This is a genomic window from Angustibacter luteus, assembly GCF_039541115.1.
Classification (GTDB): Bacteria; Actinomycetota; Actinomycetes; order Actinomycetales; family Angustibacteraceae; genus Angustibacter; species Angustibacter luteus.
In genome coordinates this window covers 1-57671 of record NZ_BAABFP010000008.1, presented here as the reverse complement: position 1 = coordinate 57671, position 57671 = coordinate 1, and the positions used below count along the sequence as shown (strand labels likewise).

Below are 57671 nucleotides of genomic sequence, written 5' to 3'. Positions count from 1 at the left end.
AGGAACCAGCCGGTCCAGGACGCCAGGTAGGTGAGCAGCGCGATGGGCACCACGGTGAGGAACGCCGGGACGCCGTCCCGCAGCAGCCCGCCCGCGAACCAGCGCTCGACGCCGGCGGCCCGGCGCGCCCCGACGTCCCAGAGCACCGTCATCAGCCCGAACGCCGCGAGGAAGTACACGCCCGACCACTTCGTGCCGCAGCACAGGCCCAGGCACAGCGCCGCGAGCAGCCGCCACGGCCGCAGCCCCAGGCCCGGTCCGTACCCCGCCAGCCGCGCGTTCGTCGTCGCTGAGCCGGCGCTCGACCTGGCTCGGGCGACCGCTACCGCCAGCCGTTCCCGCGCGTGGTCCCGGTCGATCAGCAGCGCCCCGAACGCGGCGAGCGCCCAGAACATCACGAACAGGTCGAGCAGCGACGTCCGGCTGTGCACGAAATGGTGACCGTCGAAGGCGATCAGGACGCCCGCGACGCAGCCGAGCAGCGTGGAGCCGAACATCCGTCGGGCGATCCGCGCGGTCATCAGGATCGAGAGCGTCCCGCACAACGCGACCGTGAACCGCCAGCCGAACGAGCTGTCCTGCCCGAAGATCCACTCACCACCGGCGATCATCCACTTGCCGACGGGTGGGTGGACCACGAAGTCGGCCGCCTGCCCCCAGACGTCGGTCGTGCCGTGGGTGAACGCGGTGTCCGGCGTCCCGCTGAAGCTGGGGTCGATCGAGCGCTCGTAGCCGTAGTCCAGGAAGGACGAGCCCTGCTTCACGTAGTACGTCTCGTCGAACACGAGCTGGTGCGGGTTGCCGAGGTGCCAGAAGCGCAGGAACCCACCGACCGCGGTGACCGCCAGCGGGCCGAGCCACCCCCACAACCGGCCGGACGGTCGGTAGCCGACGAGGTGGGTGCGCAGCTTCTCGACGGCAGTGCTCGGCTGCGTCGCGGCGGTCGTCGCAGCGGTGGTCACGGCGCCATCGTAGGCAAGCCGTAGGGTCCGTACATGGACTTGGGTCTGAGCAGTTGCCGGGCGCTGGTCACCGGCGCGAGTCGGGGGATCGGCCTGGGCATCGCGGACGCGCTGGCCGCCGAGGGCGCGGACGTCGCCCTGCTGGCCCGAGGAGCCGAGGGGCTGGCGGCGGCCGCGCGGCAGGTGGGCCGGCACCGCGGACGGGTGGTGACCCGCAAGGTGGACGTCACCGACCACGCGGCCCTCGCCGCCGCCGTCGACTCGGTGGCGGACGAGCTGGGCGGCCTGGACCGGCTCGTCGCCAACGCCGGCGGCACGGTGGGCGGCAACCTGCTGGACAGCAACCCGGCCGACTTCACCGCCACCTTCGAGCTCAACGCCGGGCACGCCGCCGCCCTGGTCAGCGCCGGCTACCCGCACCTGGTGCGCGCCGGCGGCGGGGCCATCGTGTTCGTCACCAGCGTGACCGGCTCGCGGGTCGCGCCGCGCACGACCTACGCGGTCGCCAAGGCCGCCGAGATCCACCTGGCGCGGGTGCTCGCGGACGAGCTGGCCGGCGACCGGATCCGGGTGAACGCGGTCAGCCCGGGAAGCATCCTGTTCCCCGGCGGCGGCTGGGACTCGCTGCGGCTCGGCGACCCCGAGGCCTTCGAGCAGTTCGAGTCCGGCGAGTTCCCCTGGGGCCGCCTCGGCACCGTCGAGGAGGTCGCGGACGTCGTCGCCTTCCTGCTCAGCGAGCGCGCGTCCTGGGTGACCGGCTCGGACGTCGTCGTGGACGGCGGTCAGCACCGGGCCAGCGCACGTCGCTTCGGCGCGCCGTGAGTACTGCCGGCAGCGGCCTGCTCGTGCTCGCCGGCACGCCCATCGGGGACGTCGCCGACGCGCCGCCGCGACTGGCCGCGGCGCTGGCCGGTGCCGACCTCGTCGCCGCGGAGGACACCCGGCGGCTCAGCCGGCTCGTCGGTGCCCTGGGCATCACGCTGGCCGGCCGGGTGCTGAGCTACCACGAGCACAACGAGTCCAAGCGGACGCCGGAGCTGGTCGAGGCGCTCGTCGGCGGCGCCACCGTGGTCGTGGTGACCGATGCCGGAATGCCGTCCGTGTCCGACCCCGGGTACCGGCTGGTCGCCGCCGCGGTGGCCGCCGGGGTGCGGGTCAGTGCCGTGCCGGGCCCGAGCGCCGTCCTCACCGCGCTCGCGGTGAGCGGGCTGCCCGTGGACCGGTTCTGCTTCGAGGGCTTCCTGCCCCGCAAGGCCGGCGAGCGCTCCCGGGCACTGGCCGCGCTGGCTGACGAGCCGCGCACGATGGTCTTCTTCGAGGCGCCGCACCGGCTGGCGGTGTCGCTCGCGGCGATGGCGGCGGCGTTCGGGCCGCAGCGCCCGGCGGCCGTCTGCCGCGAGCTGACCAAGACGTACGAGGAGGTGCTGCGTGGGGGACTGGCCGAGCTGGTCGACTGGGCGCAGTCCGGCGAGGTCCGGGGGGAGATCACCGTCGTGGTGGCCGGCGCCGCGCCGTCCGAGGTTTCGGTGGAGTCCCTGGTCCCGCGCGTGCAGCAGCTCGTCGACTCGGGCGCCCGTCTGAAGGAGGCCGCCGGGGAGGTGGCGGCGGCGTCCGGGGTGAGCAAGCGCGAGCTCTACGACGCCGTCCTCGCCGCCCGCCGCCCGGGGTGAACGTGCATGATCACCGCCGGGCGCGACCGACTCGCCCCCACTCCGCGGTGATCATGCACGTTCGCCCACCGGAGCCGTCCGGATAGGTTGGGGGGATGGAGTTCCGTCGCATTCCCGGCCTGCCGCCGTACGTCTTCACGATCATCGACGGGCTGAAGGTCGAGGCGCGGCGCGCCGGACGTGACGTCATCGACCTCGGCTTCGGCAACCCCGACATCCCCTCGCCCGCGCTGACGGTCGAGAAGCTCGCCGAGGCGGCGCACAACCCGCGCAACCACCGTTATTCCTCCTCCCGGGGTATCCCCAAGCTGCGCCAGGCCGTCGCCGGGCTCTACCAGCGCCGGTTCGGCGTCGAGCTCGACCCGGAGACCGAGGTGATCAGCACCATCGGTGCCAAGGAGGGCTTCAGCCACCTGATGTGGGTGCTGCTGCAGCCGGGCGACGCCGCGCTGGTGCCGTCGCCGTCCTACCCGATCCACATCTGGGGCCCGTACTTCGCCGGGGCGGACGCACGGCAGGTCGGCATCGGCCCCGGCCAGGACTTCGTGGAGAACGTCATGGAGGCCTGGGAGTACGGCTGGCCCAAGCCGCGCGTCGTCGTGCTGTCCTTCCCGCACAACCCCACCACGGCCACCGTGGAGCTGGCCGACCTGCAGCGGCTGGTGGACTGGGCGAAGGAGCGGGACGTCGTCCTGGTGCACGACTTCGCGTACGCCGAGACCGCGTTCGACGGCTGGATGCCGCCGTCGATCCTGCAGTGCGAGGGCGGCCGGGACGTCGCGGTCGAGCTGTACTCGATGACCAAGTCGTTCTCGATGGCCGGCTGGCGGGTGGCCTTCCTGGTGGGCAACCGCGAGGTCGTCGCGGCCCTCGCGAAGCTGAAGAGCTACCTGGACTACGGCACCTTCCAGCCGATCCAGATCGCCGCGACCGTGACCCTCGACGAGGCCGTCGACTACCCGCTCGAGGTCAACGCGATCTACCAGAGCCGGCGGGACGCGCTGTGCGACGGGCTGGACCGGGCCGGTTGGCACATCGAGCGGCCGAGGGGAACCATGTTCGCCTGGGCGCCGATCCCGGAGCCCTACTCGGACATGGGATCCATCGAGTTCGCCACCCACGTGGTGCGCGAGTGCGACGTGGCGCTCTCGCCCGGCGTCGGGTTCGGTGCGCAGGGCGACGGGTACGTGCGGTTCGCGCTGATCGAGAACGAGCAGCGGATCGCCCAGGCCGCCCGCCAGCTCAAGCGGGGGCTCACCCGGCTCGGCTGACCGCTAGGCGCCGAGGCCCTTCTGCGGGTAGATCGACTCGCCGCGGGCCAGCATCTCGACGTACTGGGTGATCCGGCGGGCCCGGGTGTCGGCGCGCTTGGCCTGGCCGATCCGCAGCAGGATCGCGTACCGGTTCTGGCTGGTCAGCTTCTCGAAGGTCGTGGCTGCGGCGGGGTCGAGCCGCAGCGCTGCGGCCAGGTCCTCCGGGACCGTGATCGTGGCCGGACCGGCGTAGGCGGCCTCCCAGCGCCCGTCCGCCTTGGCCGCGTCGACCGCCGCGACGCCGGCCGGTCGCATCCGGCCCTCCTCGGTGAGCCGGGCGATCCGCTCGACGTTGTTCTTCGACCACATGCTGCGGGACCGGCGCGGGGTGAACCGCTGGTACATCGTCGCCTCGTCGCGCCGGTTGACCTGGCCGTCGATCCAGCCCTGGCAGAGCGCCTCCTGCAGCGCCTCCTCGTAGCGCAGGGTGGTCGGCTCGGTGGTGCCCTTCTTCGCGAGCACCAGCCGGACCCCGCGTTCCTCACCGTGGTGCTCGGCGAGCCAGACCCGCCAGGCCTGGACGTCCGGCACCAGCAGCTCGGGCAGCTCGTCAGCCATCGGTGGCCTCCTTCGGGGTCGAGAGGATGCAGAAGGCGTTTCCCTCGGGGTCGCTCATCACCTGCCAGGGGACGTCGCCCTGCGCTATGTCGAGGGGTGCGGCGCCGAGCCCGGTGAGCCGGGTGACCTCGTCGGCCTGCGCGGCGCCGGGCGCCGGCCGGACGTCGAGGTGCAGCCGGTCCAGCCCCTCCGGCGGGGCCAGGGGGCGGTCCTCGACCGGGTACAGCTCGAGGTACACGCCGCCGGGCGAGCGCAGCGCGACCAGCTCGGTGTCGGACCGCTCCCAGCCGGTCGCCGCCTGCCAGAACGTGACCATCCGCTCCGGGTCGACGGCCTGGACGACGACCGCGGCCACCGCACCGGCGGCGTACACCGGTCGGGGCTCGAGCACGCAGAAGAGGTTGCCCTCGGGGTCGCGCAGCACCTCCCACGGCACGTCGCCCTGGCCGATGTCGGCGCGGCTGGCGCCGCTGGCCAGCAGCCGGGTCACGATCTCGCGCTGGTGCTCGGTGTCACGGCTGGCCAGGTCCAGGTGGATGCGGTTGCGGTGCGGTGGTGCGTCCGGCGCGTGCCCGAACACCAGCCGCAGCGGCGGGTCGCCGGCCGGCGCGTCGACGTCCACCTCCCACTCGTCGCGGAACGACTCGGACCAGCCCAGGGCCAGCGCCCACCAGGCGGCCTGCGCGTCGACGTCCTTCGCGTTGACCACGACGTGCTCGAACGCGGTCGTCACCCGAGCACCGCCTCGGCCTCGACCTCGACGACGAGCCGCCGGTCGATGAGCGCCGAGACCTCGAGCATCGTGGCGACCGGCCGGACGTCACCGAACACCTCGCCGTGCGCGCGACCCACCTCGGCCCAGAAGGCGATGTCCGTGACGTACATCCGGGTCCGGACGACGTCCGCCGGGCTCGCGCCCACCTCCGCCAGCGCGGCCACGACCCGCCGCAGCGCCTCGCGGGTCTGCGCGTACGCGTCGTCCCCGCCGACCGGGTCGCCGTTGCTGCCGGCCGCGGTCGTGCCGGCGACCCACACGTGGTCGCGCACCCGCACCGCCCGGCTGTAGCCGACGGACTCCTCCCACACCGCGCCGCTGCTGACCCGCTGACGATCACTCATGCGGCAGAACCTACCCAGTGACGCCGACAGCGCGAGCGGCCTGTGGACCGTGCAAAACCGGGTGGCGCGCGATCACTAGGCTGGGGCGCATGAGTCATGTCCTGTCTGCCGTCGCCTGGCCGTACGCCAACGGCCCGCGCCACATCGGCCACGTCGCCGGTTTCGGCGTGCCCTCCGACGTGTTCAGCCGGTACATGCGGATGCGTGGGCACGACGTGCTGATGGTCAGCGGCACCGACGAGCACGGCACGCCGATCCTGGTGCAGGCGGACGCCGAGGGGGTCAGCGCGCGGGAGTTCGCCGACCGCTACAACCGGATGATCGTCGAGGACCTCGCCTCGCTCGGCCTCACCTACGACCTGTTCACCCGGACGACGACGCGCAACCACTACGCGGTCGCGCAGGAGCTCTTCCGCGGCGTGCAGCGCAACGGCTACATGATCGAGCAGACCACCAAGGGCGCCATCTCGCCGTCGACCGGCCGCACCCTGCCGGACCGGTTCATCGAGGGCACCTGCCCGATCTGCGGCTACGACAGCGCCCGCGGCGACCAGTGCGACAACTGCGGCAACCAGCTCGACCCGACCGACCTGATCAACCCGCGCAGCCGGATCAACGGCGAGGCGCCGGAGTTCGTCGAGACCCAGCACTTCTTCCTCGACCTGCCGGCGCTGGCGGGCGAGCTGTCCCGCTGGCTGGACGAGCGCGAGGCCACCGGCACCTGGCGGCCGAACGTGATCCGGTTCAGCAAGAACCTGCTGGACGACCTGCGCCCGCGGGCCATGACCCGCGACCTGGACTGGGGCATCCCGGTGCCGGGCTGGGAGGACCAGCCGACCAAGCGCCTGTACGTGTGGTTCGACGCGGTGATCGGCTACCTGTCCGCGTCCATCGAGTGGGCGCGGCGCACGGGCGACCCGGAGGCCTGGCGCCAGTGGTGGAACGACCCCGACGCGCTGTCCTACTACTTCATGGGCAAGGACAACATCACGTTCCACTCCCAGATCTGGCCGGCCGAGCTGATCGGCTACAACGGCCAGGGGGACAAGGGCGGTGAGCCCGGCGAGTACGGCGTGCTGGACCTCCCGACCGAGGTGGTCAGCAGCGAGTTCCTGACGATGGAGAGCCGCAAGTTCTCGTCGAGCCGCGGCGTGGTGATCTACGTCCGCGACTTCCTCGAGCGCTACCAGCCGGACGCCTTGCGCTACTTCCTGTCCGCGGCGGGTCCGGAGACGCAGGACACGGACTTCACCTGGGCCGAGTTCGTCCGGCGGACCAACGACGAGCTGGTCGCCGGCTGGGGCAACCTGGTGAACCGCACGGCCAACCTGATCCACAAGAACTTCGGCGAGATCCCGGCGGCCGGTGACCTCACGGACGACGACCGCGCGCTGCTCGCCGCCACCGCGGCCGGGTTCGACGTGGTCGGCGACCTGATCGGCTCGCACCGGATGAAGCAGGCGCTGGCCGAGGCGATGCGGGTGGTGGCGTCGGTCAACGCCTACCTGTCCGACCAGGCGCCGTGGAAGCTCAAGGAGGACAAGGACCGGATGGCCACGGTGCTGCACGTCGCGGCCCAGGCGATCAGCGACTGCCGCACCCAGCTCTCGCCGTTCCTGCCGTTCAGCGCGCAGACCGTGCACGAGGTCTTCGGTGGCACGGGCGTGGTCTCGCCGATGCCCGAGATCCGCGAGGTGGACGACCTGGACGGCGGCCCGAGCTACCCCGTGCTGATGGGGGACTACACCGGCTTCCCGGCCTGGGAGTCGGTGCCGGTCACCGTCGGCGCGCCGGTCGGTCAGCCCGTGCCGATCTTCACCAAGCTCGACGCTTCCGTGGTGGACGAGGAGCTGGCCCGGCTGGGTCAGGAGCCGGCCGGTCAGGAGCCGGCGGGTCAGGAGTCGTGAGCGAGCGGCCGCCGCTGCCGGACGCCCTGCCGCTGCCGGTCGTGGACAACCACACCCACCTCGACATCGGGGCGAGCTCGCGGGACAGCTGGCCCGAGCACGCCGCGGTGGACGCCGCGGACGCCGAGCTGGCCGCACTGCTGGACGACGCGGTCCGGGTCAACGTGCCCCGAGCCGTCCAGGTGGGCTGCGACCTGCCGAGCGCCCGTTGGACCGCCGAGCTGGTGGCCCGCGAGCCCCGGCTGGTCGGCGCCGTCGCGCTGCACCCCAACGAGGCGCCCCGGCTGGCCGAGACCGGCGAGCTGGAGGCCGCCTACGCCGAGATCGCCGCGCTGGCCCGCCGGCCGCGGATCCGGTGCGTCGGCGAGACCGGTCTGGACTACTTCCGCACCGGTCCCGAGGGCCAGGCCGTGCAGCAGGAGTCGTTCCGCTGGCACATCGCGCTGGCCAAGGAGCTCGACCTCACGCTGCAGATCCACGACCGGGACGCGCACGAGGACGTGCTGCGCCTCCTGGCTGAGGAGGGCGCACCGCGCCGTACGGTCTTCCACTGCTTCAGCGGGGACGGCGACATGGCGCGCCGCGCGGTGGAGGCCGGCTACTACCTGTCCTTCGCGGGCACGGTGACCTTCAAGAACGCCCAGGGCCTGCGGGACGCGCTCGCCGTCACCCCGCTCGACCGGCTGCAGGTCGAGACGGACGCGCCGTACCTGACGCCGACCCCCTACCGGGGTCGCCCCAACGCCAGCTACCTGGTGCCGCACACCGTGCGCGCGATGGCGCAGACCCTAGCGGTCGACGTCCCCACGCTGTGTCGGGCCCTGGCTGCGACGTCCGAGCAGCTCTACGGTCCCTGGGACTGACGCGGTTATGGCCGGGCCGGTCCGGGTGAGTGCCCGGGTGTCGATCCCCGAGGCGGAGCTGACCTGGCGGTTCTCCCGCTCGTCCGGGCCGGGCGGACAGAGCGTGAACACGAGCGACTCGCGGGTCGAGCTGCTGTTCGACGTCGTCGCGACGACCGCGCTCGGCCCGACCCTGAAGGCCCGGGCGCTGGACCGGCTGGCCGGACGGCTGGTCGACGGTGTGCTCGTGATCAGCGCGAGCGAGCACCGGTCGCAGCTGCGCAACCGGGACGCCGCGCAGAAGCGGCTCGCCGAGACGCTCGCGCAGGCCGTCGCCGCCCCGCCGAAGGCCCGGCGTCCGACCAAGGCCACCAAGGGCTCGGTCGAGCGCCGGATCTCGGCCAAGAAGCGGCGCGGCCAGACCAAGCGACTGCGCCGCAGCGACCCCGACTGAGACCCCGTTCCCGCACCATTCGCGCTTGACGTGGTGATCGGGCCTCCATAGGCACGAGTAGCGCGAATGGTGTGCGCGGCGTGCGCCCGTGGTGAGACGGGACAGATCTCGAGTGTCGGACTTGCCGGACATGGGGTAGACGTTCAGGTGGACGAGGAGACCACCGGACGACGCGAGGCGGGTGACAGATGGGCGAGGGACGGCACTCCAGGTCGCAGACCCGCACCGCGTACGCCCTGCTCGCCCCCAGCCTCTTCGGGATCACGGTCTTCCTGGTGCTGCCGATCCTGGTGGTCATCTGGCTCTCGTTCAGCCACTGGAACCTCATCTCGTCCGTGACGCCGGCGGGGCTGGACAACTGGCGGGCGGTGCTGAGCGACCCCGCGTTCGCCCGCTCGCTGGCCATCACCGCGGTGTTCGTGCTCGCCGTCATCCCGATCCAGACCGCGCTGGGCCTGCTCGGCGCCACCCTGCTCACCCGGGGCCTGCGCGGCTCCTCGGCCTTCCGGGTCGTCTACGTGCTGCCCTGGATCTGCGCCCCGCTCGTCCTGGGGGTGGTGTGGCGCTGGATCCTGGCGCCCACGGACGGCGCGCTGAACGCACTGATCCACCAGCGAGTCGAGTGGCTGGCCGACCCCAGGCTGGCGCTGCCCTCGGTGATCGCGGTGACCGTCTGGACGCAGGTCGGCTACGTCACCCTCTTCTTCACCGCCGGGCTGCAGTCCATCCCGACGCACCTGCAGGAGGCCGCCCGGATCGACGGCGCGAGCGCCTGGCAGGCCTTCTGGCGGATCACCCTGCCGCTGCTGCGGCCCACGCTGTTCTTCGTCCTGGTGACCGGCGTGATCAGCAGCTTCCAGGTGTTCGACTCCATCTACGCGCTGACCCCGCAGGGCGGGCCGGAGGGGGTCACCGACGTCATCGCCGGCCGGATCTACTACCAGGCCTTCCAGTCCCGCAACATCGGGGAGGCCGCGGTCATGGCCCTGGTGCTGCTGGCGATCCTGGTCGCCATCACGCTCGCCCAGCAGCGGTGGTTCGGCCGCCGCACGACGTACGACCTCTCGACGTGAGGGGCCCGATGTGAGCACCCTCGACACCCGGCCGCCACGCGCGCTGCGCGGCACCCGGCGCGGCGACGTGACGGCGTACGTCGTCCTGTCGGTCTGCGCGCTGGTCACGATCGCGCCGTTCCTGCTCAGCCTGATGACGGCGGTCAAGACCCCGCAGCAGTTCGCGGCGCAGACCTCGCTGGCGCCACCGCACCCGGTCACCGGCGGCAACTTCAGCACGCTGTTCGGCGGCCAGTACGACTTCGTGACCCCCGTCGTGGTGACCGCCCAGGTGGTCGGGGTGATCCTGGTCGGCCAGCTGTTCTTCTCGGTGCTCGCGGCCTACGCGTTCGCCCGGCTGGACTTCCCGGGCCGCGACGCCCTGTTCTGGGTGTACCTGGCGACGTTGATGGTGCCGCAGATCGTGACGATCATCCCGCTGTACGCGATGTTCGCCGCCGCCGGCCTGCGGAACACGTTCTGGGCGCTGGTGCTGCCGCAGGTGTTCGGCTCCCCGTATGCGATCTTCCTGCTGCGCGAGTACTTCCGGGGCATCCCGGAGGACCTGATCAGCGCCGCGCGACTGGACGGTTGCAACACCATGCAGGTGCTGCGGTACGTGGTCGTCCCGGTGAGCCGGCCCATCCTGGCCACCCTCGCGGTGATCACCGTGGTCTCGCACTGGAACAACTTCCTGTGGCCGCTGGTGATCACCAGCGGGCCGACCTGGCAGACGCTCACCCTCGCCACCGCGAACCTGCAGTCCCAGTACAACGGCAACTGGACCCTCGTGATGGCCGCGACCACGGTTGCGGTCGTCCCCCTGCTCGTCATCTTCCTGGTGTTCCAGCGGCACGTCGTCCGGTCCATCACCATCACCGGTTTCAAGTGACATCAACGTGAGAGGTCCCACCATGAGAACCCGCCTGACCGCCCTCGCCTCGCTCGCGGTGCTCGCCCTGGCCGCCGCGGCCTGCTCGCCGTCGTCCTCCGGCGACGACTCCGCCGACTCCGGTGGCAAGACCACCGTGACGGTGCGGATCTGGGACGACCAGGTGCAGAAGTCCTACGCGGAGTCGTTCGCCGCGTTCACCAAGGCGAACCCCGACATCACGGTGAAGATCAACCTGGTGCCGTACGCGGACTACTTCACCAAGCTGCCGCTGGACGTCTCGAGCGGTGACATCGACGACATCTTCTGGCTGAACTCCTCGCCGTTCGGCCAGCTCGCCGACTCCGGCGCGCTGATGAACATCGACAAGGCGCTGCCCGACGAGAAGTCCGGCTGGGTCAAGGCGGCCGTCGACCAGTACTCCCGCAACGGCACGCTGTACGGCGTCCCGGCGCTGACCGACGGACGCACCGTCGTCTACTACAACAAGAAGCTGCTCTCGGCGGCCGGAGTCGACCCGAGCAAGCTGACCTGGAACCCCAGCGACCCGGCGTCCGACAGCTACCTCGCCGCGGCCAAGAAGCTCACGAAGGACAGCAAGGGCCGCACGGCCGACCAGCCCGGCTTCGACGGCAAGAAGCTCGCCCAGTACGGCACCAACATCGCGAACGACCTCGGCGCGATCTACTACAACTTCATCGGGTCCAACGGCGGCAAGTTCCAGGCCGAGGACGGCAGCTTCGTCTTCTCCCAGGACGCCAAGAGCGCCCAGGCCATGGCCTACCTGGTGAAGCTGATCAACGCCGACCACGTCGCGCCGTCCGCCGCCGACACCAACGACAACGGCGACTTCAGCCGCGACAAGTTCATCCAGGGCAAGCTCGCGCTGTTCGAGTCCGGCACCTACAACCTGAAGAACGTCGCGGACGGCGCGCAGTTCGACTGGGGGATCGCGCCGATGCCGGCCGGTCCGGCCGGGCGGGTCAGCGTCGTGAACAGCGTCATCGCCGCGGGCAACGCCAAGACCAAGCACGAGGACGCCACCGTCAAGGTGCTCAAGTGGCTCGGCTCCACCGAGGGCGCGTCGTACGTCGGCAAGTCCGGCGCCGCGCTGCCGGCCGTCACCGCCGCCCAGCAGTCGTACTACGACTACTGGAAGAAGGAGGACGTCGACACCGCGCAGTTCGGCGAGGCCAGCGGCAGCGCGACGATCGAGCCGCCGTTCGGCCCGAAGTTCCTGGACGCCAACAACGCCTACAACCCGATCTTCAAGGAGATCTTCGCCGGCCGGACGCCGGTGGACTCGGGGCTGAAGAAGGCGCAGGACGCCGCGAACGCCGCCTCGAAGTAGGCCCGGGTCAGCGTTGGACGAGCAGCGCGGCCAGCTCGGGGTGCGCGGCGACGTACCCGTCGAGCAGCTGCTCGGCCACCCGGGCGGAGTCGACCAGCGGGTGCACGGTCAGCGCCCGCAGCGCGGCGGACCGCGACCCGGTGGTCGCGGCGGCCACGGTGGCGTCCTCGACCGCGCCCAGGGCGAGCACCAGGCCGAGCTGGTGCGCGTCCAGCGCCCGCATGGTGTGCGGGTGCGCGCCGGTGCCGTCCACCGTGCACGGCACCTCGACGACCGCGTCCGGGGACAGCTGCGGCAGCGCAGAACCGTTGCGCACGTTGAGGATCAGCTCGGCCGGCTCCCCGGTCAGCACCGCCCGCATCACGGCGAGCGCGACCTGTTCGTAGCCGCCGCCGGCCAGGTCCGCCTCGTCGCGGGCCTCGCCGGCCGGCCGCGCCTCGGCGAGATAGCCCTCCTCGCGCGCGCGCCGCGCCGCCTCCCACCGCTCCAGCGCCCCGGACGGCGACGCGGCGAGCGCCGGGTACAGCTCGGCCTGGGCGGCGGCCAGGGTCTCGCCGCGGGTGGCAACGGCGGCCCGCGTCGCGGCCACCGACTCGCGCGCGTAGTAGTAGTAGTGCAGGTACTCGTTGGGCAGGGCGCCGAGCAGGCGCGGCAGGGACGGCCCGAACAGCCGGCCCTCCTCGAACGTGGCGAGCCGCCCGTCGTCCGCGAGCAGCGCCGGCAGGTGGTCCACGCCGTCGGACCAGAGCCCGCGCAGCCAGCCGAGGTGGTTCAGCCCGACGTAGTCCGGTAGCACGGTCGCCGCCGGGTCGAGCCCGGCCGCGAGCGCCGCGCGGCGCACCAGTCCGGACGGCGAGTCGCAGATCCCGATGACCTTCTCGCCCAGCACCTCGCCCATGGCCCGGGTCACCATCCCGGCCGGGTTGGTGAAGTTCACCACCCAGGCGGACGGCGCGAGCTCGGCGACCCGGCGGGCGACGTCCACGGCGACGGGCAGGGTGCGCAGTGCGTAGGCCACGCCGCCGGCGCCGGTGGTCTCCTGGCCGAGCACGCCGAGGTCCAATGCGACCCGCTCGTCGGCCACCCGGCCGGCGGCCGAGCCCACCCGGATCGCCGAGAACACCACGTCGGCGCCGCGCAGCGCGACGTCCAGGGACGTCGTCCCGCCGACGACCGGACCCTCGCCCGCCATCCCCCCGGGGAGCTCGGCGACGACGTTCGCGATGGCCCGCAGCCGCTGCGGGTCGACGTCGTGCAGCACCACCTCGTCGACGAGGCCGCGCGCGGCGGGCGCGCGCAGCGCCCGCACGACGAGCGGCACCCGGAACCCGCCACCGCCTAGGATCGTCAAGCGCATGGTCCGATCCTGTCCTGCCCGAGGGAGCCACGCATCAGCACCCCGACGTCAGCCGCCCACGACGAGCCCCAGCCGCACCGCTACGACCCGCTCGCCGGGCAGCGGGGCACCGACGGCGGGTTCGACCTGCTGCTGGCAGGGACCGTGTTCTTCGACCTGATCTTCACGGGCCTGCCGGAGCGGCCGGCCACCGGCACGGAGGTGTGGGCGCAGGGCATGGGCTCGTGCCCGGGCGGGGTGGCCAACGCGGCGATCGCGGCGAGCCGGCTCGGCCTGCGCACCAGCCTGGCGGCGGCGTTCGGCGACGACTCGTACGGGGAGTTCAACTGGTCGACGCTGAGCGAGCAGGAGGACGTCGACCTGTCCCGTTCGCGGCGCTACGACGGCTGGCACTCGCCGGTGACCGTGTCGATGTCCGTGGACCGGGACCGCTCGATGGTCTCGCACGGCCACCAGCCGCCGCAGGACGCGAGCGCCATGATCGGCGAGCCGCCCAAGGCGCGCGCGACCCTCGTCGACCTGCGGCCCGAGCTCGAGCCGTGGACCCGGCAGGCCGCGGACGCGGGCACGCTGCTGTTCGCCGACACCGGCTGGGACCCCAGCGGCGAGTGGTCGCACGACACGCTGGCCCAGCTCGAGCGGTACCACGCGTTCCTGCCGAACAGCGTGGAGGCGATGCGCTACACGCGCACCGACGACCCGTGGGCGGCGCTGTACGCGTTGGCCGACCGGGTGCCGATCGCGGTGGTGACCGCGGGGGCGCACGGCGCGCTCGCGGTGGACTCGATCAGCGGCGAGGAGGAGTGGGTGCCGGCGCTGCCGGTGACCCCGCTGGACCCGACGGGGGCGGGTGACGTGTTCGCTGCCGCGTTCGTCACCGGCACCCTCGCGGGCTGGCCGCTGGCCGACCGGCTGGGGCTGGCGAACCTGGCCGCAGCCCTTGCGGTGCAGCAGTTCGGCGGCTCGCTGGCGGCGCCCGGGTGGGGTGACATCGCCGACTGGTGGCACCAGGCGGACCAGCGCACGAGCGGCGGCAGCGCCCAGTGGCTGCGCCGCTACGGCTTCCTGCGGGACGTCGTCCGCGACGTCCCACGGGGCGCGATGCGTCGGGCAACCGCGACAATTGGCCGTCAATCGGACGCCCAACGGCCCGGTCGACCCGCCGGCAGCGCCGAGGCTGAGGGCAAAGCCGCAGGTCAGAGCGGTGCACTTGGACTCTCCTGACGGGTTCGTTACTGTCGGACGCTGTTGGCCGGGGTCGGGGAAGTCCTCGGGCGACGTGCACAGCAGTGGGCTCGTCCATCCGGGCGAATCTGCTCGCCTGTGCACCGACCAGGCCCTCATGACGGCCTGTGCCGGTGCCGAGGCAGCACGTGAGCCCGTTCCGTGCCCGGGTGCTGCTAGGTCTGGACCACTGTGATCTCACGCCCCACTCGCCTGATTGTCCAAGGCTTGACCCTTGCTGGTGTCGTCGCCAGCACGGTCGCCTTTGCCAGCTTCGACAAGAGCGTCGACCTCGTGGTCGACGGGCGGCACCAGAACGTGCACGCCTTCGGGGACTCGGTGCAGGACGTGCTCAGCAGTGAGGGCGTGCGGGTCGGCGGGCACGACATCGTGTCGCCGGCGCCGAACGCGAAGATCAAGGACGGCACCCAGGTGGTGGTCCGCTACGGCCGCCAGCTGACCGTGACCATCGACGGCCGCGACCGCCAGTACTGGACGACGGCGCTGAACGTCGACGAGGCGCTGGCCCAGCTCGGCCTGCGCGCCGACTCGGCCCGCCTGTCCGTCTCGCGCTCCCTCCCGCTCGGCCGGCAGGGCCTGAGCATGGACCTCGACACCCGCAAGGACGTCGCGCTGGTCGTCGGCGGCAAGGCCGACCAGCACATCACCTACGCCAGCACGGTCGGTGAGCTGCTGGACGAGGCCGCCGTGCAGCCGCGCACGCTGGACAAGCTCTCCGCCCCGCTGAGCACCCCGCTGGTCGACGGCGCCACCGTCAAGCTGGACCGGGTGACCCAGAAGCAGGTCGCCCGCACTGCCGCCCTGAGGTTCGGCACCACGTCCACGAAGTCGGCGACCCTGGACAAGGGCACCACCAAGGTCACCACGAAGGGCAAGCCCGGCAGGGCCAAGGTGACGTACCTGATCACCTACGTGAACGGCAAGGCCAGCGCCACCAAGCTCGTCTCGCGCACGATCCTCGCCAAGCCGGTCCAGCAGGTCCAGCAGGTCGGCACGAAGAAGCCCACCGGTGGCGCGATCCCGGCCGGCAGCGGCGGCGGCCTGAACTGGGCCGCGCTGGCGCAGTGCGAGTCCGGCGGCAACCCGCGTGCGGTGAACCCCGCCGGCTACTACGGCCTCTACCAGTTCTCCCTGAGCACCTGGCACAGCGTCGGTGGCGCGGGCAACCCGATCGACGCCTCGGCGTCCGAGCAGACCGCCCGCGCGCAGGCGCTGTACGCCCGCGGTGGTTCCGGCCAGTGGGGCTGCGGCAGCCACCTGTACGACTGATCGCGTGGCTTCGTCCCAGACGGACCGGGCACACCTGCGGTCGGCTGTCGCAAGCTCCTTTACGCCGACCTCCGGTCTGCCCGGTCCGTCTGGGACCGTGATCGTGTGAGTCGTTCGGTGGATGGGTTGTTGGGGGGCTCTGACATCCGGGCTTTGGCGGGTGAGCTGGATCTGCGGCCGACGAAGCAGCGGGGGCAGAACTTCGTCACGGACGGCAACACCGTGCGGCGCATCGTCAAGGCTGCCCAGCTGGTGCCCGACGACGTCGTGGTCGAGGTCGGCCCGGGCCTCGGCTCGCTGACGCTCGGGCTGCTGGACGTCGTGAGCCGGGTCGTCGCGCTCGAGATCGACCCGCTGCTGGCCGGGCGACTGCCGCAGACGGTGCGCGAGCGCCGGCCGGACGTCGCCGACCGGCTCGAGGTGGTCACCGCGGACGCGCTGCAGGTGGACGGCGTCCCGGGCCCGGCGCCGACCGCACTGGTCGCGAACCTGCCCTACAACGTCTCCGTGCCCGTGCTGCTGCACCTGCTCGAGCGGCTGCCCACGCTGCGCAGCGTGCTGGTCATGGTGCAGGCCGAGGTCGCCGAACGGCTCGCCGCCGGACCCGGCTCGAAGATCTACGGGGTGCCCAGCGTCAAGGCCGCCTGGTACGGCGAGGTGACCCGGGCAGGCGACGTCGGCCGGTCCGTGTTCTGGCCGGTGCCGAACGTCGACTCCGGGCTGGTCCGGCTGGTGCGCCGCCCGCCCCCGCCGTCCACCGCCGGCCGCGCAGCGGTCTTCGCCGCCGTCGACGCCGCCTTCGCCCAACGCCGCAAGACCCTGCGGGCCGCGCTCGCGACCTGGGCGGGCAGCCCCGCGGCGGCCGAGGAGCTGCTGCGCGCGGCGGGCATCGACCCGCGCACCCGCGGCGAGCAGCTGGGCATCGAGGCGTTCGTGGCGCTCGCCGGTGCGCGGGCGTCCGCCACTCTCACCTAGGGTGTGCGCATGTCAGGTGACCGGACGGACAGCGTCAGCGTGCGCGCTCCGGCCAAGATCAACCTCGACCTGTCGGTCGGGGCACTGGGTGACGACGGCTTCCACCCGGTCAGCACCGTCTACCACGCGGTCAGCGTCTTCGACGACGTCACGGTGACGCCGACCGGCGGCGGGCTCGAGCTCGAGGTCACCGGCGAGCACACGGACGGCGTCCCGCTGACGCCTGACAACCTCGTGCTGCGCGCAGCCCAGCTGGTTGCCCGCCGCGGCGGCGTGCAGGCCGGCGCCCGCATCCTGCTGCACAAGGGGATCCCGGTGGCCGCGGGCATGGCCGGTGGCTCGGCGGACGCCGCCGCCGCGCTGGTCGCCTGCGACGCTGCCTGGCGCACCGGCCTGGACCGCGCCGAGCTGCTCGAGCTCGCCGCCCAGCTCGGCGCCGACGTCGCGTTCGCGCTGGTCGGTGGCACCGCGATCGGGGCCGGCCGCGGCGAGCAGATCACCCCCGCCCTGGCCCGCGGCCAGTACCACTGGGTGCTCGCGCTCAGCGAGGACGGCCTGTCCACCCCCGCGGTGTACGCCGAGTTCGACCGGCTCACCGCGGGACGCGCCCTGGCCGAGCCCCGGGTCGGCGACGAGGTGATGCAGGCGCTGCGCAGCGGGGACTGCGTGGCCCTCGGCAAGGCGCTGCGCAACGACCTGCAGCCCGCGGCGTTCTCGCTGCGGCCGGACCTGTCGGACCTCCTCGAGGTGGGCCTGGAGTACGGCGCCCTCGGCGGCGTCGTCAGCGGCTCCGGCCCCACCCTGGCCTTCCTGGTCCGCGACCACGAGCACGCCCTGGACCTGTCGGTGGCGCTCACGGCCTCGGGCGCCTGCGAGGTCGTCAAGCGCGCGCACGGCCCGGTGCACGGCGCCCGGGTGGGCGACCTGCCCCGGCTGACCTGACGGCGCACCCATGGCAGCCGGACCGGTCAACCTCGTCAACCTCGAACGCGCTCGCCTGGCGTTCGCCACCCGGGTGATCCTGGACGACGTCTCGCTGGGCGTCGCGGCCGGGGACCGGATCGGGGTGGTCGGCCGCAACGGAGGCGGCAAGTCGACGCTGCTGCGGGTGCTCGCCGGCCTGCAGGCGGTGGACGACGGCCGGGTCACCCAGACCGGTGGCCTCACCGTGGCGGTGCTCGGCCAGGACGACGAGCTGGACCCGGACTCGACCGTCCGCGCGTGCGTCGTCGGCGACCTGGACGACCACGAGTGGGCCGGCGACGCCCGGGTACGGGACGTGGTGAGCGGACTGCTCGGCGGCCTGGGGGCCGAGGCGGTCGGCGGCCTGGATGCGGTGGTCGGACCCATGTCCGGTGGCGAGCGCCGCCGGATCGCGCTGGCCAAGCACCTGGTGGCCGACCCCGACCTGCTGCTGCTGGACGAGCCGACCAACCACCTGGACGTCGAGGGGGTGGCGTGGCTGGCCCGGCACCTGTCGGCCCGGCGACCGTCGTCCGCGCTGGTCGCCATCACCCACGACCGGTGGTTCCTGGATGCGATGGCCACCACCACGTGGGAGGTGCACGACGGCACCGTCGACGCCTACGACGGCGGCTACGCGGCGTACGTGCTGGCTCGGGCCGAGCGGTCCCGGGTCGCCGCCACGACGGAGGAGCGGCGGCAGAACCTGCTGCGCAAGGAGCTCGCCTGGCTGCGCCGCGGGCCGCCAGCCCGGACCAGCAAGCCCAAGTTCCGGATCGACGCCGCCAACGCGCTGGTCGCCGACGTCCCGCCGCCGCGCGACGACGTGGAGCTGTTGCGCTTCGCCACCCGCCGCCTGGGCAAGGACGTCATCGACCTGCACGGCGTCCGGGTCCAGCTGGGCGAGCGGGTGCTGCTGGACGACCTCACCTGGCTGATCGGGCCCGGCGACCGGATCGGTGTCGTCGGGGTCAACGGCTCGGGCAAGTCGACCCTGCTGCGGGTGCTGTCCGGGGACGTCGCGCCCACCGCAGGCAAGGTGAAGACCGGGCGGACCGTCAAGCTGGCGTTCCTCAGCCAGGAGGTCCGCGAGCTCGAGGCGCTCGCCGAGCTGCGCGTGGTGGACGCGGTCGCCGACGTCCGCGAGACGACGCACCTGGGGGAGCGCGAGGTCACGGCGTCCCAGCTGGCCGAGCGGCTCGGCTTCACCGGACAGCGCCAGCAGTCGCTGGTCAAGGAGCTGTCCGGCGGCGAGCGACGCCGGCTGCAGCTGCTGCGGCTGCTGATGGACGAGCCGAACGTGCTGCTGCTGGACGAGCCGACCAATGACCTGGACGTCGACACCCTGACCGCGTTGGAGGACCTGCTGGACGGTTGGGCGGGCACCCTGATCGTGGTCTCGCACGACCGGTACGCCCTCGAGCGGATGTGCGACCGGCAGGTGGCGCTGCTCGGTGACGGCCACCTGCGGGACCTGCCCGGCGGCGTCGAGGAGTACCTGCACCTGCGCGCGAGCGGCCCGCCCGCGCGGGCCAGGTCCGTTGCGTCCGAACGGAATGCACCTACTGCGGCGATCCCGTCGGACGTCCGGGTGCACACCGCCGAGGAGCAGCGCGTGGCCCGCAAGGAGATGGCCCGCCTGGAACGGCAGGTGGAGCGGATCGAGCGCCAGGTCGCGCTGCTGCACGCCGAGATGGCGGCGCAGGCCACCGACCACGTCGCCGTCGGCGAGCTGGACGAGCGACTGCGCGGCCTGCTCGCCGAACGCGAGGACGTCGAGTCCCGCTGGCTGGAGGCGGCTGACGTCGGCGGCTGACGTCGGCCGACCCGTCCGGGGGTGACGTCGTCCGACCCGTCGGCGACGAAGCGGTTCTGCGCTCCCGGGCACGGCGGACCCCGTGCGACGGTAGGCTCCCGGCTCGTGACGACCACCGCGCGGATCGACGTCGAGTGGGGCGTCTCGGGCGCTCGCCGGTTCACCGAGGGCGCCGAGCGTGCCGACGTGGTGGTCGTGGTCGACGTCCTGTCGTTCTCCACCTCGGTCACCGTCGCGCTGGAGCGCGGCGCGCGGGTGTGGCCGCACCCCGGTGGGGAGCAGGCGCACGAGCTGGCCCGCTCGCTGGAGGCGCTGCTGGCCGGGACCCGCTCGCACACCTCCGGCCCGTCGCTGTCACCGGCGTCGCTGCTGGACCTGCCCGAAGGCACCCGTCTCGTGCTCCCGTCGCCGAACGGGTCCTCGATCTCGCACGTGCTGATGAGCTCGCCGGCGCTCGTCCTGGTCGGCTGCCTGCGCAACGCGTCGGCCGTCGCGCAGCGGGTGGCCCACGAGGTGCGGGAGCGCTCGCTGGCCGGGTCCGCCCCGCTGCGGGTCGCGGTCGTGCCGGCCGGTGAGCGCTGGGGCGACGGCTCGCTGCGGGTCGCCTACGAGGACCACGTCGGCGCGGGTGCGGTGATCGCCGGGCTGCGGACGGCGGCGCCGGGCATCGAGCTGTCGCCCGAGGCTGCGGTCGCCGCGCTGGCGTTCGAGCACCGTCAGCCGTTGGCGGGCACGCCGTCCGGTCGCGAGCTGATCGAGCGCGGCTTCGCGCAGGACGTCGAGCTCGCCGGTCAGCTGGACGCCTCGGACGTCGTCCCGGTGCTGCGCCAGGGCTCGTTCACCCCGGCGGCCGTCGAGCACGCGAAGCCGGTCTAGCGCTCAGCGGGAGTCGAAGGGGAGCACGAGCCGGCGGAGCAGCCCCGCGAGCTCCTGGCGATCCGTGGCGTCGAGCTCGGCCAGCAGGTCGTGCTCGCGGGCCAGCAGCCCGGCGAACGCGTCGTCCACGGTGGCCCGGCCGGCCGGGGTCAGCCGGACGATCACGCCGCGCCGGTCCCGCGGGTCCGGTAGGCGCTGCACCAGCCCGCGGGCGGTGAGCCGGTCCACCCGGTTGGTCATGGTGCCGCTGGTCACCAGGGTCTGGGTGACCAGCTGGCCGGGGGACAGCTCGTACGGCGCACCGGCTCGGCGCAGCGCCGACAGCACGTCGAACTCCCAGCTCTCGAGGTCGTGCTCGGCGAAGGCGGCGCTGCGGGCGCGGTCCAGGTGCCGGGCCAGGCGCGAGACGCGGGACAGCACCTCGAGCGGCTCGACGTCCAGGTCCGGGCGCTCGCGCTGCCAGGCGGCGACGATGCGGTCGACCTCGTCGCCGGGCCCGGGGGTGCTCACGCTCGTCATCCTAGGTCCATCAAGCATCTCGACATCGAGAAACAAAGTCTCTTGACGTCAAGATACTGCGCCTGTCAGGCTGGGGCCGTCGAGCCCGCAGCCCACCCGAGGAGCGCTCATGGTCAGCTGGGACCCGTCGGTCTACGCGCGGTTCGCCTCCGAGCGGTCGCGGCCGTTCGCCGACCTGCTCGCCCGGGTCGGAGCCGGCGCGCCGCGCCGGGTGGTCGACCTGGGCTGCGGTCCCGGTGACCTGACCGCCTCGCTCGCCCGGCGCTGGCCGGCCGCCGAGGTGCTCGGCGTCGACTCCTCGCCGGAGATGCTGTCCCGCGCGCAGGACCAGGTCGGGCGCGCGGACGTCGCGGGCCGGCTGCGGTTCGAGCTCGGGGACGTGGCCGACTGGCAGCCCGAGCACCCGGTGGACGTCCTGGTCACGAACGCGACGCTGCAGTGGGTCCCCGGTCACCTACAGCTGCTGAGGCAGTGGGTGTCCGGGCTCGCTCCGGGCGGCTGGCTCGCGCTCCAGGTGCCCGGCAACTTCGACTCGCCGTCGCACACCCTGATGCGTGAGGTCGCGGCCCAGCCGCAGTTCGCGGCCCACGTCGAGGGAGCGCTGCGGCACGGCGAGGCGGTCGGCCAGCCGACGACGTACGCCGCGCTGCTGGCCGACGCCGGGTGCGCCGTCGACGCCTGGGAGACCACGTACGTGCACGTGCTGGACCCGGCCGGCGAGTTCGGCGACGACGCGGTGCTGGCGTGGGTGAGCGGCACCGGCCTGCGTCCGGTGATGGACGCGCTGCAGGAGCAGCCCGAGCTGCGCCAGGCGTTCCTCGACGAGTACGCCGGGCGGCTGCGGGCGGCGTACCCGCGCCGTCCGTGGGGGACGGCGCTGCCGTTCCGGCGGGTGTTCTGCGTCGCCCGCCGCGCCGAGCCGCCGACGGGGGGTGCCGCATGAGCGAGCCGCTGGTCGTGGGCCTGCACCACGTGCAGGTCTCCTGCCCGGCCGGCAGCGAGGACGCCCAGCGCTCCTTCTACTCCGGCGTCCTGGGCATGAGCGAGGTGCCCAAGCCGGCCGCCCTGGCCGCGCGGGGCGGGGTCTGGTTCCGCGCCGGCTCGTGCGAGCTGCACTGCGGCGTCGAGGACGGGTTCACCCCCGCGCTGAAGGCGCACCCGGGCATCGCGGTCTCGGACGTCGACGCGCTGGCCGAGCGGGTGGCCGCCGCCGGGCTGCCCGTGCTCTGGGACGAGCAGATCCCCGGGCTGCGGCGCTTCCACACCCAGGACGGCGTCGGCAACCGGATCGAGCTCCAGCAAGCCTGACCGGGCCTGTTGGACGAGCGGGCCTAGGAGTCGGTGCTGCTCAGCGTGGGCTTCGCCTCGAGGCCGGACAGCCCGTTCCAGGCCAGGTTCACCAGGTGCGCGGCGACCTCGGAACGCTGGGGTTTGCGGGCGTCCAGCCACCACTGCCCGGTGAGGGCGACCATGCCGACCAGCATCTGGGCGTACATGGGCGCGTTCTTCGGGTCCAGCTTCCGTCGCTTGAACTCGTCGGCCAGCAGGTGCTCGACCTGGGTGGCGACGTCGCTGATCAGGCTGGAGAACGACCCCGAGGCCTGTGCGACGGGGGAGTCGCGGACCAGGATCCGGAAGCCGTCCGCGGACTCCTCGATGTACCCGAGGAGCGCGAGCGCGGCCTGCTCGACCAGCATGCGCGAGCTGCCGGCGGAAAGCGCCCCGGTGATCTCGTCGAGCAGCAGCCGGATCTCGCGGTCGACGACGACGGCGTAGAGCCCCTCCTTGCCCCCGAAGTGCTCGTACACCACCGGCTTGGACACCTCGGCGCGCGACGCGATCTCCTCGACGCTGGTGCCCTCGAAGCCCTTCTCGGCGAACAGCCGGCGACCGACGTCCAGCAGCTGCTCGCGGCGCTGCGGTCCGGTCATCCGGGCCCGCCGCCCCGAGGGGGCGCCCGGGCGTGCGTCGGAAGGGGTCATGGCCCCCATCATGCCCGTCGCTGGCAGTATGGAGCGTCCGCGTGGGCCCGTCCCGCGCCGGTCCGCCCTGGTGTAACGGCAGCACGCAGGCCTTTGGAGCCTTGCAGTCCACGTTCGAATCGTGGGGGCGGAGCCAGTCGAAGCGACTCGCGGGTAGCATGCGCAGGTGCCAGATCAGCGCCCGGCCGCCGTCGTCGTCCTCGCGGCAGGTGAGGGAACCCGCATGAAGTCGGCCCTGCCGAAGGTCCTGCACGAGATCGGGGGGCGTTCGCTGCTCGGGCACGCGCTCGCGGCGGCCCGGGCGGTCGACCCGGAGCACCTCGCCGTGGTGGTCCGGCACGGCCGGGACCAGGTGGCGGAGCACGTGCTCCAGGTGGCCCCGCACGCCGTGGTCGCCGACCAGGACGACGTCAAGGGCACCGGCCGCGCCGTCGAGTGCGGGCTGGACGCCCTGCCGGCGCTGACCGGCACCGTCGTGGTCACCTACGGCGACGTCCCGCTGCTGGCCGCCGAGACGCTCCGCGAGCTGGTCGCCGCGCACCACGCCAGCGAGAGCGCGGTGACGATCCTGACCTCGGTGCTGGACGACCCGAAGGCCTACGGTCGGGTGGTCCGCGACCGGGACGGCAGCGTGCTGGCAGTCGTCGAGCTCAAGGACGCCGACGAGGCGACCGCCGCCATCCGTGAGATCAACTCCGGCATCTACGCCTTCGACGCGCAGGTGCTGCGCGTGGCGCTCGCGCAGGTCACCACCGACAACGCCCAGGGCGAGAAGTACCTGACCGACGTCGTGGCGATCGCGCGGGACGCCGGACGCCGGGTCAGCGCGCACCCGCTGGACGACGTGTGGCAGACCGAGGGCGTCAACGACCGGGTCCAGCTCGCCGAGGTGGGCGCCGAGCTGAACCGCCGCGTCGTGCAGGGCTGGATGCGGGCCGGCGTCACCGTGGTCGACCCGGCCAGCACCTGGGTCGACGTCCAGGTGCAGCTCGCCCGCGACGTCCGGCTGCTGCCCGGCACCCAGCTGCACGGCGAGACCACGGTCGCCACCGGCGCGACGATCGGGCCGGACAGCACGCTGACCGACGTCCGGGTGGGCGAGGGCGCCACCGTGGTCCGCACGCACGGCAGCAGCTCGGTGATCGGGGACGGTGCCTCGGTCGGACCGTTCGCCTACCTGCGGCCGGGGACGGCGCTGGGCGACCGGGGCAAGATCGGCACCTTCGTGGAGACCAAGAACGCGCAGATCGGCACGGGCTCCAAGGTGCCGCACCTGTCGTACGTCGGGGACGCCACGATCGGCGAGCACTCCAACATCGGTGCCGCCTCGGTGTTCGTGAACTACGACGGGGTGACGAAGTCGCGCACCACGGTCGGCGACCACTGCCGCACCGGTTCGGACAACATGTTCGTCGCGCCGGTCACCGTGGGCGACGGCGCGTACAGCGGCGCCGGCACCGTGATCCGCAAGGACGTGCCGCCGGGCGCCCTGGCGCTGAACGTCGCGCCGCAGCGCAACGTCGAGGGCTGGACGCTGCGCAAGCGGCCCGGCACCCCGTCGGCCGAGGCGGCCGCGAAGGCCTTGGGCGAGCAGGACCCCAGCCAGGACGACCTCACCACCACCGAAGGGAACGCCCCGGCATGACGGGCATCACCACCACGGGCGAGAAGCGCCTCGTGCTGATCAGCGGCCGCGGCTATCCCGAGCTGGCCCAGGAGGTGGCGCGTGAGCTGGGGGTCGAGCTCGTCGACACCACGGCGTACGACTTCGCCAACGGCGAGATCTACGTGCGCTTCCAGGAGAGCCTGCGCGGCTGCGACGCGTTCGTGATCCAGAGCCACACCGCGCCCATCAACCAGTGGGTCATGGAGCAGCTGATCATGACCGACGCGCTCAAGCGCGCCTCGGCCAAGCGGATCAGCTGCGTGATGCCGTTCTACGGCTACGCCCGGCAGGACAAGAAGCACCGGGGCCGCGAGCCGATCTCGGCGCGGCTGATGGCCGACCTGTTCAAGGCGGCCGGTGCGGACCGGCTGATCTGCGTCGACCTGCACGCCGCGCAGATCCAGGGCTACTTCGACGGCCCGGTCGACCACCTGTGGGCACTGCCGCTGCTCGCCGGGTACGTCGGCTCGCGGGTGGACCGCTCGAGCCTGACCATCGTGTCCCCGGACGCCGGCCGGGTCCGGGTGGCGGACCAGTGGTCGGACAAGCTGGGCGCGCCGCTGGCGATCATCCACAAGCGCCGCGACCCGAACGTGCCGAACCAGGTGAAGGTGCACGAGGTCGTCGGTGACGTGCAGGGCCGCACCTGCGTGCTGGTCGACGACATGATCGACACCGCCGGCACCATCTGCCAGGCCGCCGACGCGCTGTTCGACAGCGGGGCGGCCGACGTCATCGTCACCGCCACGCACGCCGTCCTGTCGGGCCCCGCGGTGGACCGGCTGAAGAACAGCCGGATCAGCGAGGTCATCGTGACCAACACGCTGCCGATCCCCGAGGAGCGCCAGTTCGACCAGCTCACCGTGCTCTCCATCGCCCCACTGGTCGCCCGGGCGATCCGCGAGGTGTTCGACGACGGCTCGGTGACCAGCCTGTTCGACGGCAACGTCTGAGCCGCGGCGTCGATGCGACTGTCCGCTCGGGTCGACTACGCCGTCCGGGCCTGCGTGGTGCTGGCCACCCAGCAGGGTGACGGCGCGGGCGAGCCGAGCGGCGGGTGGACGAAGGCGGACGACATCGCTGCGGCACAGGCGATCCCGGCCCAGTTCCTGGACACGATCCTGCGGGACCTGCGCCGCGGCGGGTTGCTGGACAGCCGGCGCGGGCAGGACGGCGGGCACCGGCTGGCCCGTCCGGCGGCGCAGATCACCGTGGCCGAGGTGATCCGCGCCATCGACGGGCCGCTGGCGCTGGTGCGCGGGCTCCGACCGGAGAACCTCGCCTACCCGGACAGCGGTGCGGCGGTGCAGCAGCTCTGGCTGCGCCTGCGCGCGGCGGAGCGCGAGGTCCTGGACGGGACGACGATCGCGGACCTGGCGCCCTGACCGCGGTCCGGAGGTGAACACCACGTGCACGGCTGGTGAGACAGGTGTCCGGTGGGTGAGACGTAGGCGACAGGGGTTGTGACCTGGCAGGGGATTGGGAACCGTAGGAAGTCGAGCAAGGTGCTCGACTTACTGCGAAGGGACCCCACCGGATGAACCGCCCCCGCCTTGCCCTGATCGCCGCTACGGGGGTGGCAGCTGCCGTGCTCGCGGCCTGTGGGGGTGGCTCCAGCGACGTCGCCGGCGCCGGCAACCAGGCCGGTGGCAAGAGCGTCGGCACGCTGAGCCTGTACGCGTACGCGGTGCCCAAGCCGGGCTTCGACAAGATCATCCCGGGCTTCAACGCCACCGCGGACGGGAAGGGCATCGCGTTCCAGCAGTCCTACGGCGCGTCCGGCGACCAGTCTCGCAAGGTCGCTGCGGGCGCGGAGGCCGACGTCGTCAACTTCTCCGTCGAGCCGGACGTCACCCGCCTGGTCGACGCCGGCCTCGTCGACAAGGACTGGAACGCCAACCAGTACAAGGGCGTCCCGTTCGGCTCGGTGGTCACCGTCGTCGTCCGCAAGGGCAACCCCCAGGGCATCAAGGACTGGGACGACCTGCTGCAGCCCGGCCTCGAGGTGGTCACCCCCAACCCGTTCAGCTCCGGCTCGGCGAAGTGGAACCTGCTCGCGCCGTACGCGGCCAAGAGCGACGGCGGCCAGAACGCCCAGGCCGGCCTGGACTACCTGGGCAAGCTCGTCGGCGACCACGTCAAGATCCAGCCGAAGTCCGGCCGCGAGGCCAGCGAGGCGTTCCTGCAGGGAACCGGCGACGCGCTGCTCACCTACGAGAACGAGGCGCTGTTCCTGGAGCGCAGCGGCGAGAAGGTCGAGCACGTCACCCCGCCGGCCACCTTCAAGATCGAGAACCCCATCGCGGTGGTGAACACGAGCAAGGACCTGGCGAAGGCCAAGGCGTTCGTCGCCTACACCTTCACCCCGGCGGCGCAGAAGCTGTGGGCGCAGGCCGGCTTCCGGCCCGTCGACCCGGCCGTGGCCAGCGAGTACGCCAAGGACTTCCCGGCCCCGACCAAGCTGTGGACGATCGCCGACCTCGGTGGCTGGCCGTCCGTCGACAAGGCCCTGTTCGACAAGGAGAAGGGCAGCGTGGCGAAGATCTACGACGCCGCCACCCAGTAGCCGCCATGACCAGCGCCCTGCTCACCGAGCCCACGCCCCCGCCCGCGACCAGCGGGCGGGGGTGGCGTGGTCGCGATGGTCGGGGCGGCGGTGGCCGGGCGAGCATCACGGGCGCGGTCGGCCCGCTGGGCTACGGCCTGGTGACGCTCTGGCTCAGCGTCATCGTCCTGCTGCCGCTCGCCGCGCTCACCGTGACGTCGTTCGAGAACGGTCTCTCGGGCTGGTGGGACGCCGTCACCGCACCCAGCGCGCTGGCCGCACTCAAGGTGACGGTCGGCATCTCGCTCGTCGTCGCGGTGCTGAACGCGTTCATGGGCACCCTCATCGCCTGGGTGCTGGTGCGGGACGAGTTCCCCGGCAAGGGCGCGGTCAACGCCCTGATCGACCTGCCGTTCGCGCTGCCGACCATCGTGGCGAGCATCGTGCTGCTGTCGCTGTACGGCCCGCAGAGTCCCGTCGGCATCCACCTCAACGCCACCCAGCCCGGCGTCCTGGTGGCGCTCGCCTTCGTCACCCTGCCCTTCGTGGTCCGGTCGGTGCAGCCCGTGCTGATCGAGGCCGACCGGGACGTCGAGCAGGCCGCCGCCTCGCTCGGCGCGAGCAACCTGACGATCTTCCGGACGGTCGTCCTGCCCGTCCTGCTGCCCGCCGTCGCCAGCGGCGCGGGCCTGGCCTTCGCCCGGGCCATCGGCGAGTACGGCTCGGTCGTGCTGATCGGCGGCAACATCCCGCGGCACACCCAGGTCGCCTCGCAGTACATCCAGCAGCAGATCGAGGTGGACAGCCCGGTGAACGCGGCGGCGGTCTCGGTGGCGCTGCTGCTCATCGCGTTCGTGGCGCTGTTCGTGCTGCGGGTGCTGGCCGGGCGCGGCCTCCGTCGGCAGGAGCGGGCCGCATGAGGACGTCGACCGGTACCCGCCTCACGCTGCGCACCGTGGCGCTGGGCTACCTGTTCGTGCTCGTGGTCGTCCCGCTGGCGCTGATCCTCTACCGCACCTTCGAGCGCGGCATCGGCGCGTTCGTGGAGTCCATCTCCACGCCGGCCGCCATCTCCGCCCTGCACCTCTCCCTGCTCATCGTCGCGATCGTCGTCCCCGTCAACGTGGTGTTCGGCGTGACCACGGCGCTCGCGCTGGTCCGCGGGCGCTTCCCCGGCCGCAACCTCGTCCAGGCGGTGGTCGACCTGCCGTTCGCCGTGTCGCCCATCGTCATCGGGGTCTCGCTGATCCTGCTCTGGGGGGTCGACGGCTGGTTCGGCGCCGTGGAGCAGACCGGGCTGCGCGTCATCTTCGGCTTCCCCGGGCTCGTCCTGGCCACCATCTTCGTGACCCTGCCCTTCGTCGTCCGCGAGGTCGAGCCGGTGCTGCACGAGATCGGCGACGAGCAGGAGCAGGCCGCGGTGACCCTGGGCGCGTCGCGCTGGCAGACCCTCTGGCGGATCACCCTGCCCGCGATCCGCTGGGGCCTGACCTACGGCGTCGTGCTGACCGTGGCCCGCTCGCTGGGCGAGTTCGGCGCCGTGATCATGGTCTCGTCCAACTTCCCCGGGGTCTCCCAGACGCTGACCCTGCTGGTGCACTCGCGCTACATCGACGACCACAACACCTACGGCGCGTACTGCGCCGCCACCCTGCTGATGGCGATCGCCGTCATCGTGCTGGCCCTGATGACCCTGCTGGACCGCAAGAGGAGCACCCGATGATCACCGTCAGCGCGGCCCGCAAGAGCTACGGCGACTTCCTCGCCCTGGACGACGTCTCGCTGCAGATCCCGGACGGCTCGCTGACCGCGCTGCTCGGCCCGAGCGGTTCGGGCAAGTCGACCCTGCTGCGCTCCATCGCCGGCCTCGAGCAGCTGGACGCCGGCACCGTCACGATCATGGGCCGCGACGTCACCCGGGTCGCACCGCAGCGGCGCGACATCGGCTTCGTCTTCCAGCACTACGCCGCGTTCAAGCACATGACGGTGCGCGACAACGTTGCCTTCGGTCTCAAGATCCGCAAGCGCCCCAAGCCCGAGATCGCCCGCAAGGTCGACGACCTGCTCGAGATCGTCGGCCTCGGCGGGTTCCAGCACCGTTACCCCGCGCAGCTGTCCGGCGGGCAGCGCCAGCGGATGGCGCTGGCCCGGGCGCTCGCCGTGGACCCGCAGGTGCTGCTGCTCGACGAGCCGTTCGGTGCGCTGGACGCCAAGGTGCGCGGCGACCTGCGGGCGTGGCTGCGCCGGCTGCACAACGAGGTGAAGGTGACCACCGTCCTGGTCACCCACGACCAGGAGGAGGCCCTGGACGTGGCCGACCGGATCGCGGTGCTGAACCAGGGCCGGATCGAGCAGGTCGGTGACCCCGAGGAGCTGTACGACCGCCCGGCCAACGACTTCGTCATGTCGTTCCTGGGCTCGGTGTCGCGTCTGGGCGACGACCTGGTGCGCCCGCACGACATCCGGCTGGACCGTGACCAGCAGCGGCTGGCCGCCGACTCCGGTCCGGCCGGCTCAGCGCGGGTGGTGGCCGCCCGGGTCGAGCGGGTCGTCCGGCTGGGCTTCGAGGTGCGGGTGGAGCTCGAGGACGCCGGGACCGGCCAGCGCTTCGTCGCCCAGGTCACCCGCGGCGCCAGCGACCAGCTGCGGCTCGAGCCCGGCGACACGGTCTACGCCCAGGCGACCCGACCGTCCACCCTGGCTGCCGTCAGCTGAACACCCCAGTGCGGGAACCAGCGCACCGAGCGACGCCGCGTTTGGGAACCTCTGCAACCTGACGGTAGGATTGCCAGGTTGCCTCGGCGAGGGACGACGTACGACGGGCAGTCCGTCCACGTCTCCGTGATCGACGCGGCGCCCGGTGGGCGCCCCTTCGTGCTGCGCCCCGCGTCGAGGCCCAGACCTCCGCACCGACCGCAGATCGCTTGAAGGAGCCTCACCGTGACCGACCTCACCCTGAACGCCGAGACCCGCACCGAGTTCGGCAAGGGCGCTGCCCGCAAGATCCGTCGCGCGCACCAGATCCCGGCGGTCATGTACGGCCACGGCACCGACCCCATCCACATCACGCTGCCCGGCCACGACACGATGCTGGCGCTGAAGAACCCCAACGCGCTGCTCACCATCGTGATCGACGGCAAGGAGCAGCTCGCCCTGGCCAAGGACGTGCAGCGCGACCCGATCAAGCCGGTCATCGAGCACATCGACCTGGTCGTGGTCCGCAAGGGCGAGAAGGTCGCTGTCGACGTCCAGGTGCACGTCGTGGGCGACGCCGCACCCGAGACCGTCGTCACCGTCGAGAACCAGACGCTGTCGCTCGAGGTCGCAGCGACCGCGATCCCGGAGAACGTCGAGGTCAGCGTCGAGGGCCTGTCCGCCGGCACCCAGATCCACGCCTCCGACGTCGCGCTGCCCGCCGGTGCCACCCTGCTGACCGACGCCGAGATCCTCATCGTCAACATCACCGCCCAGGTCACCGCCGAGGCGCTCGAGGCCGAGCTGGCCGAGGCCGAGGCCGAGGCCGGCATCGAGCACGAGGCGCCCGACGCTGCGGCCGACGACGCCGAGTCCGCCGAGGGCGAGGCCGCGCCCGCCGCCGAGCAGGAGTGAGCACAGACCACACCTGGCTGGTGGTCGGGCTCGGCAACCCCGGGCCCGGCTACGCCGGCCACCGGCACAACGTCGGGGCCATGGTCCTCGACGTCCTCGGCGCGCGCGTCGGTGGCTCGTTCAAGAGCCACAAGGCGCGCGCTGCCGTGCTCGAGGGGCGGCTCGGCGTGCGACCCGGTGGTGCGCCGGGTCCGCGCGCGGTGCTGGCCAAGCCCGCGACCTACATGAACGAGTCGGGCGGCCCGGTCGCGGGGCTGTCCCAGTTCTTCAAGGTCGACCCGGCCCAGCTGGTCGTGGTCCACGACGAGCTCGACATCCCGTACGGCCAGATCCGGCTCAAGCTCGGTGGTGGCGAGGGCGGGCACAACGGGCTGCGCTCGATCACCCGCTCGGTGGGCACCAAGGACTACCTGCGGGTGCGGGTGGGGATCGGTCGCCCGCCCGGCCGGATGGACGCCGCCGACTACGTGCTGCGCGACTTCTCGGCCACCGAGCGCAAGGACCTCGGCGTGACGCTCGAGGAGGCCGCGGACGCCGTCGAGGCGCTCGCCCACGAGGGGCTGCTGGCCGCGCAGGGCCGGTTCCACGCGCCGACTGCATAGCGTGTTCACCGCCGCGCGTAGTTGATCAAGCGTTCACTCTGCGTGAGATAACTAGTCACTATTGATGGTTTGCGCGGGCGATTCCGCCATTTTCACACGCCCGTTACACGTCCCTACTACGTTCGGTGACACCGACGGAGTTGCTAGGGGGCGACGCCGCGTGGACGTGGTTGGGGTGGAGATGACGACGTACGACGACTCGCTCGGGGTCGACGCCGATGACGACGTGACCCCCTCGTCCACCGTGGCGGACCGTCGATCTCCCGCGTCCACCGACCGCGTGTCGTGGGCCTCGAAGCAGCCCTTCATCGTCCGCCAGCCGACCCGACCGGGCGAGGGCGAGGGCGAGTCGCCGGCGAGCGGGGAGTTCAACCCGGTCGCCCGGGCGGCGGACCGTCGCCAGCTCTGGGCCGGCCCGTGGCGCCGTCGCGCCTTCACGGGTGACTTCGTCATCGCCTTCGTCTCGTTCCTGCTGATGACGCTGCTGTCCAGGCAGGACTCCATCGCGGAGTTCGCCGGATACGTCGCGCTGAGCCTGGTCGCCGCCATCTCCTGGTGCGCGGCCCTGGGGCTGCTCCGGGCCTACGACAGCCGCCGCACCGGCGAGGGCCCGGACGAGTTCAACATGATCGGCCGCGCCGCCGTGCTGGTCCTGGTGACGATGGCGCTGTCGTCCTACAGCCTCGGCCTGCTGCTGCCGCGCCGGTTCGTGCTGGTCGTCGTCCCCATGGTCGCCCTGTTCACCGCGATCTACCGGTACGTGCTGCGGCTGCAGCTGCACCGCCAGCGCGACCGGGGTCAGGCGCTCATGCGCACCATCGTGGTCGGCCACCCGTCCGCCGTGGACGATGTCGTGCGCGACCTCTCGTCGGTGCCCTACCACGGCTACCAGGTCATCGGCACCTGCGTGCCGACCATGCTGTCCGACCGGGACCTCATCGGGGACCTGTCGGTGCTGGGCAGCCTGTCGGACATCCCGCAGGCGGTCATCGACCACCAGGTGGACGTCGTGATCGTCGCCGGGTCCGGCATGTCCTCCGCGTCGCTGCGCCGGCTCAGCTGGGCCCTCGAGCGCACCGGAGCCGAGCTGGTGGTCGCCCCGGGCCTGGTGGAGGTGGCAGGCCCGCGGCTGCACGTTCGCCCGGCAGCAGGACTCTCGCTGCTGCACGTGGAGTCCCCGGACTCCCGGCAGGGCCAGATGCTCGCCAAGGCGGCGCTGGACCGCACGCTCGGCACCGCGCTCTTCCTCGCCGCGCTCCCGGTGATCGCCGTCAGCGCGCTGCTGGTGCGGCTGTCCAGCCGCGGACCGGCCTTCTTCCCGCAGGAGCGGATCGGGCAGGACGGGCGCCCCTTCCGGCTGTGGAAGCTGCGCTCGATGGTGGTGGACGCCGAGGATCGTCGGCACGAGGTGCTGGACTCCAGCGACCGCGACGGACTGATGTTCAAGATGCGCCAGGACCCGCGGGTCACCACGGTGGGCCGCTTCCTGCGCCGCTACTCCCTCGACGAGCTGCCGCAGCTGTGGAACGTGGTGCGCGGTGACATGTCGCTGGTCGGACCGCGTCCGCCGCTGCGCGTCGAGTACGACGCCTACCACGACGCCGTGCACCGCCGGCTGCGCGTCAAGCCCGGCCTGACGGGCCTGTGGCAGGTCAGCGGACGAGCCGACCTCAGCTGGGAGGAGTCGGTCCGGCTGGACCTGCGCTACGTCGACAACTGGTCGGTGGCGTTCGACCTGCAGATCCTGTGGAAGACGGCCCGGGCCGTCGTGCGCGGATCCGGCGCCTACTGAGGTTTCCGGTTTGCGACCGTCCGAGGACGCCGTTCCGTACGAGAGAATGTCGAGCATGCGCATCGCACTGGTGGGGACTCGTGGCGTGCCGGCCCGGTACGGCGGTTTCGAGACCTGCGTCGAGGAGGTCGGGCGTCGCCTGGTCGAGCGCGGCCACGAGGTCGTCGTCTACTGCCGCGGGGACGCCGAGGTCGGCGACAGCTACCTCGGGATGCGCCTGGTGCACCTGCCGGCGCTGCGCAAGCGCTCCCTCGAGACGCTCAGCCACAGCGCGCTCTCCGTGCTGCACCTGGTGAGCCGGCGCCGTCCGGACGCCGTCGTGGTGTTCAACGCGGCCAACTCGCCGTTCCTGCCGGTGCTGCGCGCCCGGCGGGTCCCGGTCGCCACCCACGTCGACGGCCTGGAGTGGCGGCGTGGCAAGTGGGGACCGACCGGTCGGCGCTACTACCGCGCTGCAGAGGCGCTCGCGGTGCGCTGGTCCGACGCGCTCATCGCCGACGCCCAGGGCATCGCGGACTACTACCGTGACGAGTTCGACGCTGGCACCGACCTGATCGCGTACGGCGCCCCCACCATCGACCCCGAGCGGCTGGACCGGCTCGGTGAGCTGGACCTCACGCCTCGGGGATACCACCTGGTGGTCGCCCGCTTCGAGCCGGAGAACCACCTCGACCTGGTCGTCGAGGGCTACGTGCGCAGCGACGCGCGGCTGCCCCTCGTGGTCGTGGGCTCGGCGCCCTACTCCGACGCCTACACCGAGCGGGTCACGTCCCTGGCCGACGACCGGGTGCGGCTGCTCGGCGGTATCTGGGACCAGGAGCTGCTGGACCAGCTGTACGCCGGCTCGCTGACCTACCTGCACGGCCACTCCGTCGGTGGCACGAACCCCTCCCTGCTGCGGGCGATCGGGGCGCAGGCTCCGGTGTCGGCGTTCGACGTGGTCTTCAACCGCGAGGTGCTGGGCGAGGCCGGACACTACTTCGGCACGCCGGAGGACGTCCGCGCCCTGGTGACCAAGGCGGAGGCGGACCCGCAGGCCGAGCGGGAGCGGGGCGTCGCGTCGGGCGAGCGCGCGGCCCGCTACGACTGGGACGACGTGACGGCCGCGTACGAGCAGCTCTGCGCCCGGCTGGCGGCCTCGGGCCCGTTGCGGCACAGGGCATCCGGACGCCGGCGCGCGGCGACGAGCCAGGCTGACCGAGTGGGGGCCGAGCGATGATGCAGCTGGATGCCGCGAACGAGCGGCCGGGCTTCCGGGAGACCAGGCAGCGGCTGTCGCAGGCGCAGAAGACGACCAAGGGCGCGCCGGCATACTCGCGCTACGTCAACCGGCCGCTGGGGCGCTCGTTCGCGGCCGCCGCGTACCTGCTCGGGCGCACCCCGAACCAGGTCACCGCGGTCAGCGCCTGCTTCACGTACGCGGCGATCGCCGTGGTGTTCCTGGTCCGGCCGCAGTGGTGGGTCGGCGTGCTGGTGGCCGCCCTGCTGGTGCTCGGGTACGCCCTGGACGCCGCGGACGGCCAGCTCGCCCGGCTGCGCGGCGGCGGCTCGCCGGCGGGGGAGTGGCTGGACCACATGTTCGACGCGGGCAAGGTCGCCACGCTGCACCTGGCCGTTCTCGTTGCGGTGTACCGGTTCTACGACGTCGCGGACGGCTGGCTGCTGGTCCCCCTGGCGTTCAGTGCGGTGTCGTCGGTCGCCTTCTTCGGCATGATCCTCAACGACCTGCTCCGCCAGCGGCAGGTCGCCGCCACCGGGGTGCCGATCGAGCGGGGCGGCACGTCCCGGCTGCGGTCGTTGCTGGTGATCCCCACCGACTACGGGTTCCTCTGCCTGGCGTTCGTGCTGTTCGGTGTGCCCGCGGCGTTCTTCCCTGTGTATTGCCTGTTCTTCCTCGCGAACGCCGGATTCCTGGCGCTTGCCGTGGTGAAGTGGTTCCACGACATGCAGGCGCTGGCAGGTCCGGCGCCGCGATGACCAGGAGGCACGACGGATGACCCGAGTCGCACTCGCGACCGTGACGGGGCTGGTGGTGGTGGGCGGGCTCCTCGCCGGCTGCTCCGGCTCCGACGGCAACCCGACTGCCGGTTCGGGCACGTCCGCCACCGCCAGCGCCCAGCCGACCGGCTCGTCGACGACGCCGGGCGGTACGACGTCAGGCCCGTCGGCCTCGACCTCGTCCGCTCCCACGACCGGTGTGGCCGGCAGTGCCCGCCCCACGCACAAGGCGCAGCCGCTGCGCTCCACGGCAACCTTCGGCAGCGGGGTCACGGTGCACGTCTCGTCGGTCAAGGCGGTGACGGTCAAGGGTCGAGGGCCGGGCGAGCTGAGCGGGTCGGCGGTCGCCATCACGCTGCAGCTGCACAACGGGACCCCCACGACACTGGACCTCGGCAACGCGGTGGTGACGGCGTCGTACGGCAAGGCGGCGACGCCGGCGGTGGACAGCTCGTCACCGCCGTCCAAGCCCTGGACCGGCTCGGTCAAGGCCGGTCAGGACGCGAGCGCCACGTACGTCTGGCTGGTGCCGAAGTCGTCGCGCGGATCGGTCGAGCTGAACGTCAGCTACGACCCGACGAAGCCGGTCGTGCTGCTCCGCGGAGACGCTTCCGCGTGATCATCAGTAACTCAGGGTAGTATTATCCCACGAGATTGGTGATTTTCCAGCGAGAAATGTTGCGCAGCGTTACGTTCGCTGGTGAGCGCCGCGATCTCGCGGCGCGCACCATCGCACCGCTGGGGACACCACATGCTCACCAATCGCCGCCCTCGCGCCCTGGTCGCCCTGGCGCCCGTCGCCGCCCTGCTGCTCACCGGGCTGACCGCCCTGGTGCTGCCCTCGCAGGCGCTGGCGGACACCAACCCTGCGCCCGGGGTCCCGCAGACCGTCGGCGCCGACATCCTGCCCACGGTGCAGATCAACGGCGTCGTGTGGTCCCAGGTGGTGGTCGGCAACACGGTCTACGCCGGCGGCCGGTTCACCAGTGCACGTCCGGCCGGCGCCCCGGCCGGTACCGGCGAGGTGACCCGCAACAACCTGCTCGCCTACGACATCACCACCGGCGAGCTGATCACCAGCTTCGCGCCCGACCTGAACGCGCAGGTGATGACCGTGGCGGCCTCGCCGGACGGCTCCCGGCTGTACGTCGGCGGCGACTTCACGATGGCCAACGGGCTGAAGCGGTACCGCATCGCGGCCTACAACACCGCGACCGGCCAGATCATCAGCTCGTTCAGCCCCGGCGTGGACTACAAGGTCCGCGCGCTGACGGCGACCAACACGACGCTGTACATCGCGGGCTCCTTCTCCGGTCTGAGCTCCACGGTGCGCACCAACCTGGGCGCGGTGGACGCCATCACCGGCGCGGTCCTGCCCTGGGCTCCGACGGCCAACGCCGCGGTCGGCGCCATGGTGATGAGCCCGGACGGCAGCCGACTCGTCGTCGGTGGGGTGTTCACCCAGCTGAGCGGGGTGGCGGCGTACGGGCTGGGCGCGCTCGACGCCAGCACCGGGGCGGTCCTGCCCTGGGCGGCCAACCAGAAGATCATGGACGCCGGCGCGAACGCGGGGATCACGAGCCTGTCCACGGACGGCACGAACGTGTACGGCACTGGCTACGTGTTCGGCTCGGGCGGCAACTTCGAGGGCACCTTCGCAGCCAACCCGAACAGCGGTGCGCTGGTCTGGATGGAGGACTGCCACGGCGACACGTACTCCGCGTACGGCGGCATGCCTGACGTCGTCTACTCCATCGGGCACGTGCACTTCTGCGGGAACGTCGGCGGGTACCCCGAGACGAACCCGCGCACCCACCACCACGCGCTGGCCTGGACCAAGACGGTCGGCGGGACGATCACCAGGAACACCACCGGCAACTACACCAACTGGGAGGGCAACCCCCGCCCGAACCTGCTGCACTGGTTCCCGGACCCCGAGGCCGGCACCTTCACCGGGCAGGGCCAGGCGGCCTGGAACATCACCGGCAACAGCGACTACGTGGTGATCGGTGGCGAGTTCCCCCGCGTCGACGGCGTCCCGCAGCAAGGGCTGGCGCGCTTCACCACCCGGGCCCTGGGACCGAACCAGTCCGGCCCGGTGAACCGTGGCGGCGCCGCGCTCAACCCGGACATGCAGTCGTACCAGCCGGGCACCGTGCGGTTCACCTTCCCCGCGACCTGGGACCGGGACAACGACACCCTGGTCTACAAGCTGATCCGGGACAACGACACGGCCAACCCCGTGTGGCAGCAGACCGTGGTCTCCAACTTCTGGACGCTGCCGCGGCTCTCGTTCATCGACACCGGGGTGGCCCCGGGCTCGACCCACCGCTACCGCCTCACGGTGACCGACCCGCTGGGCAACACCTCGCTGAGCGAGAACCAGCAGATCACCGTCGCCTCGGCCGCGGGCCTCAGCTCGTCGGCCCGTCAGGTCCTCGCGGACGGACCGACCGAGTACTGGCGGTTGGGTGAGTCCGAGGCGATCGCGCACGACTGGGCCGGCGTGGACGACCTGGTGCTCGGCACCGGCGTCAGCGGCGGACAGGCCGGTGCGATCACCGGCGACAGCGACCCGGCGTCGTTGTTCGACGGGACGAGCAACGGTCGAGGGGCCACCCGCGCCTCCGCGGCGATGCCCGGCGCGTTCAGCATCGGCGCCTGGGTGAAGACCACCACGACGCGTGGCGGGAAGATCCTCGGCGCCGGCACGGCGGCCAGCGGCAACAGCACGACGACCGACCGCAACGTGTGGCTGCGCAACGACGGCAAGATCTCGTTCGGGGCCCGGCAGTCCGGGGTGAACCGCATCCTGACCAGCCCGGGCGTCGTCAACAACGGGCAGTGGCACCACGTGGTCGCCACCCTCGGCAGCGCCGGTCAGGTGCTGTACGTCGACGGCGTCCAGGTGGCCTCCGCCCCGACGGTGACCTCGGCCAGCGTGCTGACCGGGTACTGGCGGATCGGTGACACCCTCAGCGGGTGGACCGGCGCGCCGACGTCGTCCTACCTCGCGGGCACGATCGACGACATCGCCGTCTTCAACCGTCAGGTGTCCGCCGCGACGGTGGCCAGCGAGTACCACCCGCCGAACGTGAACGACGCGCCGACCGCGGCGTTCAGCAACACCGCCAGCGGCTTGGACGCCGCGTTCGACGGCACCGCCTCGAGCGACACGGACGGCACGATCACCGGGTACAGCTGGAACTTCGACGACGGCGGCACCTCGACGTCCGCCACGCCGAGCCACACCTTCCCGGCGGGCGGGACCTACAACGTCCGGCTGACCGTGACGGACGACGACGGGGCGACCGGGTCGATCACCAAGGCGGTCACCGTCGTGGCGCCGGTGTCCGGTGTGGTGGCGGACGACACGTTCTCCCGGACGGTCGCCTCCGGCTTCGGCCCCGCCGACCTCGGCGGTGCCTGGACGATCTCCGGCGGGAACGCCAACTTCTCGGTGGACGGCAGCGCAGGCAAGCTGAAGATGGCGGCCGGTGCCACGCTCACGGCGGCCCTGGCCGGGATCGGCGACCCGAGCGCGGACACCGTCGTGGACGTCTCGCTCGACAAGGCCCAGACCGGTGGCGGCACGTACGTGTCCGTGATCGGCCGTCGGATCACGGCGACCACCGACTACCGGGCGAAGATGCGCTTCCTCGCCGACGGGCGGCTGACCCTCGGGCTCTCGCGCACCGTGGCGGGCACCGACACGGCCATCGCCACCGCGGTCACCGCGGCGTCCGGGGTCCAGCCCGGCGACGTGTTCCACGTGCGCATCCAGACGATCGGCGCCTCGCCCACCACCGTGCGGGCCAGGGTCTGGAAGGCCGGGGACGCCGAGCCGGCTACCTGGAACGTCAGTGCCACGGACGCGACGGCCGACCTGCAGAACCCCGGCGGCGTCGCCGTCCAGGGGTACCTGTCCGGCTCGGTCACCAACGCCCCGATGACGCTCACGGTGGACGAGCTGCACGTCCGGCACGTCGACTTGCCATAACAACTAGTTACGCTGCGTAGTACTTCGGACCCCGTTTGGCCATTCGCCGGACGGGGTCCGTTGCGCGCAGTTACGTTCGACGTGTTCCACAGGGGCGGTCAGCAGGGGCCGTCAACGCTGCGACATGAAGGAAGCTCATGAGCTCAGCTATCGCCCGCGCCGCCAAGACGTTCACCTTGGCCACCGTGGCTGCCGTACTGGCGGTCACCGCGCTGGTCGCCCTCCCCGCCGGCGCCGCGCACGCGGATACCACCCCGCCGGCCGGCACCGTCCCCACGGTCAGCGCCGACGCACTCCCGACCGTCCAGGTCAACGGAGTCGTCTGGTCCCAGGTCATCGTCGGCAACACCGTGTACGCGGGCGGGTCGTTCACGTCGGCGCGTCCGGCCGGCTCACCGGCCGGGACGAACGAGACGCCCCGCAACAACCTGCTGGCCTACAACCTGCAGACCGGCGCGCTGATCACCTCCTTCGCACCGAACCTGAACCGCCAGGTGCTCACCGTCGCGGCCTCGCCCGACGGCAGCCGCATCTACGTCGGCGGTGACTTCACCACGGCCAACGGGGTGAACCGGTACCGCATCGCGGCGTACAGCACCGCCACCGGCGCGCTGATCACGACCTTCAACCCCGGCACGGACTACAAGGTGCGCACCCTCGTCGCGACGAACACCACGGTGTACGCCGGTGGCGGCTTCAGCAGCGCCGGCGCGCCGCGCTCGCGCCTGGCCGCCTTCCGTGCCTCGGACGGCGCGGTGACCAGCTGGGCACCGGTCGCCGACAAGGACGTCATGTCGATGGTCCTGACCCCGGCCGGTGACGGCATGGTGCTGGCCGGCAACTTCGGCAACATGAACGGCCAGCAGGCCCGCGGCAGCGCCAAGGTCGACCTGAACACGGGCGCCAGCATGCCGTGGGCGATGAACGCGACGGTCCAGAACTGGGGCACCGACGCGGCCATGCTCTCGCTCACGACGGACGGCCAGCAGATCTTCGGCAGCGGCTACGTCTACGGGTCGAACGGCAACCTGGAGGGCATCGTCGCGGCCGACCCGACCACCGGCGCGATCAACTGGATCGACGACTGCCACGGCGACACCTACTGGGTCTGGGCGGGGGCGGACGCCGTCTACGGCGTCGGGCACTCGCACTACTGCGGCAACATCGGCCAGTTCCCGCAGACCACGCCGTGGTCGTTCCAGCGCGCGATGGCGTTCACCAAGGACGCGAAGACGACCGTGACGAACGACCCCTACGGCTACTACAACTGGGCCGGCTACCCGGCTCCGGACCTGCTGCGCTGGTGGCCCACGCTGGACGCGGGGAGCTTCACCGGCCAGACGCAGGCGGCCTGGACCGTCACCGGCAACAGCGACTACGTCGTCATGGGCGGCGAGTTCCCCCGGGTGAACGGCGTGGCGCAGCAGGGCATCGTGCGGTTCGCCAAGCGCTCGATCGCACCGAACGTGCAGGGCCCGGTCGTCAAGGGCGCGGCGCTGAACCCCAACGCGGTCTCCCTGTCCTCCGGCTCGGTCCGGGTGGCGTGGCCGGCGAACTGGGACCGCGACAACGAGGAGCTCAGCTACGACCTCGTGCGCGACAACGACACGGCGCACCCGATCTACACGGGCAAGCAGAAGTCCACGTTCTGGCTGCGCCCACCGATGGGCTTCATCGACCGCGGGCTGGTCAACGGCAGCACGCACCGGTACCGGCTCGTCGTCACCGACCCGCTCGGGAACACGGCCACCAGCGAGAACGTGACCGTGGTGGTGAACGGCGGCGCGGCCAGCGCCTACGCCGACGGCGTGCTGGCGGACGGCGCCAGCCAGTACTGGCGGCTGGGGGAGAGCTCGGCGACGACGGCCTACAACTCGGCCGGCTTCGACGACCTGACGCTCGGCGCCGGGGTCACCCGCGGAGCCGCCGGAGGTACCGGCGACGCCGACAAGGCCTCGACCTTCAACGGCACCGACACCGCGTTCGGGGTCAACAGCCAGCCCGTCACGGCGCCGGACACCTTCTCGGCGGAGGCGTGGTTCAAGACCACCACGACCTCGGGCGGCAAGATCCTGGGCTTCGGTGGCAGCACCACCGGGCTCAGCGGCAACTACGACCGGCACGTCTACATGACCAACGACGGCAAGCTGACCTTCGGCACCTGGCTGGGCTTCCCGGCCATCGTGACCAGCGCGCAGTCGTACAACGACGGCCAGTGGCACCACGTCGTGGGCACCCTGGGCAGCGCCGGCGAGTTCCTGTACGTCGACGGCAAGCGGGTCGGCGCCAACGGCGGGATCCACAGCGGCCAGCCGTACGACGGCTACTGGCGGATCGGCGGTGACAACATCGGCGGGTGGCCGGGCGACAAGAGCTCCAACGGCTTCCAGGGCGACATCGACGACGTCGCGATCTACCCGAGCCAGCTCACCTTCGCCCAGGTGCGCTCGCACTACTCGCTCAGCGGTCGCACCCTGCCCGGGACCCGTCCGGCCGACACCTACGGCCAGGCGGTCTACGACGCGGAGCCGGACCTGTACTGGCGTCTCGGCGACGCTGCGGGCACCGCGGTGGACTCGACCCCGAACGGGCAGGACGGCGCCTACACCGGCGGCGTCACCCAGGGTGGTCCGAGCGCGGTGACCGGCGGACCGACCGGCTCGGCGACGTTCGACGGCAGCACGGGCGGGGTGTACAGCAGCCAGCAGGCGAACAACCCGCAGACCTTCACCGAGGAGCTGTGGTTCCGCACCGGTACGCACGTCGGCGGCAAGCTGATCGGCTTCGGCAACACCCAGGCCGGCTACAGCAGCGGGTACGACCGGCACGTCTACATGGAGGACGACGGGCGGCTGACCTTCGGGACCTGGTTGGGCTTCACCAACACGGTGTCGTCCCCGTTGGCCTACAACGACAACAGCTGGCACCACATGGTCGCCGAGGGCAGCTCCTCGGGCCTGAAGCTGTACGTCGACGGTGGGCTCGTGGCCTCCAACAGCACCGGCGGCGCGCAGGACTACGCGGGCTACTGGCGCATCGGTGGCGACTCCGACTGGGGTGGCACCAGCGCGTACTTCAACGGTGACCTGGACGAGGTGGCGGTGTACTCCAGCCTGCTCACCGACGCCCAGGTGTCCCAGCACTACTCGCTGGGCAAGGGCATCGTGCCGAACCAGTCGCCCACCGCGGCGTTCGGCTCCACCACGACGGACCTGAAGGTCGACTTCGACGCCACCGGCTCGCACGACCCCGACGGGACGATCGCGGGCTACGCGTGGGACTTCGGTGACGGCGCGCACGACACCGGCGCCACCCCGTCGCACACCTACGCCGACCCGGGCACGCACCAGGTCGTCCTGACGGTCACCGACAACCAGGGGGCGACCGCGCAGGTCACCCAGGCCGTGGTCACCACGGCGCCGAACCAGGCGCCGACGGCGGCCTTCACCGCGACGCCGACCAACCTGAGCGTGGCGTTCGACGGCTCGACCTCGCACGACGGGGACGGCTCGGTGGTGAGCTACGCCTGGAACTTCGGTGACGGGGCCACGGACACGGGCATCACCACGTCGCACACCTACACCGACCCCGGCACCTACGTGGTGAAGCTGACGGTGGCGGACGACGACGGTGCCACCAACCTGACCCAGCAGTCGGTCGTGGTGACGGCTCCGGCGAACGTGAACCCGGTCGCGGCCTTCACGGTCACGAAGTCCAACCTGCACGTCGCGGTGAACGCGACGACGTCGCACGACCCGGACGGCTCGATCTCGAGCTACGAGTGGTCGTTCGGCGACGGGAGCACCGACACCGGTGTGACCAGCGCGCACGACTACGCCGCGGGCGACACGTACGTGGTGACGCTCAAGGTGACCGACAACCGCGGTGGTACGAACACGACCACCCAGTCGGTGACCGTGGCGCCGGCGCCGGCGAACGTCCCGCCGACCGCGGCCTTCACGGCCACCCCGACCGACCTGACCGCGTCGTTCGACGCCTCGGGCTCGGCCGACCCGGACGGCTCGGTCGTGGCCTGGTCCTGGACCTTCGGTGACAGCACCACGGGCTCGGGCAAGATCACGTCGCACCCGTACAGCGCGCCGGGCACCTACCCGGTCGTGCTGACGGTCACCGACAACCAGGGCGCGACCGCCACCAAGAGCGGCTCGGTCACGGTCACCGCACCGGTGGTCAACCCGTTCTACGCCCAGGACCTCTTCGGTCGGACGGTGGTCAACGGACTGGGGACGGCGGACAAGGGCGGCCCGTGGACGCTGTCGGGAGGTAACACCAACTTCTCGGTGGCCTCCGGGCAGGCCCGGCTCAAGCTGGCCAAGGCTGGTTCCACGGTGACGGCCAACCTGGACGGCGTCTCCGCCACCTCGACCGAGGTCGTCGTGGACGTCGTGGCGGACTCGGCGCAGACCGGCGGGGGCACCTTCATCGGGGTCACCGGACGCAAGGTCGGCGCGAACACGTACGCCGCGAAGGTCAAGCTGCTGGCCGACGGCCGGGTCAACCTCTCGCTGGTCAGCGTGGTCGGCACGACGGAGACCGCGCTCCGTTCGCTGACGGTGACCGGGTTGACCAACAGCCCGAGCACGCCGCTGCGCATCCGGCTGCAGGTGTTCGGCACCACGCCGACCACGGTGCGGGCCAAGATCTGGCCGGTCGGTGGCACGGAGCCGACGGCGTGGACCGCATCGGCCACCGACTCCAGCGCGACGCTGCAGGCGGCGGGATCGGTTGGACTGAACGCGTACCTGTCCGGTACGTCGACGAACGTCCCGGAGAACGTCATCGTGGACAACTTCGCCGCGGGACCGCTCAACCCCTGATCAGACAGGGTTTCCGGTGGGCCACAGGGACCAGTCCCGGTGGCCCACCGGCACGTCCGCAGCACGGGGCGAGGGCCCCGGGGGACTCTCCGGGAACGGCCACGGCGCGCGGAACGGGCTGGCAGAATGGGACGGGGGTCAGATCGGACGTCCGATCCGAGCGGTGAGGAGCGAGCGTGCAGGTCGAGCAGCCGCCCCGAGCGGACGTCGAGTCCGTGGTGGTCGCGGTGCTGACCTACCGCAGGCCCGACGACCTGGCGGCGATCCTGCCCGAGCTGGTGCGCCAGGCCACGCTGGCCAGCCGGCCGGCGCGCGTGCTGGTCGTCGACAACGACCCGGAGGCTGCGGCGCGCCAGACGGTCGTCGAGGGCTGGCCCGACGTCCAGTACGTCCACGAGCCCCGGCCCGGCATCGCCGCGGCCCGCAACCGTGCGCTGGCCGAGGCCGGTCGCGACGACCTGCTGGTGTTCGTGGACGACGACGAGCGCCCGGTGCCGGACTGGCTGGACCTGCTGCTGGCGGTCTGGGTCGAGCGGCGCTGTGCGGCCGTCGTGGGTCCGGTCGTCTCGGAGTTCGCGGTCGAGCCGTCCGCCTGGGTGTCGGCGGGCCGCTTCTTCGACCGGCGCCGGCTGCCCACCGGCACGGCGGTGCAGGTGGCCGCCACCAACAACCTGCTGCTGGACCTGGCGCAGGTGCGCTCGGCCGGCCTGACCTTCGACGAGCGGTTCGGCCTCAGTGGCGGCTCCGACACGTTGTTCACCCGTCAGCTGCACGAGAGCGGCGGTGCGATGCTCTGGTGCGACGAGGCCCTGGTGGTGGACGTCGTGCCGGCCGCGCGGGTCGAGCGCCGCTGGGTGCTGGCGCGGGCGTTCCGCAGCGGCAACGGCTGGACGCGCACGTCGCTCCAGCTCAGCGGCAACGCCGCCGGTCGCCTGGGGGTGCGCGTACGGCTGCTGGGCGCCGGTGCGGTCCGGGTCCTGGGCGGCGGCGCCCGGGCGCTGGTCGGGTTGGTCCGCCGCGACGTCGGTGACCAGGCGCGTGGGGTGCGCACCCTGGCCCGCGGCGCCGGCATGGTCGCCGGCACCTGGGGTTACGTCTACTCCGAGTACAAGCGGCCGTGAGCGCCCAGCCGCAGGCCCCGGCCCACGTCTCCCGGTTGGGCGTGGTCGTCGTGAACTACGCCTCGCACCAGCTCCTGGCCGATCGGCTGCCGGCGCTGCGCGCGCTCGAGGCCCCGCACGACGTCGTGGTCGTCGACAACCTGACGACCGGCGCGGAGCGGTCCGCCGTCGGCGCACTGGCCCACCAGCACGGCTGGCAGGTGATCGAGGCCGACCGCAACCTGGGCTTCGGCGGTGGCATGAACCTGGGCGTCGCGCGGGCGGCCGAGCTCGGCTGCGACGCCGTCCTGCTGCTGAACCCGGACGTCGACGTCGACCCGGCGGTGGTCGAGGCGCTGCTGGATGGCGCCCGGCGACACCCGGGCGCCCTGGTCTCCCCGCGGATCGTGCTGCCGGGCGGTCGCACCTGGTTCTCCGGTGGCGTCCTGCAGCTGGCCACCGGTGACCTGCGCGCCGGCGGCGGCCCGGACCTGACCGCGCGCGGCTCCTGGCTCACCGCCGCCTGCCTGCTGGTGCCGCTGTCGACGTGGCGGGCGGTCGGCGGCTTCGACGACCGCTACTTCATGTACTGGGAGGACGTCGACCTCAGCTGGCGGGCCGCCCAGCAGGGGCTGCCGCTGGTCGTGCTGGACGACGTCGAGGTGGTGCACCACGTCGGTGGCACCCAGAGCGGCGACGCCAAGTCGCCGCTGTACTTCTACTTCAACTGCCGCAACCGGTTGCTCTTCGCCGCGAAGAACCTGCCGCGCCGGGAGCGGCTGCGCTGGCTGCTGGCCACGCCGCGGGCGTCGTGGCGGGTCCTGCGCCGGCACGGTGGGCGCAAGCGGATCCTGCGTTCGCCGCGCGTCGTGCTGGGCGCCGTCCGCGGGACGCTGGCCGGTGTGGGCGCGTTGCTGCGGCCCACCGGGGCGGGTGCCGGATGAGCGTCGTGGACGACCAGGACCAGCAGCCGTCGGTGCCGGAGAAGGTCGAGGTCAAGCACGCCCGGGACACCTGGATCGGGCTGATCCGCAGCGGTGGCACCCGGATGGCCGTGCTGCCGATCTCGGCGGTCATCGGCATCTTCAACACCCGGATCATCATCGAGCACTACGGCGAGGCGTCCTACGCCCAGTACGGCCTGCTCGTCGGGATCGGCGCCCTGCTGCCGTGGGCCGACCTCGGCATCTCGGCCGCGATCATGAACGTCATCGGCGGTTCGCACGACCCCAGCCGGGACTCCAAGGTGCACGGCGTCCTGGTCACCTGCATCCGGATCCTGTGCGGGTCGATGGTCACGATCTGCGCGGTGTCGGTGGGCATCTCGGTGCTCGGGCTGTGGCCGACGATCTTCGGTGAGGGGCTGCAACCGGGTGGCGGAGCGGTCGCCGCGGCCGTCTGCCTCGCGCTGCTCGGAATCGGCATGCCGTTCGGCATCGGTCAGCGGATCCTGGCCGGGATGGGCAAGAACCACGTCGGGCTGGCGCTGCTCGGCCTGCAGGCCCCGGTCACGCTGGTGACGCTGCTGATCCTGACCCACTGGCACGTGCCGGCCGGGAACTTCGTCGCGGTGATCCCGTACGGCACCGCCGTGCTCATCGCGCTGATCGCCACCGTCCTCGGCGGCCGGATGATCGCCCCGATGCTCGGTCGCTCGGTGCGCAGCGCGCCGCACGTGCGCACCGAACGCGGTGGCGAGGTCTTCAGCGTGGCCTGGCCGATGCTGGTCCAGATGATCGCGTTGCCGATCGCCATGCAGACCGACCGGATCGTGCTCAGCCACCTGTCCGGCACCACGTCGCTGGCGCAGTACAACCTCGCCTCGCAGATCTACTCGCCGGTCTGGGCGGTGGTCAGCGCGGCCGGCTTCACGCTGTGGCCGGTGTTCGCCCGCGAGCGCGCCCGGGGCCGGCACGCCTCACCGATGAGCATCTCGCTGGTGTTCGGGGTGGCGGCGGCACTCGTCTGCCTGGGTCTGTCGCTCGCCTCGCCGCTGCTGTCCCAGGTGGCCACGGGCGGCACGATCCACCTGCCGGTCAGCCTGCTCGTCGCCTACTCGTTGTTCATGATCTGCCAGGCGGTCAAGTACCCGCTCGGGATGTACATGACCGACGCGCGGGGCCTGCGCTACCAGGCGGTCATGATCTGCCTGCTGCTGCCGGTGAACCTCGGCCTCTCGATCTGGCTGACCGGGCTGATCGGGCCGTCCGGGCCGATCATCGGCTCGGCCGTGGGAGTGCTGCTGTTCCAGGTCATCGCGAACGTCGTGTACGTGCGGCGGGACCGGGCCAAGGTCGTCGGCACGTGAGGCAGGTGCGGGTCGCGCGCGTCTACGAGTCGCTGCGGACGGCGCACCTCGAGCGCTTCGCCGTGATGGCGCCGGCCACCGTGCTGTACCACGGCACCCGGTACGACTACGACCTCAGCGTCCTGCCGGACGGCGTGCCGGTGCCGCGCCAGGTCTCCCGGCCCGCGGCGGTGCGTGAGCTGCTCACCGGGGGCTACGACGTCGTCGAGCTCAACGAGCCGCTGATGACCCGGCGCTGGCCGGACCTGCTGGCCCAGCTGGTCGCCGCCCGCCTGGCGCCGCGGCGGCGAGCGCTGGCCGTGGCCTACTGCATCGGGCTGACCGACCCGGCCGACGAGCTCGCCGCGAGGCTGCCCCGGCCGCTCGCCCGGCTGGCCACCCGCGTGGTCCTGGGGGTGCTGGTGCGCGGCTTCGACCGCCTGGCCTTCGGTACCCAGGGCTGCTACGACCTGGTGGCCGGCTACGTCCCGCACCGGGTGCTCGCCCGCCGGGCCGCCGTCTTCCCGGCGCTGCCCACGGCGTGCGACTGCCCACCCGGCGAGCGTGAGCCGGGCACCGTGCTGTTCGTGGGGGCGTTCAGCGAGCGCAAGGGCGTGCGGCAGCTCCTGGCCGGGTGGGAGGCCCTCGGCGCCGGTGCGCAGGGCCTGCGACTGCACCTGATCGGCAAGGGTCCGTTGCTCGAGCACGTCCAGCACTGGGCGGCCGGCCGGGACGAGGTCCGGGTCGACGTCGACCCGCCGCGCTCGCTGGTGCACGAGGCGCTGCGCCGCGCGCACGTGCTCGTGCTGCTCTCCCAACGGGTCGGCGCCTGGCGCGAGCAGGTCGGCCTGCCGCTGGTCGAGGGGCTCGGCCACGGCTGCGAGGTCGTCACGACGAGCGAGACGGGGCTGGCCGGCTGGCTGCAGGCCCACGGGCACGAGGTCCTGGCTCCGACGGCGCCGGCGTCGCAGGTGGCCCAGGCCCTGGCCCGGGCGGCGGGCTCGCCGCGAGACGCCGGGCAGGTCCTCGCCGACCTGCCCACCACCGACAGCCGCATCGCCGCCGACCGGTGGCTGCTGCGCCCCCCGACCGGCCGAGGCCAGGAGACCGCTATGACCGGCACGAGCGACGTCCGCGCCACCGTCCTGTTCGCCCCCGGGAAGGGTCCGCAGGCGTGGGCCCGGCGGCACGCGCAGAGTCCGGTGCCCGGCCGCTGGCCGTACGGCCTGGACGGTCTCGAGCAGGGCGGCGCGCAGGTCTCGGCAGTGGAGCTTCGTCCCCCGTCCGCCGCGGCCCGCCTGGCCCGCCGGGCGAGCGCGGGGCGGGTCTCGGCGCTGCGCCCGGCCACCCGGGTCGCCGGTGACCTGCTCTGCTGGGACGAGCAGACCGCCGCGCAGATCCACGGGACGGTCCGCGGCGAGCGGCTGCTGTCCGGCGTGATCTGGGTGACCGACCGGCTCGACCGGCCCGAGGCCGCCGCGGACGTCGCCAGGACCCGGGACCTGCTGCGCGGCCTGGACGGGCTGTGGACGCTCAGCCGCCCGCAGGTCGACGTCCTCGCGCAGTGGCTCGGCCCGGACGCCCCGCCGGTCAGCTTCCTGCGGTTCGGCGTCGACCCGGACTTCTACGGGTTCGCGCCCTACCAGCAGGCGGAGCCGATGGTGGTGAGCATCGGCGGTGACCGCGACCGCGACCCGCGGACGTTGTTCGCGGCCCTGGAGATCGTGCGGAGCGAGCGCCCGGACGTGCGGGTCGTGGTGCAGTCGTCGTCCAAGGAGCCGGCCCCGGAGGGCATCGAGGTGCTCGCCCACGTGCCGCACGCCCAGGTCGCCGAGCTCTACGCTCGCGCCTCGGTCGTCGCCGTCGCCACCCGCCCGAACCAGCACGTGTCCGGCATGACCGTGGCGCTGGAGGCGATGAGCACGGGCCGCCCCGTCGTGATCTCCGACACCCCGGGCATGGACGACTACGTGGACGAGACGACCGGTCGGGTCGTGCCGGTCGCCGACCCGGCAGCCATGGCCGCGCAGATCCTCGCGCTGCTCGCGGACCGCGGGACCGCCGGCACCCTCGGTGCCGCGGGTCGCGCGGCGGTCGAGGACCGTTTCACGTCGACCGCGATGTGCCGCGACCTGCTGGGGATCCTGGCTCGCTGAAGCGGGCCCGGCGGCGGGCCCGCCGGGGGGCGGCCGCGTACACGTCGGCGTGCCGGCGTCCTGCGGCCACCCACTCGCGGGCGCCCAGGTCCGGGGTGGCTCCCGCGTCGTGGCCGGCGCGCGCCCGCGCGAGCCCCTGGCGCAGGATGTCCGGCCCGAGCTCGCCGTCGTAGGTCAGCACCCAGGCTTCGCCCACCTCAGCGGCCAGCGCCCGGGTGGACTCGCTGGCCGGGACCAGGACCGGACGGCCCAGCGACAGGGCGAGCAGGGCGGCGCCCGAGTTGCCCATCTCGAGGTAGGGCAGCACGACCAGCTCGGCGTGACCGACCTCGGCGGCCAGCGTCGCGTCGTCCACGTGCTCCAGCAGGCCACTCGCCGAGGGGGTGCTCGAGAGCGCGAGCTCCAGCTCGGCCCGCAGCTGCGGCGAGGGAACCTGCCCGGCGACCCGCAGGCTCAGCGCCGGGTCGGCCAGCTCGCGGAACGCGCCCACGAGGGGCAGCACGCCCTTGTACGGCCGGATCAGGCCGAAGTACATCAGTCGACCCGGCACCGAGTCCGGCACGTCCGCGCCGCGGTACCAGTCCTGGTAGTGGCCGTGCGGCACCAGGGTGGCCGGCGCGCGGACCTGCGGCGCCCGCACCGGGCCGAGCTCGATCTGCGCGGTGGTCCACCGGTCGAACAGGCCCAGCACGAGCTGCTCCAGGCGACTCCCGCCCTCGTGCGGGCGCACGTTGTGCACCGTGCGGACCAGTCCGGCGCCGGTGACCCGGATGCGCAGCAGCAACGCCAGCGCGGCCAGCTGGCGGCCGATGGTCCGGACGCGACCGGAGCCCCGGATCAGCACGTCCGGCCAGTGCACGTGGAAGACGTCCCAGCGCCCGACCAGGGCCGTCCGCCAGCTGAACGGGAGCATGTGCACCCGGTCGGCCGGCACGGAGCGGGCCAGCAGCTGCAGGTACGGGTTCGTGGTCGGGCGCGGGCGGCCGAACGACTGCAGGACGACGACCCGCCCGTCGTGGCGTGGACTCACCCGGGACCGTGGCCGGCGGGCTCGGGGCCGGGTGCGCCCGACCCCGGTGCGTCCCGAACCAGCAGGGTCAGCCCCAGGGCCAGGCCGATGTCGCCGAGGTTGGACACGATGGGCCCGAACGCGAGGAACCAGACCGCCACGACCGTGGTGAAGATGACGACCGCGGACGCGGTGCGGTCGGCGAGCGCGCGGACCAGCGAGCCGAGCAGGATCACCGCGACCACCAGGGCCAGCAGCAGGCCGAGCACCCCGAGGTTGACCCACAGGTCCGCGGCCACCGAGTGCAGCTTGAACGCGCCACCGAACATGAACTTGTCCACGTAGCCGCTGTCGTAGTCCTCCAGCACCTTCGACAGGCCCGTCTTGGCCACGACGATGTCGCTGCTGGTCGGCACCGAGCCCAGGCCGAAGCCGAGCGGACGTTCGTGCATGAGCTGCCAGGTCGCCGTCCACTCGGGCCGGCCGCCGGCCAGCAGCGAGCCGCTCTTGAGCACCTGGGCCTGGGACCGTTCCTGCAGGCCCGAGCCGAGGGCGCCGTCGAGCAACAGCTTCGTGCCGCCCCAGTAGACGAGGGCGAGCAGGCCTGCGAGCAGGACGGCCGGGGTGATGCGTCGGAGCCGGCCCGGCTGACCCGCCGGCAGGCCCTGCCAGATGACCAGCCCGGCCGTGAACAGGCACATGCCGAAGAAGCTGCGGGCGTCGTTGGTGACACCGCTCAGGGCGAGCCCGCCCAGGGCCAGGACCTGGACCAGCCGTGAACGCACCGGGGCGAGCAGCGACAGGAGCAGCAGGGTCACCGGCAGCGACCAGGCGAACTTCCACGGGTTGGTCGCGGCGAGACCCGAGCTGGCCGTCTGCGCGGCCGACATCAGGAGCCCGACCGCGAACGCCACGCCGGTCCAGCGCAGGCCCAGCACGGTCCGCGCCCACAGGATGACGCCGACGCCGAGGAAGACGCTCAGGACCAGGCTGGTCGTGGCGATCATCCCGCCGTGGGTGTAGGCGTGGTCCGAGCCGTTCCAGACAGCGAGCCAGAACCCGCTGGCCAGCGCCACCCCGACCAGCCACATCAACGGGGCGAAGGCGGGCGCGCGGCGCGTCGCCGGCCACCACAGGGGGAGCAGCAGCAGCTCGATCGGCAGGGGTGCCGGGATGTCCTTCCTCAGGTGCGGGCTCCAGGCCAGCAGCACCAGCAGCCCCACGGCGATGATCTTGGCCCACGTCGGGACGACCTGGTCGTCCTCCGCCTCGCGCACCCACTGGCGCACCTGACGGGTGGGCACGCCGAGGCCGGCTGCGGTGGACCGGATGGCGGCGGAGCGCACCGCGGGTGTCGCCTCGGTGGCGAGGACGATCCCGAGGGCCTTCTCGCGGAGCTGCGACTGCGTCGCGGGCACCGCGCTAGCGCCGTCCCGCAGCGTGCGGGTCGCCGCTCGCGGGCCGGTGCGGGTTGGGCGCACCGGCCGCCGGGCCGGCGGGCGGGGTCAGCGGAGCCGGTCCGCTGGCCGGCGCGGGCGCCGGCGCAGGCGCGGGCGTCGGTGCGGTCGCGGGCGTCGGCGTCGGCGCCGGCGTCGGTATCGGGCGGACGTTCCCGCCGGTCAGCGGGGTGTGGCCCGGGTCAGCCGGTCGGGCAGGCGTCCGGGGGCGACGGTGCTGGCGCCGCTGCAGCCAGCGCCGGCGCAGGCCCGGCTTGTTCGTGTCGGAGTAGTAGCCGTAGCTGTCCGCGTGCCCGGACACCCGGTTGATCACGACGCCGTGCACGTCCACCGACGCGATCTCCAGAGCGGCCACCGCCTGCGCGAACTGCTGGCGGCGCGTGCGCCGGGCGTCGACGACGACCAGGGCGCCGCTGGTGTGCTTGCCCAGGCTCGCCGAGTCCGTGACCGGCAGCAGCGGCGCGCCGTCCAGGAGGACGATGTCGTACAGCTGGGCCATCTGCTGGACGAGGCGGCCCATGGCGTCGGAGCCGAGCAGCTCGCTCGGGCGCACGGCGGTCTCGCCGGCGGTGAGCACGTGGATGGGGCCCCAACCCTGGATGAGCTCTTCGAGCGGGACGTTCTGCAGGAGTGCGGTGGTCAGCCCGATCGTCCCCTCCAGCCCGAGGTAGTCGGCGAGGCTCGGGCGGCGCAGGTCGGCGTCCACGAGCAGCACCCGCAGGTCGGACTCGGCGAGCGTGCGGGCCAGGTTCAGCGCCACGGTGGTCTTGCCCTCGCCGGCCAGGGCGGAGGTGATGACCAGCGCCCGGTGCTGCTGGTCGACGTCCAGCGAGCGCAGGTTGGTGCGCAGCCGGCGGAACGCCTCGACCTGCGGGTCGTGGCTGGTCGGGTCGAGCACCAGCGCGCTGCGCCGCCGACCGCGGCGCATGCCGATGGACCCGATGACGGGGGCGTCGGTGACCCGCCGGACGTCGTCCTCGCTGCGGACCTTGTTGTCCAGCAGGCGACGGACGGCCACGATCGCAAAGGCGGCCGCCAGTCCGGCCAGCAGGCCGGCCGCCAGGTTGACCTTCGTGCGCGGCGCGGACGGGTAGCGCGGGACGTCCGCGGCGGCGACCGTCGTCACCTTCACCGCCTCGGCCTTGTCGGTGGACTTCGGCGAGAGCTGACCGACGGACACCGCGAGCTGGTGGCCGATGCCGTTCGCCACGGCGGCGGCCCGGCTGGGCGAGGAGTCGGTGACGGTGATCTTGAGCAGGACCGTGTCCAGCGGGGCCTCGGCCGCGACCTGGCCGGACAGCCGCTTGGCCGTGGTGTCCAGGCCGAGGTCCTCGATCACCGGCTCCAGCACCACGGGCATCCGGGCGAGCTGGGCGTAGGAGGTGACGAGGTTCTGGGTGTACGTCGAGCCCTGGACGAGCTCACTGACCGAGTCGCCCTGGGAGAGTGAGAAGAAGACCGTGCTGGACGCCTTGTACTGCGGCGTGCTGCTCTGGTTCTGCGCCATACCGAGGGCGATGCCCGCCAGACCCAGGAGCACGAAGAGCTTCCAGCTCTTGACCAGGATCAGGACGTACTCGCGCAGATCCATGTCCTGCTGCTCCTCGGCTCGGTGGTGGACGGGGGACGGGTACGTCGGTGCTCACCTCGATGGTTTCACACCGTTCGGCGTGCCAGGGGCGATTCCCCGAACAGCCCAGTCACTCAGGGTGAGCGCACCCGTCGACTTTCGCGATCTTGCCGCATGGGCGCCCGGCCCCTCCTAGCATTGACCTCGTCGTCGGAGGGGAGTCCCATGAGTCGCCGTGTCGGGTACGCGCCCGGGATCTACGACCTGTTCCACATCGGGCACCTCAACATCCTGCGCACCTCGCGGGAGCTCTGCGACCACCTCGTCGCCGGGGTGGTGTCGGACGAGATGTCCATGCTGGCCAAGGGGCGCACCCCGGTGGTCCCGCTGGTCGAGCGCCTCGAGATCGTCCGCAGCTGCCGGTACGTCGACGACGTCCACGCCGAGGTCGTCCCGGAGAAGCTCGACACCTGGCGCGAGCTCAGGTTCGACGTGATCTTCAAGGGTGACGACTGGCGCGGCACGGCGAAGGGTCACAAGCTGGAGCGGGACTTCGCGTCGGTCGGCGTCGAGGTCGTGTACCTGCCGTACACGGCGCACACCTCGAGCACGCAGCTGCGTCGGGTGCTCGACGAGCTGTCGGCCTGACCGCTGCATCGCGACCGCGGACCCGTGCTCGACCTCGTCACGGTCTGCTATGAACCCGAGCTGCCGATGCTCGGGCTGCAGGCGCGCTCGCTCGACCGCTTCCTGTCGCCCGACCTGGTGGGGCGGATCGTGGTCGTCGACAACACCCGGCGCGGGCTGAGCAGTCGCCAGCGGCGCCGGCTCGGGCACGACTACGGCGGCCTGCGGGACCGGGTGCAGTTCCGGCGTCCGGCGGAGCTGGTGGACCCGGCGGTGCTGGACGGCCTGCGGACCAGCGGCTGGCGGCTGCAGCAGGTGCTGAAGCTGCGAGCCGCCGCCGAGCTGACGGGAAGCCTCTGCATCGTCCTGGATGCCAAGAACCACCTCGTGCACGACGTCGACCTGGGGTTCTTCCGGGACGACGACGGTCACGACCGCACCCGCGCGTACGACCTGCACGGCCACCCGCACCTTCCGTCGTTCGAGCAGACCCTGCGGTACCTGGGGTTGGACCCGGCGCAGCACGTCGGCCGGTTCACTCCGACGGTGACGCCGTTCCCGCTCCGCCCGGACCTGGTGCGCGCGCTCCTGGACGACGTCGCCGGCCGGTCCGAGCGAGGATTCGAGCGCGAGTTCGTCGACCACCGGCTCACCGAGTTCTTCCTCTACAGCGGCTGGCTGCTGTCCACGGGGCGCGCGCTCGAGGACGTGTTCGCCTTCGGGCAGCCGGACAGCCCCACGGTGTGGCCGGGCGCGGCGGACGCCGCCGGGGTGCGCCGGCAGATCGAGCGCTCGCTCGCGGGCAGCCTCCCGTTCTTCGCCGTGCACCGCTCCGCGCTGGTGCGGCTGGACCGCGCGGCCCGTGCGGCGCTCTGCGGCTTCTGGGCCGAGCGGGGGCTGTACTCCTCACCGGCGCGGGCCAGGGCGGGGCTTCGACGGATGCGGGTGGCCGCTGCCCTCGCTGCCGTCCGCGGGCGCTGGGCTCGGCGCGCGACGTCGCACCGCTAGGGTCACGCACCGAATCGCAATCGGACGTATCGGGTCAGATCCGTCATACGTATCACCTTGTGTAGCGACACGCCACGCTATGTGACCGATATCACGTGAGAGCTCCTCAAGACCCCTGCGGTGTCGCACGACTAGTTATTTATGACCAGACACCCCTCATCCCATCGACACAGGCTTCGCGCCTGTGGTAGAGCGGCTGGCGCCGCCGTGGCAGCGACGCTGGTCGTCCCGGCCGCGCTGGCCGGCCAGGTGCTCACCGCCGCGACCGCCTCGGCCGACAGTTCCAACCCGAGCTCGACCGGCACCGTGCAGGACAGCTTCACCCGCAGCCTCACCCCGGGTTGGGGCGCCGCCGACAGCGGCGCCGCCTGGGAGCTGAACTACCAGTCCCCGAACTTCTCCGTCTCCGGCGGCGCCGGGCGGATCGCGACGGGTACGCCGGGCGCGACCTACTCGGCGTTCCTGCCGGGTCAGTCGCGTGACGTGCTGACCCACGCTGACCTGTCCGTGAGCACCGCCCAGACCGGCAGTGGCACGTACCTGACCGTGGCCGGCCGCGGCACCAGCGACGGCGACGGCTACCGCGCCAAGCTGCGCCTGCTGGCCGACGGCTCGGTGAACCTCGCGCTGGTGCACGGCACCGGCGCCAAGGAGCTCACCTTCAAGTCCGCGCGGGTTGCCGGCCTGACCTACGCGCCCGGCACCCAGCTGCACGTGCTCGTCGGGGTCACCGGCTCCGCGCCGGTCCAGGTCGCCGCCAAGGTGTGGCAGGGCTCGACCGAGCCTGCCGCCTGGACCATGACCGCCACCGACGCCGCCGCCGACCCGGCCATGGGCAACGGCGGCCTCGGGCTGAGCGCCTACCTCTCGGGCTCGTCCACCAAGAACGCCCAGGTCGTCTCCGTCGACAACCTGTGGAGCACCGCCGTCAGCACGCTGGACGCTCCGCTGCTCGCGATCACGGCCGGCCCGCAGGAGGGCGTCAGCACCAGGACCGTCCCGCAGACCTTCGAGTTCGTCGCCGCCGGCGCCGGCACCGCCCAGTGCCGCGTGGACACCGCTGCCTGGAGCGCCTGCACCAGCCCGACCGCGGTGCAGCAGCCCGCTGACGGCGCGCACAGCTTCCAGCTGCGTGGGGTCGCCCCGGACGGCAAGGTCGTGGCCTCGGCCGCGCGCACCTGGGTGCTGGACACCACGGCACCCGTGCCCGCTGTGACCTCGGGTCCGGCTGCCGGCTCGACCACCGCCTCGGCCGCGGCGACGTTCGCCGTCGCCACCAACGAACCGGCCACGCTGTCCTGCGTGGTCGACGGCGGCGCCGCGGCGCCGTGCACCTCGCCGGTCTCGCTGACCGGCCTGAACGACGGCGCGCACACGCTGTCCGTCGTCGCGACCGACAGCGTCGGCAACGTCAGCTCCGCCGTCAGCCGGGCCTGGAAGGTCGACACGACCGCACCGGTGCTCAGCCTGACCTCCGGTCCGGCCGCCGGCGCGACCGTGGCCTCCAGCGGTGCGACGTTCGACGTCGCGACCGACGGCCCCGCCGCCCTGTCCTGCACGGTGGACGGCGCCGCTGCCAAGGCCTGCACCTCGCCGGTCTCGCTGACCGGCCTCGGTGACGGCGCGCACACCCTCGTCGTCACCGGCGCCGACGCGGTCGGCAACGTGAGCAGCCCGGTCAGCCGGTCCTGGAAGGTCGACACGGCCGCTCCGGTGCTCAGCCTGACCTCCGGTCCGGCCGCAGGCGCCACTGTGACCTCCGGCAGCGCCACCTTCGACGTCACCACGGACGAGCCGGCCACGCTGTCCTGCAAGCTCGACGCCGCCGCGGCCAAGGCGTGCACCTCCCCGGTGTCCTTCAGCGGTCTCGCCGACGGCGCGCACACGCTCGTCGTGACGGCCACGGACGTCGTCGGCAACGGCGGCTCCTCGGTCACCCGGTCCTGGAAGGTCGACACGGCCGCGCCGGTGACCACTGTCAGCGCCGGTCCCGCGGAGGGTTCGTCCCAGCAGGGCACGTCGGTGCAGTACACCTTCGCCGCCAACGAGACCGCGACCTTCGCCTGCCGCCTGGACGGCGGGAGCTGGACGGTCTGCACCTCGCCGGTCAGCTACAGCGGGCTCGCGGTCGGTGCGCACACCATCGACCTGCGCGCCACCGACTCGGCCGGGAACATCGCGTCGCTCGTCACCCGCCACGTCACGGTCCTCGCCGCAGCGCCGCCCGTGCCGGCGGGTAAGCCGGGGGCGTCGAACACCGGGGTGCCGGCTGGTACGGCGCTGAC

The 57671-nt window shown here is 72.4% G+C and carries 48 protein-coding genes, 1 tRNA gene and 1 pseudogene (1 of these 50 running past the window's edge); 40 read left to right on the top strand and 10 right to left on the bottom strand.

The features are described from left to right. On the bottom strand, positions 1-962 hold the 5' portion of the coding sequence (locus tag ABEB17_RS17350) for a dolichyl-phosphate-mannose--protein mannosyltransferase (protein WP_345718008.1). The gene continues 649 nt to the left of window position 1, outside the view; 962 of the gene's 1611 nt are visible here — the first part of the coding sequence; it begins with the start codon at positions 960-962; its stop codon lies beyond the left edge, outside the window. A 33-nt stretch (positions 963-995) separates the two neighbouring features. Here ABEB17_RS17350 and ABEB17_RS17345 point away from each other — a divergent pair, with 33 nt between their 5' ends. The 3 genes from ABEB17_RS17345 to ABEB17_RS17335 all read left to right on the top strand — a co-directional run bounded on the left by ABEB17_RS17345 (position 996) and on the right by ABEB17_RS17335 (position 3903). After that, on the top strand, positions 996-1784 hold the full coding sequence (locus ABEB17_RS17345; protein ID WP_345718007.1) for an SDR family NAD(P)-dependent oxidoreductase: 789 nt from the start codon (positions 996-998) through the stop codon (positions 1782-1784). Beyond that, on the top strand, positions 1781-2632 hold the full coding sequence (gene rsmI / locus ABEB17_RS17340) for a 16S rRNA (cytidine(1402)-2'-O)-methyltransferase (RefSeq protein ID WP_345718006.1): 852 nt from the start codon (positions 1781-1783) through the stop codon (positions 2630-2632). The genes ABEB17_RS17345 and rsmI overlap by 4 nt, the downstream gene beginning before the upstream one ends. Before the next feature lie 95 nt (positions 2633-2727). Then, complete coding sequence (locus ABEB17_RS17335) at positions 2728-3903, top strand: aminotransferase class I/II-fold pyridoxal phosphate-dependent enzyme (RefSeq protein WP_345718005.1); 1176 nt, start codon at positions 2728-2730, stop codon at positions 3901-3903. Between the two features lie 3 nt (positions 3904-3906). Here ABEB17_RS17335 and ABEB17_RS17330 read toward each other — a convergent pair whose 3' ends face one another. Genes ABEB17_RS17330 through ABEB17_RS17320 form a run of 3 tightly spaced genes read right to left on the bottom strand, consistent with a single transcriptional unit; the run spans position 3907 to position 5622 of the window. Beyond that, positions 3907-4503 carry a YdeI/OmpD-associated family protein gene (locus ABEB17_RS17330; protein ID WP_345718004.1) on the bottom strand — a complete coding sequence of 199 codons (597 nt, stop codon included), beginning with the start codon at positions 4501-4503 and terminating at the stop codon, positions 3907-3909. Continuing rightward, positions 4496-5236 (bottom strand): VOC family protein, encoded by a 741-nt coding sequence (locus ABEB17_RS17325; protein ID WP_345718003.1) that lies wholly within the window; start codon positions 5234-5236, stop codon positions 4496-4498. The genes ABEB17_RS17330 and ABEB17_RS17325 overlap by 8 nt, the downstream gene beginning before the upstream one ends. Continuing rightward, on the bottom strand, positions 5233-5622 hold the full coding sequence (locus ABEB17_RS17320) for a RidA family protein (protein ID WP_345718002.1): 390 nt from the start codon (positions 5620-5622) through the stop codon (positions 5233-5235). The genes ABEB17_RS17325 and ABEB17_RS17320 overlap by 4 nt, the downstream gene beginning before the upstream one ends. Before the next feature lie 89 nt (positions 5623-5711). Between ABEB17_RS17320 and metG the strand changes: the two genes are divergently transcribed. From metG to ABEB17_RS17290, 6 genes are all read left to right on the top strand, one after another. Beyond that, positions 5712-7529: a methionine--tRNA ligase gene (metG, locus tag ABEB17_RS17315; protein ID WP_345718001.1), complete on the top strand. Its 1818-nt coding sequence runs from the start codon at positions 5712-5714 to the stop codon at positions 7527-7529. Further along, positions 7526-8392: a TatD family hydrolase gene (locus ABEB17_RS17310; protein WP_345718000.1), complete on the top strand. Its 867-nt coding sequence runs from the start codon at positions 7526-7528 to the stop codon at positions 8390-8392. Before metG ends, ABEB17_RS17310 begins: the two co-directional genes overlap by 4 nt. A 7-nt stretch (positions 8393-8399) precedes the next feature. Beyond that, positions 8400-8825, top strand: a complete 426-nt coding sequence (gene arfB / locus ABEB17_RS17305; RefSeq protein ID WP_345717999.1) for an alternative ribosome rescue aminoacyl-tRNA hydrolase ArfB — start codon at positions 8400-8402, stop codon at positions 8823-8825. A gap of 188 nt (positions 8826-9013) precedes the next feature. After that, positions 9014-9898, top strand: coding sequence for a carbohydrate ABC transporter permease (locus tag ABEB17_RS17300; RefSeq protein WP_345717998.1), 885 nt, complete (start codon positions 9014-9016; stop codon positions 9896-9898). Positions 9899-9908: 10 nt separating this feature from the next. After that, positions 9909-10769: a carbohydrate ABC transporter permease gene (locus tag ABEB17_RS17295; protein WP_378226973.1), complete on the top strand. Its 861-nt coding sequence runs from the start codon at positions 9909-9911 to the stop codon at positions 10767-10769. Between the two features lie 22 nt (positions 10770-10791). After that, entirely contained in the window at positions 10792-12120 is a 1329-nt protein-coding gene (locus tag ABEB17_RS17290; RefSeq protein ID WP_345717997.1) for an ABC transporter substrate-binding protein, read from the top strand. 7 nt (positions 12121-12127) lie between these two features. Here ABEB17_RS17290 and ABEB17_RS17285 read toward each other — a convergent pair whose 3' ends face one another. After that, on the bottom strand, positions 12128-13477 hold the full coding sequence (locus tag ABEB17_RS17285; RefSeq protein WP_345717996.1) for a family 4 glycosyl hydrolase: 1350 nt from the start codon (positions 13475-13477) through the stop codon (positions 12128-12130). Between the two features lie 33 nt (positions 13478-13510). On the opposite strand from ABEB17_RS17285, the gene ABEB17_RS17280 reads away from it, so the two are divergent. The 6 genes from ABEB17_RS17280 to ABEB17_RS17255 all read left to right on the top strand — a co-directional run bounded on the left by ABEB17_RS17280 (position 13511) and on the right by ABEB17_RS17255 (position 20621). Then, positions 13511-14701, top strand: coding sequence for a PfkB family carbohydrate kinase (locus ABEB17_RS17280; RefSeq protein ID WP_345718490.1), 1191 nt, complete (start codon positions 13511-13513; stop codon positions 14699-14701). Positions 14702-14929: 228 nt separating this feature from the next. Further along, complete coding sequence (locus tag ABEB17_RS17275) at positions 14930-15991, top strand: resuscitation-promoting factor (protein WP_345717995.1); 1062 nt, start codon at positions 14930-14932, stop codon at positions 15989-15991. Between the two features lie 153 nt (positions 15992-16144). Beyond that, positions 16145-16966, top strand: coding sequence for a 16S rRNA (adenine(1518)-N(6)/adenine(1519)-N(6))-dimethyltransferase RsmA (gene rsmA / locus ABEB17_RS17270; protein WP_378226972.1), 822 nt, complete (start codon positions 16145-16147; stop codon positions 16964-16966). 9 nt (positions 16967-16975) lie between these two features. Next, positions 16976-17908 (top strand): 4-(cytidine 5'-diphospho)-2-C-methyl-D-erythritol kinase, encoded by a 933-nt coding sequence (locus ABEB17_RS17265; RefSeq protein ID WP_345717993.1) that lies wholly within the window; start codon positions 16976-16978, stop codon positions 17906-17908. Positions 17909-17918: 10 nt separating this feature from the next. Next, positions 17919-19745 (top strand): ABC-F family ATP-binding cassette domain-containing protein, encoded by a 1827-nt coding sequence (locus ABEB17_RS17260; protein WP_345717992.1) that lies wholly within the window; start codon positions 17919-17921, stop codon positions 19743-19745. Positions 19746-19850: 105 nt separating this feature from the next. After that, positions 19851-20621: a 2-phosphosulfolactate phosphatase gene (locus tag ABEB17_RS17255; protein ID WP_345717991.1), complete on the top strand. Its 771-nt coding sequence runs from the start codon at positions 19851-19853 to the stop codon at positions 20619-20621. 3 nt (positions 20622-20624) lie between these two features. Here the strand turns inward: ABEB17_RS17255 and ABEB17_RS17250 are convergent, their stop codons facing one another. Then, positions 20625-21140 (bottom strand): MarR family winged helix-turn-helix transcriptional regulator, encoded by a 516-nt coding sequence (locus ABEB17_RS17250; protein WP_345717990.1) that lies wholly within the window; start codon positions 21138-21140, stop codon positions 20625-20627. A 109-nt stretch (positions 21141-21249) separates the two neighbouring features. Here ABEB17_RS17250 and ABEB17_RS17245 point away from each other — a divergent pair, with 109 nt between their 5' ends. Together ABEB17_RS17245 and ABEB17_RS17240 are read left to right on the top strand one after the other, a co-directional pair. Then, positions 21250-22083, top strand: coding sequence for a trans-aconitate 2-methyltransferase (locus ABEB17_RS17245; protein ID WP_345717989.1), 834 nt, complete (start codon positions 21250-21252; stop codon positions 22081-22083). Beyond that, on the top strand, positions 22080-22448 hold the full coding sequence (locus ABEB17_RS17240) for a VOC family protein (RefSeq protein WP_345717988.1): 369 nt from the start codon (positions 22080-22082) through the stop codon (positions 22446-22448). The genes ABEB17_RS17245 and ABEB17_RS17240 overlap by 4 nt, the downstream gene beginning before the upstream one ends. 23 nt (positions 22449-22471) lie before the next feature. Here ABEB17_RS17240 and ABEB17_RS17235 read toward each other — a convergent pair whose 3' ends face one another. Next, complete coding sequence (locus tag ABEB17_RS17235; RefSeq protein ID WP_345717987.1) at positions 22472-23122, bottom strand: TetR family transcriptional regulator; 651 nt, start codon at positions 23120-23122, stop codon at positions 22472-22474. Between the two features lie 61 nt (positions 23123-23183). On the opposite strand from ABEB17_RS17235, the gene ABEB17_RS17230 reads away from it, so the two are divergent. From ABEB17_RS17230 to ABEB17_RS17135, 20 genes are all read left to right on the top strand, one after another. Then, positions 23184-23258, top strand: a tRNA-Gln gene (locus ABEB17_RS17230). 30 nt (positions 23259-23288) lie between these two features. Continuing rightward, positions 23289-24767 (top strand): bifunctional UDP-N-acetylglucosamine diphosphorylase/glucosamine-1-phosphate N-acetyltransferase GlmU, encoded by a 1479-nt coding sequence (glmU, locus tag ABEB17_RS17225; protein WP_345717986.1) that lies wholly within the window; start codon positions 23289-23291, stop codon positions 24765-24767. After that, on the top strand, positions 24764-25741 hold the full coding sequence (locus ABEB17_RS17220; RefSeq protein WP_345717985.1) for a ribose-phosphate diphosphokinase: 978 nt from the start codon (positions 24764-24766) through the stop codon (positions 25739-25741). The genes glmU and ABEB17_RS17220 overlap by 4 nt, the downstream gene beginning before the upstream one ends. Before the next feature lie 12 nt (positions 25742-25753). Further along, on the top strand, positions 25754-26173 hold the full coding sequence (locus ABEB17_RS17215; protein WP_345717984.1) for an RrF2 family transcriptional regulator: 420 nt from the start codon (positions 25754-25756) through the stop codon (positions 26171-26173). Between the two features lie 152 nt (positions 26174-26325). Further along, positions 26326-27354 (top strand): sulfate ABC transporter substrate-binding protein, encoded by a 1029-nt coding sequence (locus ABEB17_RS17210; RefSeq protein WP_345717983.1) that lies wholly within the window; start codon positions 26326-26328, stop codon positions 27352-27354. A 5-nt stretch (positions 27355-27359) separates the two neighbouring features. After that, a complete protein-coding gene (gene cysT, locus ABEB17_RS17205; RefSeq protein WP_345717982.1) occupies positions 27360-28253 on the top strand; it encodes a sulfate ABC transporter permease subunit CysT in 894 nt (297 codons plus the stop codon). Continuing rightward, positions 28250-29056 carry a sulfate ABC transporter permease subunit CysW gene (cysW, locus tag ABEB17_RS17200; RefSeq protein WP_345717981.1) on the top strand — a complete coding sequence of 269 codons (807 nt, stop codon included), beginning with the start codon at positions 28250-28252 and terminating at the stop codon, positions 29054-29056. The genes cysT and cysW overlap by 4 nt, the downstream gene beginning before the upstream one ends. After that, positions 29053-30048 carry a sulfate/molybdate ABC transporter ATP-binding protein gene (locus tag ABEB17_RS17195; RefSeq protein ID WP_345717980.1) on the top strand — a complete coding sequence of 332 codons (996 nt, stop codon included), beginning with the start codon at positions 29053-29055 and terminating at the stop codon, positions 30046-30048. The genes cysW and ABEB17_RS17195 overlap by 4 nt, the downstream gene beginning before the upstream one ends. A 225-nt stretch (positions 30049-30273) precedes the next feature. Next, complete coding sequence (locus tag ABEB17_RS17190) at positions 30274-30942, top strand: 50S ribosomal protein L25/general stress protein Ctc (RefSeq protein ID WP_345717979.1); 669 nt, start codon at positions 30274-30276, stop codon at positions 30940-30942. Continuing rightward, entirely contained in the window at positions 30939-31544 is a 606-nt protein-coding gene (gene pth, locus ABEB17_RS17185; RefSeq protein ID WP_345717978.1) for an aminoacyl-tRNA hydrolase, read from the top strand. Before ABEB17_RS17190 ends, pth begins: the two co-directional genes overlap by 4 nt. A 181-nt stretch (positions 31545-31725) precedes the next feature. Continuing rightward, on the top strand, positions 31726-33336 hold the full coding sequence (locus tag ABEB17_RS17180; protein WP_345717977.1) for a sugar transferase: 1611 nt from the start codon (positions 31726-31728) through the stop codon (positions 33334-33336). A 55-nt stretch (positions 33337-33391) separates the two neighbouring features. Beyond that, on the top strand, positions 33392-34555 hold the full coding sequence (locus tag ABEB17_RS17175; RefSeq protein WP_345717976.1) for a DUF1972 domain-containing protein: 1164 nt from the start codon (positions 33392-33394) through the stop codon (positions 34553-34555). Beyond that, positions 34552-35313: a CDP-alcohol phosphatidyltransferase family protein gene (locus ABEB17_RS17170; RefSeq protein WP_345717975.1), complete on the top strand. Its 762-nt coding sequence runs from the start codon at positions 34552-34554 to the stop codon at positions 35311-35313. The genes ABEB17_RS17175 and ABEB17_RS17170 overlap by 4 nt, the downstream gene beginning before the upstream one ends. 16 nt (positions 35314-35329) lie before the next feature. Next, the gene (locus ABEB17_RS17165; protein ID WP_345717974.1) at positions 35330-35953 is read left to right on the top strand and encodes a hypothetical protein; all 624 of its coding nucleotides are present in this window, start codon (positions 35330-35332) and stop codon (positions 35951-35953) included. Between the two features lie 132 nt (positions 35954-36085). Next, entirely contained in the window at positions 36086-39334 is a 3249-nt protein-coding gene (locus ABEB17_RS17160) for a PKD domain-containing protein (protein WP_345717973.1), read from the top strand. Between the two features lie 137 nt (positions 39335-39471). After that, positions 39472-44172, top strand: coding sequence for a PKD domain-containing protein (locus ABEB17_RS17155; RefSeq protein WP_345717972.1), 4701 nt, complete (start codon positions 39472-39474; stop codon positions 44170-44172). A 176-nt stretch (positions 44173-44348) separates the two neighbouring features. Beyond that, complete coding sequence (locus tag ABEB17_RS17150) at positions 44349-45293, top strand: glycosyltransferase family 2 protein (protein WP_345717971.1); 945 nt, start codon at positions 44349-44351, stop codon at positions 45291-45293. Further along, positions 45290-46216 carry a glycosyltransferase family 2 protein gene (locus ABEB17_RS17145; protein WP_345717970.1) on the top strand — a complete coding sequence of 309 codons (927 nt, stop codon included), beginning with the start codon at positions 45290-45292 and terminating at the stop codon, positions 46214-46216. Before ABEB17_RS17150 ends, ABEB17_RS17145 begins: the two co-directional genes overlap by 4 nt. After that, the gene (locus tag ABEB17_RS17140; RefSeq protein ID WP_345717969.1) at positions 46213-47580 is read left to right on the top strand and encodes an oligosaccharide flippase family protein; all 1368 of its coding nucleotides are present in this window, start codon (positions 46213-46215) and stop codon (positions 47578-47580) included. Before ABEB17_RS17145 ends, ABEB17_RS17140 begins: the two co-directional genes overlap by 4 nt. Then, positions 47577-49715 carry a glycosyltransferase gene (locus tag ABEB17_RS17135; protein ID WP_345717968.1) on the top strand — a complete coding sequence of 713 codons (2139 nt, stop codon included), beginning with the start codon at positions 47577-47579 and terminating at the stop codon, positions 49713-49715. The genes ABEB17_RS17140 and ABEB17_RS17135 overlap by 4 nt, the downstream gene beginning before the upstream one ends. Here ABEB17_RS17135 and ABEB17_RS17130 read toward each other — a convergent pair. The 3 genes from ABEB17_RS17130 to ABEB17_RS17120 are packed head-to-tail and all read right to left on the bottom strand — an operon-like array spanning position 49666 to position 53772. Beyond that, positions 49666-50745, bottom strand: a complete 1080-nt coding sequence (locus tag ABEB17_RS17130) for a glycosyltransferase (protein WP_345717967.1) — start codon at positions 50743-50745, stop codon at positions 49666-49668. The two genes, ABEB17_RS17135 and ABEB17_RS17130, sit on opposite strands and share 50 nt — an antisense overlap. After that, the gene (locus ABEB17_RS17125) at positions 50742-52142 is read right to left on the bottom strand and encodes a hypothetical protein (protein ID WP_345717966.1); all 1401 of its coding nucleotides are present in this window, start codon (positions 52140-52142) and stop codon (positions 50742-50744) included. Before ABEB17_RS17125 ends, ABEB17_RS17130 begins: the two co-directional genes overlap by 4 nt. Before the next feature lie 4 nt (positions 52143-52146). Further along, complete coding sequence (locus ABEB17_RS17120) at positions 52147-53772, bottom strand: tyrosine-protein kinase domain-containing protein (RefSeq protein ID WP_345717965.1); 1626 nt, start codon at positions 53770-53772, stop codon at positions 52147-52149. Between the two features lie 204 nt (positions 53773-53976). Between ABEB17_RS17120 and ABEB17_RS17115 the strand changes: the two genes are divergently transcribed. The 3 genes and pseudogenes from ABEB17_RS17115 to ABEB17_RS17105 form a co-directional block, all read left to right on the top strand. Further along, complete coding sequence (locus ABEB17_RS17115; RefSeq protein WP_345717964.1) at positions 53977-54399, top strand: FAD synthase family protein; 423 nt, start codon at positions 53977-53979, stop codon at positions 54397-54399. 24 nt (positions 54400-54423) lie between these two features. Beyond that, positions 54424-55386 (top strand): DUF6492 family protein, encoded by a 963-nt coding sequence (locus tag ABEB17_RS17110; RefSeq protein ID WP_345717963.1) that lies wholly within the window; start codon positions 54424-54426, stop codon positions 55384-55386. A 207-nt stretch (positions 55387-55593) separates the two neighbouring features. Continuing rightward, a pseudogene (locus ABEB17_RS17105) lies at positions 55594-57671 on the top strand (hypothetical protein); the annotation flags it as partial.

Excerpts from the sequence above, each read along its gene's own strand:
- ABEB17_RS17345 (WP_345718007.1), top strand. The coding sequence starts at position 996 with ATGGACTTGGGTCTGAGCAGTTGCCGGGCGCTGGTCACCGGCGCGAGT.
- ABEB17_RS17335 (WP_345718005.1), top strand. The coding sequence starts at position 2,728 with ATGGAGTTCCGTCGCATTCCCGGCCTGCCGCCGTACGTCTTCACGATC.
- ABEB17_RS17330 (WP_345718004.1), bottom strand. The coding sequence starts at position 4,503 with ATGGCTGACGAGCTGCCCGAGCTGCTGGTGCCGGACGTCCAGGCCTGG.
- ABEB17_RS17320 (WP_345718002.1), bottom strand. The coding sequence starts at position 5,622 with ATGAGTGATCGTCAGCGGGTCAGCAGCGGCGCGGTGTGGGAGGAGTCC.
- metG (WP_345718001.1), top strand. The coding sequence starts at position 5,712 with ATGAGTCATGTCCTGTCTGCCGTCGCCTGGCCGTACGCCAACGGCCCG.
- arfB (WP_345717999.1), top strand. The coding sequence starts at position 8,400 with ATGGCCGGGCCGGTCCGGGTGAGTGCCCGGGTGTCGATCCCCGAGGCG.
- ABEB17_RS17300 (WP_345717998.1), top strand. The coding sequence starts at position 9,014 with ATGGGCGAGGGACGGCACTCCAGGTCGCAGACCCGCACCGCGTACGCC.
- ABEB17_RS17290 (WP_345717997.1), top strand. The coding sequence starts at position 10,792 with ATGAGAACCCGCCTGACCGCCCTCGCCTCGCTCGCGGTGCTCGCCCTG.
- ABEB17_RS17285 (WP_345717996.1), bottom strand. The coding sequence starts at position 13,477 with ATGCGCTTGACGATCCTAGGCGGTGGCGGGTTCCGGGTGCCGCTCGTC.
- ABEB17_RS17265 (WP_345717993.1), top strand. The coding sequence starts at position 16,976 with ATGTCAGGTGACCGGACGGACAGCGTCAGCGTGCGCGCTCCGGCCAAG.
- ABEB17_RS17260 (WP_345717992.1), top strand. The coding sequence starts at position 17,919 with ATGGCAGCCGGACCGGTCAACCTCGTCAACCTCGAACGCGCTCGCCTG.
- ABEB17_RS17250 (WP_345717990.1), bottom strand. The coding sequence starts at position 21,140 with ATGACGAGCGTGAGCACCCCCGGGCCCGGCGACGAGGTCGACCGCATC.
- ABEB17_RS17245 (WP_345717989.1), top strand. The coding sequence starts at position 21,250 with ATGGTCAGCTGGGACCCGTCGGTCTACGCGCGGTTCGCCTCCGAGCGG.
- ABEB17_RS17240 (WP_345717988.1), top strand. The coding sequence starts at position 22,080 with ATGAGCGAGCCGCTGGTCGTGGGCCTGCACCACGTGCAGGTCTCCTGC.
- ABEB17_RS17235 (WP_345717987.1), bottom strand. The coding sequence starts at position 23,122 with ATGACCCCTTCCGACGCACGCCCGGGCGCCCCCTCGGGGCGGCGGGCC.
- ABEB17_RS17220 (WP_345717985.1), top strand. The coding sequence starts at position 24,764 with ATGACGGGCATCACCACCACGGGCGAGAAGCGCCTCGTGCTGATCAGC.
- ABEB17_RS17215 (WP_345717984.1), top strand. The coding sequence starts at position 25,754 with ATGCGACTGTCCGCTCGGGTCGACTACGCCGTCCGGGCCTGCGTGGTG.
- ABEB17_RS17210 (WP_345717983.1), top strand. The coding sequence starts at position 26,326 with ATGAACCGCCCCCGCCTTGCCCTGATCGCCGCTACGGGGGTGGCAGCT.
- cysT (WP_345717982.1), top strand. The coding sequence starts at position 27,360 with ATGACCAGCGCCCTGCTCACCGAGCCCACGCCCCCGCCCGCGACCAGC.
- cysW (WP_345717981.1), top strand. The coding sequence starts at position 28,250 with ATGAGGACGTCGACCGGTACCCGCCTCACGCTGCGCACCGTGGCGCTG.
- ABEB17_RS17195 (WP_345717980.1), top strand. The coding sequence starts at position 29,053 with ATGATCACCGTCAGCGCGGCCCGCAAGAGCTACGGCGACTTCCTCGCC.
- ABEB17_RS17180 (WP_345717977.1), top strand. The coding sequence starts at position 31,726 with ATGACGACGTACGACGACTCGCTCGGGGTCGACGCCGATGACGACGTG.
- ABEB17_RS17175 (WP_345717976.1), top strand. The coding sequence starts at position 33,392 with ATGCGCATCGCACTGGTGGGGACTCGTGGCGTGCCGGCCCGGTACGGC.
- ABEB17_RS17170 (WP_345717975.1), top strand. The coding sequence starts at position 34,552 with ATGATGCAGCTGGATGCCGCGAACGAGCGGCCGGGCTTCCGGGAGACC.
- ABEB17_RS17165 (WP_345717974.1), top strand. The coding sequence starts at position 35,330 with ATGACCCGAGTCGCACTCGCGACCGTGACGGGGCTGGTGGTGGTGGGC.
- ABEB17_RS17160 (WP_345717973.1), top strand. The coding sequence starts at position 36,086 with ATGCTCACCAATCGCCGCCCTCGCGCCCTGGTCGCCCTGGCGCCCGTC.
- ABEB17_RS17155 (WP_345717972.1), top strand. The coding sequence starts at position 39,472 with ATGAGCTCAGCTATCGCCCGCGCCGCCAAGACGTTCACCTTGGCCACC.
- ABEB17_RS17140 (WP_345717969.1), top strand. The coding sequence starts at position 46,213 with ATGAGCGTCGTGGACGACCAGGACCAGCAGCCGTCGGTGCCGGAGAAG.
- ABEB17_RS17120 (WP_345717965.1), bottom strand. The coding sequence starts at position 53,772 with ATGGATCTGCGCGAGTACGTCCTGATCCTGGTCAAGAGCTGGAAGCTC.
- ABEB17_RS17115 (WP_345717964.1), top strand. The coding sequence starts at position 53,977 with ATGAGTCGCCGTGTCGGGTACGCGCCCGGGATCTACGACCTGTTCCAC.